Genomic DNA, 56,707 nt, shown 5'->3' with positions numbered 1-56,707 from the left:
CCAAACCAACAAGGAAAAGCCGATCGGCACCGGGCCATTCAAATTCGATAGTTGGGCTAAGGGATCGCAGATTGTTATATCGAAGAATGCGGCCTATTGGGGCAAGCCGGCCCTGCTCGACAAGGCGACATTCCGCATCATCCCCGATCCTGCCGCCGCGACCGCGGCGCTGCTTGCGGGCGATGTCCAGGCTTTTCCGGTGTTCCCGAGCTATGAAACCATCGCGCAGTTCGAGGCCGATCCGCGTTTCAAGGTCGTCATCGGCACCACCGAGGGCGAAACCATCCTCGGTATGAACAACAAGAAGCCGCCTTTCGACAATTTGAAAGTGCGGCAGGCCATCGCCCATGCGATCGACCGCAAGGCGCTCATCGACGGTGCGATGTTCGGGCTCGGAACCCCCATCGGCTCGTTCTTTCCGCCGCACCACCCTGCCTATATAGACCTGACATCGGAAACGGCTTTCGACCCTGAATTGTCGAAGAAGCTTCTTGCGGAGGCCGGTCACCCCGATGGGTTCAAAACCACGCTGAAGCTGCCACCGCCGACCTATGCGCGGCGCGGCGGCGAGATTATCGCGGCTGAACTGCGCGACATCGGAATCCAGGCTGAAATCGTGCCGCTCGAATGGGCGCAATGGCTCGATCAGGTGTTCAAGAACAAGGATTACGACATGACCATCGTGTCGCACACCGAGCCGAACGATCTGAATATTTTTGCCCGCGACGACTATTACTTCAACTACGACAATCCGGCTTTCAAGGATCTCATCAAGCAGATCGATGCGACGTCCGACGACGCCAAGCGAACGGAGCTATACCAAGAGGCGCAGAAGATACTCGCGACCGATGTTCCCGCGGCTTTCCTGTTTCAACTGCCCAAGACCGGCGTCTGGGATGCCAAGATCGAGGGCCTTTGGGAAAACGGCCCGATCCAGGCCAACGACCTGACCGCTGTGAAATGGGTGGATTGAGTTTGCACCTGACGGAGGGAGGTGTGATCGATCGCCACCCGCGCTCCTTATGCTGAACTACGCCGTAAAGCGCATCCTCATTGGCCTTGCGACAGTATTCGCCGCGTCGATCGTCGTCTTCGCCATGCTGGAAATCGTTCCGGGCGACCCCGCGCGGCTCATGCTCGGCATGAATGCGACAGAAGATGCGGTTCACGCCCTGCAAGAGCAGATGGGTCTCAACCAGCCGCTTCTAGCGCGCTACTTCCATTGGCTGGGCGGCCTCCTGACCGGCGACCTCGGCCGGTCCTATACCTATTCGGTTCCGGTGGTCGATCTAATTGTCGAGCGCGTCGCAGTATCCCTGCCGCTCGCCCTCATATCGCTCGTGCTCTCGACGGCAATCGCATTGCCCGTCGCTCTTTATTCAGCCTCGCGGCGCGGGACGGTTGCCGATACCGCAAGCATGGGCGTCGCCCAGATTGGCGTCGCCATCCCGAACTTCTGGTTTGCCCTCCTCCTCGTTTATGTTTTTGCCGTGACACTGCGGCTTCTGCCCGCGGGCGGTTTTCCCGGCTGGAGTGCCGGCATCTGGCCGGCGTTGAAGGCGCTCATATTGCCATCGATCGCACTCGCATTGCCGCAGGCGGCGATCCTCGCGCGCGTCGCCCGCTCCGCCCTCCTCGACGTGCTTGGCGAAGACTATATCCGCACCGCGCGAGCCAAGGGGCTCACTAGGCGCGGCGTTCTTTACCGCCATGCCCTGCGCAATGCACTCATCCCGATCCTGACCGTTATCGGGCTGCAATTCGCCTTTCTGCTCGCCGGAACAATCATCATCGAGAATGTCTTCTACCTTCCCGGATTAGGGCGGCTGGTGTTTCAGGCCATTACCCAGCGCGACCTTATCGTCGTTGAAGGCGTTGTGATGTTGCTGGTCGCGACGGTCATCCTCATCAACCTCGTCGTCGATCTTTCCTATGCCATCGTCGATCCGCGTCTGCGGAGCCGCGCATGACCGCCTCCCCATGGCAGGAAGGGATGTCCAAGGCGATCGGCAACCGGTCGTTTCTGGTCGGCCTGATGATCACCGGCGTCGTTGCCGTCATGGCCGCCCTCTCCTTCGTATGGACTCCCTACGCCGTAGGGACGCTCGACATTGCCGGCAAGTTGAAGCCGCCCTCCTGGAGCCACTGGCTCGGCACCGACCATTATGGCCGCGACATCCTGTCGATGATCATGGTCGGCAGCCGCAACTCGATTGCGGTCGCCTTCGTCTCGGTTGCGATCGGCCTCGCGATCGGCGTGCCGCTCGGGCTTTGGGCCGCAGCGCGAGGCGGCTGGATCGACGAACTGCTCATGCGGCTCAACGACCTGGTGTTTGCTTTTCCCGCACTGCTTTCAGCGGTGATGATAACCGCGGTCTTCGGACCCGGCGCGATCAACGCCATTATCGCCATCGGCATATTCAACATCCCGGTCTTCGCCCGCGTCGCCCGCGGCGCGGCGCTGTCCCTTTGGCCGCGCGAATTTATTCTCGGCGCGCGTGCCTGCGGCAAGGGTGCGGCGCGCATTACGATCGAGCATGTCCTGCCCAACATCGCCAATCTCCTTGTGGTCCAGGCGACCATACAGTTCTCGCTGGGCATTCTCGCCGAAGCCGGGCTCTCCTATGTCGGCCTCGGTTCGCAGCCGCCGATGCCAAGCTGGGGTCGCATGCTGTTCGAAGCCCAGACCATGGTCGGTCTTGCTCCGCACATGGCGCTGTTTCCGGGTCTTGCCATCGTCATTACGGTGCTTGGCCTCAACCTCCTTGGTGACGGCCTGCGCGATGTACTTGATCCACGATTGCGACGGGAGCGCTGATGGCTCCCCTCCTTGACATCAAGGGCCTGCGGCTGACGATTGGTGGCGTCCCTGTGCTGAACGGCATCGACCTCGCTATCGAACCCGGAGAAATCCGCGCGCTCGTTGGCGAATCCGGCTCCGGCAAGTCGATGACCGCGCTTAGCGTCATGAAGCTTCTGCCCAATGGCGCCCGCGCCGGGGGCCAGATCCGCTTCAACGGCACCGACATTCTTGCAGCGAGCGAGGCCGAAATGTGCCGCTTGCGCGGTGACGACATCGGCATGGTTTTCCAGGAACCGATGACGGCGCTCAACCCGATGAAGACGATCGGAGAACAGGTCGCCGAAGGCATCAGATTGCATACAGGCGCGAGCCGTGCCGTGGCGGAAGAACGAACGCGCGCCATCCTTGACCGCGTCGGCCTGCCGGCCGCGAAATTTCCGCTCGGCCGTTATCCGCACGAGCTTTCGGGCGGCCAGCGTCAACGCGTGGTCATTGCCATCGCCTGCGCGCTAAAGCCGAAGCTGCTGATCGCCGACGAACCGACGACTGCACTGGACGTCGTGCTGCAGGCACAGATTCTCGATCTGTTGCAGAACCTCGTCCGGGACGAGAAAATGGGCATGCTCCTCATCAGCCACGATCTGGCGGTCGTCGCCGATGTCGCCGATAGCATCACCATTCTACGACACGGCGAAGTCATGGATCGCGGCGAGACCACGCAAATCCTGACGGAACAGGCGCATCCCTATACGCGCCAGCTGGCGCAAGCCTCGATGCACGTGCCGGATCGGTCGCGCCCCCACATCGCGCAAGACGACGGACCGCTCCTTTCAGTCCGCAATGTCGCGCGCATCTACCCCGGCACGCGCACCGGGTTGTTCGCAAGAAGCGAGCCGACGATTGCGGTCGACGATGTAAGCTTCGAGCTCGAGCCCGGCCAATCCATGGCCCTTGTCGGGCGCTCTGGTTGCGGCAAGTCCACGTTGGCACGCATGGTTCTGGCCTTGGACAAGCCGTCGCACGGCGACATCGTCCTGTCCGGACGGCGGATCGACAATCTCGGCGAAGCAGCGCTGCGCCCGGCACGGCGGCACATGCAGGTCGTGTTTCAGGATCCTTACGGTTCGTTTAACCCACGTCACAAAGCCGGGCGTCTGGTGGCCGAACCCCTCTTTCTCTTCGATACACCACTCTCGCAGGGCGAGACACGTGAACGGATCGACACCGCGCTTGAACGCGTCGGGATCGCGCCGAAAGATCGCGACAAGTACCCGCATGAATTCTCCGGCGGCCAGCGGCAGCGCCTCGCCATCGCCCGCGCCATCATCACCGAGCCGAAGCTGGTGGTGGCGGACGAACCAGTTTCGGCCCTCGATGTCTCGATCCGCGCCCAGATACTCGACCTTTTCGCCGATTTGAATGGCCGCCTCGGCATCGCCTATCTGTTCATTACCCATGATCTCGCCGTGGCACGCGCGATAACGGATAGTGTCATGGTGATGGCTGATGGCAGGATCGTCGAACGAGGCCGGACGGACGAGGTGCTGCGCCATCCGCAGTCCGACGCCGGGCGGGCATTGGTGGACGCCTCCCCCGATTTGCACAGGTCGCTGGCCCGCCGCATTGGCGAACAGGGATAACGCCGGCAGGCCGGGTCGACGTTCCGCCAGGAGCCGCTAAAGCAGCAAACCAAACAGGAAAAGCACCAGGACGACGCCAGTCAATGCGGCGGTCGCAACGCCGAAAATATCCAGCGCATCGTCGATATTGTCGGCGCCGGCATCGCGGCGGCCGGCACCATTGAGCATGGGCTCATTGGCGACTTCGCCGCCATAGACCCGCGGCCCCGCCAGTGCGACCTCGATCGCCCCGGCCATCGCCGCCTCGGGCCAGCCGGCATTGGGCGAGCGGTGGAGGCGCGCGTCCCGCATCATGACGTTGAAGGAGCGCAGTGCCGCGTCGTAACCATGGACGATCCACGCCGCCCCCGAAATCAGGAGGCCCGTCAGCCTTGCCGGAATCCAGTTGGCAACATCGTCGAGCTTTGCGGCAAACCGCCCGAAATCGCGATGGCGGTCATTGAGATGGCCGATCATGGAATCGGCGGTATTGAGCATTTTGTAAGCCAGCAGGCCGGGGAGCCCGAGCAGCGCGAACCAGAAAGCCGGCGCGACGATACCATCCGACGTATTCTCGGCGAGACTTTCGATCGCCGCGCGGCTGACGGCGGCATCGTCAAGCGTTTCAGGATCGCGGCCGACGATCATGGAAACGGCGCGCCGGGCGCCGACGATGCCTTCCTCACGCAGCGCAACGGCAACGCGGCTCACATGATCGGCAAGGCTCTTCTGGGCAAGGAACACGGCGACGATCAGTGCTTCGATCAGTTCGCCAAAGGGCGGGATCGTCCGCAGTGCAAGGTAAATCAGCAATCCTGCAGCGGCGGCGATTACAAGCAGACCGAGCGTGACGACAAAACCGTCGCGCCGGCGCTCCTCATCGGATTTCGAAGATGTGTTGAATCGCTTGTCGGCAAATTCGATGGCCTTGCCGAAGAGCACGATCGGGTGCGGCACGCGCTCCCAGAGCCATTCCGGATCGCCGAAATAGCGGTCGGCAAGGAGTGCAAGAAACAAGATCAAAAGATTGATTTCCATAAGTGAATCGATCCTGTTGAATCAAAATGTCAGCCGCCGACTCGCGCGAGCGCCGCATCAAGACGCTGCCGCAGCTTGTACGCCGCTTTGTCATCCAATGGCAGACCAAAACGCAACCATTGTGGCGCATAGGCAAATTTTCTTGTGAGGACATGTTCATGGCACATCGCTTCGTGCAGCCGCTGCGCCTGTCTGAACTCGACCAGCGAGAACAACATCGTTCCACCAAATTCCGCAAGGCCAGCATCGCCAAGCACGTCGGAAAGCAACCGCCGGCGCAGGCGCAGCCGATCCGTAAAGGCATTGAGCAACTGGCGATTTGAAAAGGCGTGCGTTGCTATCGCAAGCGCCGGCCCCGATGCCGCCCAGGGACCCAGACGGCGCGTCAAAGCGCGGGCGACGTCACCATTGGTCAGCGCAAATCCAAGCCGCAAGCCACCGAGGCCGAAAAACTTGCCGAAGGATTTGAGCACGACCAAACCGGCCATGCCGGCATACCGGGCAACGCTCGTTTCGGGATGCGGATCGGCAAAGGCTTCGTCCACGATCAAAAACCCGCCTTTTGCCGCCAGGCGACGTGCGAGTTCGAGGAGGACATCGGCGGCGATCACCCGGCCGTCAGGATTGTTGGGGTTGACGATCACGGCGACACTTGCCGATTGCGGAACATCCTCGACATTGCGGCAATCCGAAATCATCCAGCCTGCATCGAGAAACGAAACCTGATGTTCCTGATAGGTCGGGCCAAGAATCGCAACCTCGCCTTTACCGGCAATATCGGGGAGCAGCTGGATAAGCGCTTGCGTGCCTGGCGCCGCGACGACGTGCGCTGCCGTTCCCGCGCCGTAATGATCCCTTGCTGCGGCAAGCGTGGCCGCGAGCAGCTTCTCGTCGGGAAGCCTGTTCCAGATATCAGGCGCAATGGCAGGCAACGGGAATATCTCTGGATTGATCCCGGTCGACAGGTCAATCCAGACTTCCCGCACTCCGCCAAAACGCTCGATGGCGCGGTCGAGTGCGCCCCCATGTTCGATCCGCATCGACCTACCCTGCCAAATCAATGATATGCATATAAGAACCGCTCACCGAACCAACGCGCAAGCCAGCTTCGCCAAGGTCTTCGCCTAGCGCATCGCTGACGCGGAAAAGCCGCGGCGCATCGCCTTCGTGCACGATGCTCGCATAGTGGAATTCATGCGCAGTCAAGGACGCAGCGAAAGGCGATGCCGCCAGAGGCGTCAGGCGGCGATAACCGAGGTGGAGCTTGCGCCTGGCGAAGCTCGTCTCGACCGGCAAAAGGCCAAGCATCCTGTGGGCGACGCCCTCGGCGTCCTCTATGCTGGTCCCAAGCACCATGTAGCCGCCGCACTCGCCATAGATCGGCATCCCGCTCAACGCCGCCTCGCGCATTCCCGCGGTGAAAGCGGAAGCCGAAGCAAGTTTGCCGGCGTGCAGTTCGGGATAACCGCCGGGCAGATAGACCGCATCACACCCAGTTGGCGGCGCTTCGTCGGCAAGTGGCGAAAACAAGTGGATTTCGGCGCCGCGACGTCGCCAGCCATCGAGCAGATGCAGGTAGGAGAAAGCAAAGGCGTTGTCGTAGGCGACCGCAATGCGCTGGCCGAGCGGCGGAAAGCGCGCGACATTGGCCATGGAAGCGCTCGGACCATAGCTGCCGGCGATCTGCTCGAGGCGCTTAAGATCGACGCTTTTACCGATGAGCGCAGCGGCATAGTCGACAAAGGCGTCAAGGTCAGCATGTTCGCCTGCCTGAACTAGTCCGAGATGCCTTTCCGGAAGCCGCAGGCGCGGGTCACGCGGCAGGACGCCGATTACGGGAATGCCGACCGGTTCGAGCGCCGACCGCAACATCGCTTCGTGGCGAGGACTGCCCACGCGGTTGAGAATCAGCCCCGCTATCATCACGTTGCGGCGAAAATCACGAAAGCCGCTGACAAGCGCCGCAATCGAGTGTGACTGCCGGGCGCAATCGACAACGAGGATCACCGGCAGCGACAAATGCGTTGCAAGGTCGGCGGCAGAACCGCGCCCGTCGATCGCCCCGTCGAAGAGGCCCATCATGCCCTCGACGACAAGCAATTTGGCGCCTTCCGTATGGCGCGCGGCCAAGGCGCTGATCAGATCGCGCCGCATGGCCCAAGGATCGAGATTGAGGCAAGGCGCGCCGCTTGCCACCGCATGATAGGCAGGATCGATATAGTCCGGCCCGGCCTTTGCCGGAGCGATCTCGACGCCGAGATCGCGAAGTGCACGCAGGAGACCGAGCGTAACGGTGGTCTTGCCGCTCCCGGACGCCGGCGCGGCAATAAGCAAGCCTTTCATCCCGCATCCTTTTCCCGGCGGGTCCCAAGCGGATCCTGGGTCAGCACCCGGCCCTCGATGGCGCCGAGCCAGTCGAGCGCCGCACGAAGGCGCACCACTTCACCCACGACGACGATTGCCGGGGGACGAAGGCCGGCGCGTTCGACTTCGGCCTGCGCATATTCGAGCGTCGTTTCCAGAACCTGCTGTTCGCCTGTCGTCGCGTTGCAGACGAAGGCGATGGGTTCGCTCTTCTTGCGTCCGGCGGCTATCAGTCGCGACGCAATCAGACCGATATGTTTCATCGCCATGTACATGACGATGACAGAGGAACCCTTTGAAATGCTGGTCCAATCCATCGAATCTGGCACGAGTCCGGTCGCGTCATGACCGGTGAGGAATGTGACGCTCTGGTTGGTCTCGCGGTGGGTGACCGGAATGCCCGCATAGGCAAGGCCGCCAATGCCCGCGGTTATGCCGGGGACAATGCGGAAGGGCACCCCATACTCGACGAGGGTCAGCGCCTCTTCACCGCCGCGCCCGAAGACGAAAGGGTCGCCCCCCTTCAGCCGCAACACCCTCTTGCCCGCTTTGGCGAGCTCAACCAGGCGGAGCGAAATATCGCGCTGTTGCGGTGACGGCTTGCCGCCGCGCTTGCCTGCATATTCGAGCGTCGCGCCGGAATGGGCATAGGAAAGACAGTCTTCATTGACGAGGGCATCATAGACGATCACGTCTGCCTGCTCGAGCGCATTGACCGCGTGCAGGGTCAAGAGACCCGGATCGCCGGGGCCCGCTCCGACGAGCCACACGTGCCCGGGCTCGAATTTCGGCAGCCTAGATTTCATTGTGCCCATCGCTTACTCCAGTCTTTTGCGCATAGCACAATTTTTCCGAGAGCAAGCATGAACTTATCGGAAAAATCATGCAACGGGCGATGGAGCCCGCTATAAGGAGCCCATGAACGACGAACCCGATGCCGGGCTGCGCAAACCCGACGAGACCAAGGAACGACCATTGCGGCGCGGATGGACCACGGGCGCCTGCGCCACGGCGGCCACGAAGGCAGCGCTGATCGCCTTGATCACCGGCGAGTTCCCCGATCCAGTCGCCATCATTCTTCCGAAGGGCGAGGTGCCGCACTTTCAGCTCGCAATCGAATCGATCGGCGACGGCTACGCCATGGCCGGCATTGTCAAAGACGCGGGGGATGATCCTGATGTCACGCATGGTGCGACGATAATCTCCACCGTCTTCCCGGCTCCGCCCGGAAGCGGCATCCAGTTTGTCGCCGGCGAAGGCGTGGGCACGGTCACCCTGCCCGGCCTTCCGATTCCGCCCGGCGAGGCCGCGATTAATCCGGTTCCGCGCGAGATGATGAAGAAAATCTGCGAAGAGATTTGTGCTCAATACGAATTGCCTACAGACCTTGTGATTACCATTTCGGTGCCGGAGGGCGAGGACCTCGCCAAGAAGACCTGGAACCCTCGCCTCGGCATCGTCGGCGGCATTTCGATCCTCGGCACCACGGGGGTCGTTCACCCCTTCTCGTGCTCGTCATGGATCCACTCGATCCATCGCGGCATCGACGTTTCACGTGCGGCAGGCCTTACCCATGTGCTCGCGGCAACTGGTTCCACCTCCGAAGATGCGGCGCAGGCAATTTACCACCTGCCCGAAATCGCGCTGCTCGACATGGGGGATTTTGCCGGCGGCTTGCTCAAATATCTGCGCGTCCACCCCATCGACCGGCTGACTATTGCCGGCGGTTTTGCCAAGCTTACGAAACTTGCGCAAGGGGCGCTTGATCTTCACTCCGCGCGCAGTCAGGTCAGCATGGAATTCCTCGCCGATGAGGCGACCAGGCTCGGCTTGAAGCCTGACATGAGGCAGCGGATTCTCGATGCAAATACCGCGCAGGAAGTCCTTGAACTGACTCAAGAACTTGGCATAGACCTCGCCGCCACCATCGCGGTGAAGGCCAGGGAAACTGCCATCGCCACCCTCAAGGGGGCCCCGGTAGATGTCGAAGTCATCGTGACGGACCGCAAGGGAGCAATCCTTGCCCGCGTCTGAACGGCCGATCCTCATTCTTGGGGGAACGGCTGAAGCCTCCAAACTTGCAACCCGCCTCACGGAGAGCGGCTACCGCGTCATATCTTCGCTCGCCGGACGCACGAAGGACCCGGCGAGGCCCGAGGGCGAAGTGCGAATCGGCGGCTTTGGCGGTGTAGCGGGCCTTTGCGACTATATCGCCGGGCAGCACGTGGCCCTCCTCATAGACGCCACGCATCCCTTTGCGACGCAGATTTCGGACAATGCGATCGCAGCCGCCGCTGCGACGGATCTGCCTTTCGTGCGATTGGAGAGGCCGGCCTGGCTGCAACGGCCGGGCGACGCGTGGACGACCGCCATGACGCTCGAAGAGGCGGTAGCGGCGATCCCAACCCGGGCACGCGTGCTGCTTGCGCTCGGCCGGCAGCACATCGCGCCGTTTGCGCGCCGCGGTGACGTGCATTTCGTCGTCAGGATGATCGATCCGCCGGAAGTGCCCCTCGGCCTCATCGACTACGAACTGGAGTTGTCCAAACCCGGCAGTCTTGAGGAGGAAACAGCCTTCCTTAAAGCAAAACGGCTGTCGCACATCGTGTGCCGCAATTCCGGCGGCACGGCATCCTACGCGAAGATAAGGGCCGCACGCGAACTCGGCTTGCCGGTGATCGTGATCGAGCGTCCGCATCGCCCGGGCGCCAATACGGTCCCGGACATCGACGGCGTTATCGAATTCGTCGAGGCAAATCTCTCATTCTGAGCGCTGGCGCAAGCTGTGGCTGTGGCCCTTGTTGTAGAGGGCCGAGTCGCGAAATGCATCGGCCGCGAGGCCGCGACCGACAAAGATCATCGCGGAACGGGTGAGACCGGAGGCAGCGATCTTGCCGCCGATATCGTCAAGTGTCCCGTGAATGAACTGCTCGTCCGGCCAGCCCACCCGATAAGCAACAATGACCGGGCAATCTGCGCCATAAAGCGGCGTCAATTCGGTCTCGATACGCTGAAGGTTGCGGATCGACAGATGGATCACGAGCGTCGCGCCGGATTTGCCAAGCGTCTGCAGATCCTCCCCCTCCGGCATGGCCGAAGATTTCATCGACGTGCGCGTGAGGATGATCGTCTGGCAAACCTCCGGTACGGTCAGCTCTTTCTTGAGCGCGGCTGCGGCTGCGGCAAATGCCGGCACCCCCGGCGTGACATCATAATCGATGCCGAGCGAATCGAGCCGGCGCATCTGCTCGGCCACCGCCCCGTAAATCGACGGATCGCCGGAGTGGACGCGCGCGACATCCTTGCCTTCCGCATGGGCTTTCTCGAACTCGGCGACGATCTCATCGAGCGTGAGCGAAGAGGTGTCGACCACCCTCGCCCCGGATGGCGCCTCCGCCACCATTTCCGGCGGCACGAGCGATCCCGCATAAAGGCAGACCGGGCAGGACTGGATGAGTTTCAGCCCGCGAACTGTGATAAGGTCTGGCGCCCCTGGCCCGGCGCCGATGAAATGAACTGTCATGATGAGCCTGTCGCCTAATTCTTCACCGCAAGCGCCGCGGTCGCATGCGCCGATTTGGTCTTGCCGACGAGCAATATGCTATCAGGACCGGCGCCGACAAGCGCCGCTGCCTCTGCCACTCCATGACAGCCCATGAGCGCAAACACCCTTTCGGACGGGTTGAGGAGGCGCGGCGTCTGCTCCTCTAGCAATTGCGCACCGAAACATTCGAGCCGGAGGCCTAGTCCGTGTGCCGCCAAGACGATGGCCGGCTCGCCTGCGCGCTGGTCGATCGAGTAGACACCCTTCAGATCCTTTGCGGCAATCCCTGCCTGCTCCAGCACCTTCCTCGCCAGTGCCGAAACTTCCTCGGGTGCACAGCCCCGTTCGCACCCGAGGCCAAGCGCGTAGCCCCGCGACGTCATCCGCGGTTCTTGTGCAATTCTTCCGGGGTAACGCCAAGCAGCCCGGCCGTCGTGCGGATCAGGTTTGCTTCCTTCGGGTCGAGATCGTTATCGGCGTTGGCGATCGTAAGAAGATGGCGCAAGAGTTGCACCTTGCGCTCGAATGGCACGTCCGAAAATGCCAGCACCGCCTGCTTGCTCGTCGTTTCGTAACCAAAATCCTTGAGATATTCCGCGACCTCGGCGAATTCATCGCGCGGAATGCCGAAATCCGTCTCGGCAATGCCGAGGATTGCAGCATATTCGGTTTTGTCGGTCTTGCCGTCGGCCAGCGCGACGTGCAACAGCAGCAACAATTCGGCGGTCAGCACCGGGTCGTCGGCGACCTTCTGTACCGCGCTTTTCGCCCCAAAAAATTCACTGATCCGGTCAAAAATACTTTCGCTCATCGTATCCCCGCGTTCTGTCGCAAAAACGATTGCAGTGCAGCGCGCCGAATTCAAGTGCCGAAACAACACACTGTCGGCCGATTCGAACACGGTTGCGCGACCCGGCGTGAAAATTGCTCGCCAACGAAGCAGATCCGTCTATGGTCCCGCCCCGTCGCAGCGAGAATCCAGATGTCCGCCTTCTTCGAAAACATACCCATCCTTCTGATCATTGCCGCCTTTGCCGCAGGCTTCATCGACTCGATCGCCGGCGGCGGCGGGTTGATCACCGTGCCTGCGCTGCTACTTGCAGGCTTTTCGCCGGTAGAATCGCTCGGCACCAACAAGTTGCAATCGCTGTTCGGATCGGCATCGGCAACGATTGCCTATGCGCAGAAGGGTTTTGTGCATCCGAGCAAGCAACTCCCCTCGGCATTGATGTCGGCGATCGGCGGCGTGGCGGGTGCACTTCTCGCCGGGTTCCTGCCGGGCGATGTATTGCGCGCTTTCCTGCCTATCCTGCTGATCGCCATCGCCATCTATTTCGCGGTAAAGCCGAACATGGGGGACGTCGATCGTGCCCAGCGCATCACGCCTTTCATGTTCGGCATAGCCGTCGTGCCGCTCATCGGCTTCTATGACGGCCTGTTCGGTCCGGGGACGGGATCGTTTTTCATGTTGAGCTTTGTTTCTCTGGGCGGCTTCGGGATTTTGAAGGCGACGGCCAATACCAAGCTTCTCAACTTCGCCTCCAATCTCGGTGGCTTCGTCACCTTCGCCTTCCTTGGAGTGATCAACTGGAAAGTCGGATTGCTGATGGGCATTGCCCAGTTTGCCGGTGCCCGCGTCGGCGCGGGCCTGGCCATGCAGATCGGCGCAAGGATCATCAAGCCCTTGCTTATCATCGTGTGCCTGGCGCTCGCCGCAAAACTCTTGCTGGACGCCGACAATCCGCTGCGCGTCTGGCTCGCGCACAGCTGAGATTGGGCGGACGTTCCTCGGGAGTTCGCGGCCTTCTTGTAACGAATGAAAATAGTTCACGACCGGTGTCGATTTCCGGCAAACTCATTCGTCACGAAGGGAAGCGAAAGAATTCTCCCAGGCAAGGAAACGAATGCGATGACAATCACTATCACAGCATTTGAACGATCGCCCGATGGCGGCAAGGGATTGGCGCGCGATACGCGCGTTCGTTGGGCGCTGGAAGAAGTCGGACAACCCTATGAGGTTCGTCTCGTTTCCTTCGCAGAGATGAAGGAGCCAGCCCATCTGGCCCTGCATCCCTTCGGCCAGATCCCAACCTATGAGGAAGGTCCACTGTCGCTGTTCGAGACGGGCTCGATCATCTTGCATCTTGCTGAGCAGCATGAGGGCCTGCTGCCGAAGGAAAAGAATGCCCGCGCACGTGCGATCACGTGGATGTTTGCAGCACTTAACACCGTTGAGCCGCCGATCCTCGAATTGACGACGGCAAGAATATTCGAAAGTGACAGACTCTGGAGCGCCGAGCGCCTGCCATTGGTAAAGGACCGTGTCCGCGCTCCACTTCACAAGCTCTCGGCTCACTTGGGCGCCGACGAGTGGCTTGATGACAGGTTCAGCGCGGGTGATCTGTTGATGGTTTCAGTTCTGCTGCGACTGAGACTGTCGGGCATTCTGGACGAATATCAAAACCTCGCCGCCTACGTGGCTCGTGGGGAAGCCCGGCCCGCCTATAGACGCGCTTTCGCCGCGCAATATGCGATCAACGCACCATCGGCCTGACATACTAACGCATGGAATTGAGCCAGCAGCTACGGCCTAGAACTCGATGCCCTTCTGCGCCTTGATGCCGGAGCGGAAAGGATGCTTGATCATCTCCATCTCGGTAACGAGATCGGCGAACTCGATAAGCTCGTCCTTGGCGTTCCGTCCGGTAATGATCACGTGTTTCATGTGGGGCTTCTGCTTCAGGACGTCGATGATCTCTTCGACGGGAAGATAGTCGTAGCGCAGCGCGATGTTGAGTTCGTCACACAGGACGAGTTCGGTCTCGTCATCGAGGATCATTGTCTTGGCCTGCTCCCAGGCATTGCGCGCCATGGCGATATCGCGGGCGCGATCCTGGGTTTCCCAGGTGAAGCCTTCGCCCATGGCCGAGATCGTCACCTGGTCTGGAAATTTCTCCAGAACCCAGCGCTCTCCCGTATCCCAGGAGCCTTTGACGAACTGGACGACGCCGATCTTCATGCCATGACCGAGTGCGCGAAAGACGACGCCGAACCCTGCGGTCGATTTGCCCTTGCCCTTCCCCGTATTGACGATGACGAGGCCCTTCTCGTCCGTCTTGGTGGCAAGAATCTTGTCGCGCACCGCTTTCTTCTTGCGCATCTTGTCCGCGTGGCGCTCGTTGATTTCCTCTTCGGTCATGTTCAGAAGTTTCTGTGATTTTTCAGACATTTGGCGTTTCCTTCAGATTCTTTTTATCAGGCCGCGAGCCGGCTCAGCTCAAAGCGTGCCGAATTGGAACGCGGCGTCCAGAAACCGCGTTCGACCGCTTCTTCGAGTTTCGCGGCCATCTCGCGCAAGGCATGCGGGTTCTTTTCATTGAGGAAGGCGCGCACATTGTCATCGACCAGGAATGCCTGGTACACCGCCTCGAAGTGGTGATTGCCCACTGCGCCGGTCGTGGCGGCAAAAGCGAAAAGATAGTCCACCGTCGCCGCCATCTCGAATGCGCCCTTGTAGCCATGGCGCATTACGCCGCTGATCCATTTCGGGTTGGTGACACGGCCGCGCACTGTCCGGGCGATCTCCTCGTCCAGCGTGCGGATGATTGGCTTTTCAGGACGCGAATGGTCATTATGGTAGATCGTCGGCTGCGCGCCCGAAAGGCGCTCGACCGCCGCCGACATGCCGCCCTCGAACTGGTAATAGTCGTCAGAATCGAGAAGATCATGCTCGCGATTGTCCTGGTTTTGCACCACGGCCTCGACCGAACGCAAGCGCTCTTCGAGCAATCCGCGCTCGGCGCGTCCGTCCTCGCCCGCTCCGTAGGCATAACCGCCCCAGACGAGCCACGCCTCAGCGAGGTCATCGCGCCTGTCCCAGCGCTTTTCGTCGATCAGGGTTTGCAATCCCGCCCCATAGGCGCCGGGCTTCGAACCGAAGACGCGAAATCCGGCACGCTGCCGGGCCGTCTTCTCATCGATTCCCTCGCCAAGCATCCGTTCGCGTTCGCTGCGCATGCGCGCCGCGATCGGATTGTCCGCAGCGTCCTCGTCAAGTCCACCAACCGCCCGCACCGCAGTGTCGAACAGCGCGATCTGATCGGGAAACGCATCGCGGAAGAAACCCGATATGCGCAAGGTGACATCGACGCGGGGGCGGCCGAGCATTGCAATGGGCACTATTTCGTAGCCGGTGACCCGGCGCGATGCCATGTCCCAGACCGGCTTGACCCCGATCAGGGCAAGGGCCTGCGCAATATCGTCGCCGCCGGTGCGCATGTTGGAGGTGCCCCAGGCCGTCAGACCAAACGATGTCGGCCACTCGCCATGGTCCTGCGTATAACGGCGGATAAGGAGATCGGCCGACTTCTGCCCAAGTTCCCACGCGGCCGGTGTCGGCACGGCGCGGCTGTCGATCGAAAAGAAATTGCGGCCCGTGGGCAATACGTCCGGCCGGCCCCGCGTCGGCGCGCCGGAGGGTCCCGGCGCGACAAACCGGCCATCAAGTGCCCGGAACAGGCCGTCCATTTCGGCCTCGCCGCAGTCCGCCACGGCCGGCCCGAGTGTCGCCCGTATGCCCTCAAGCACGGCGTTAGTCGCAACCCAATCGGGTGGACACGGCGTCTCCTCGGCAACAAGCCGTGCGGCGAGCAACTCGATGCGTTCCACCGTATCACCGGCGATACGCCAATTGGCGTCCGATTGCAGCGCCAGACATTCCGGTCGCGGTCCGTGCCAGACCGCTGCCATATCGCAATCCAGCGGGTCAAAGCCGTCGAGCCCGAGATCGCGGGCGATCGCGCGCTGCAGGCTTTGGTCTGCGCCGATGCCGGAGCCGCGCGGCACGCGGGCAAGCGCAACCACGAGATCCGTCAAAAGCCGCCCCTGCGGCGATTGCCCGAATATATGGAGGCCGTCGCGGATCTGCATTTCCTTGAGATCGCAGAGATAGGCATCGAGCTTCTGCAGCGCGAGGTCGTCGGCATCGTGGTCATGGATACCGGCATCGTGGTCGAGCCCGATATCGCGCACCAGATCGAGGATCTGCACCTTGAGCCGCACCAGCCGGCGCGGATCGACGCCGGACGCTTCATAATATTCATCGACAAGCGCTTCTAGATCCTTGAGCGGCCCATAACTCTCGGCGCGCGTCAGCGGCGGCGTCAGATGGTCGATGATGACGGCCGAGGACCGGCGCTTCGCCTGCGTGCCCTCGCCCGGGTCGTTGACGATGAACGGGTAGATGTGCGGGATCGGCCCAAGCACCGCTTCCGGGTAACAGGTTTCGGAAAGTGCCAGCGATTTGCCGGGCAGCCATTCAAGGTTGCCGTGCTTGCCGACATGGACGATCGCATGCGCTCCATAGACCTCGCGCAGATAGGCGTAAAAAGCGAGATAGCCGTGCGGCGGAACGAGATCAGGAGAGTGATAGCTATCCTTCGGATCGATATTGTAGCCGCGCGCCGGCTGGATCCCGACGAGGGTTTCGCCAAAGCGGGCAAGCGGCAGCGCGAATGCTTCTCTTCCCTCAAGGAAAAACGGATCGGCTTCCGGCTTTCCCCAGCGTTCGGTGACGGCTCGCTGAATCGGGATCGGAAGGGATGCCAGGAAACGATTGTAATGATTCAGAGAAATGGTTTCGCGAATCTCGCGGCCGTCGCTTGCCGCATTGGTCGGCCCGGCCATCAGGTGTTTTATAAGTGCATCGCCATCCGCCGGAATGTCCGCGACCGCATAGCCTTGCTTCATCATCTCGGTAAGCACATGCCAGGTTCCGGCCGGCGTATCGAGGCCGACGCCATTGCCGAGCCGTCCATCGCGATTGGGATAGTTGGCCATCACCAGCGCGACACGCCTCCCCCCCGCCGCCGCGCGCCTGAGCGCCGACCAGTTCGCCGTAAGTTCAGCCACGAATCCGATGCGGTCCGGCATGGGCTCATGCGTGACGATATTGGCTTCGACAGCCTCATCGAACGTCCGTGCCGACTTGAACGAGACGGCGCGGGTGAGAACCCGCCCGTCCACTTCCGGCAACGCGACATTCATGGCGAGATCACGGGCAGACAGACCCTGATCGGAAGCGCGCCACTGCTCGGCGCTCGATCCTGAAAAAATTACCTGTAGAACGACCGCGCCATCATGTTCGAGCACGGTGGGCTTGCGCGCAGCGCCGGGCGCCGAAACGGCAAATCCCGTGGCGTTGAGGACGACGATGGGTGCCGCCTCGCCGAATATGCTTTCAAGCGTCGCTATGGAAACCGGGTCTTTCAGGCTCGATACAAACACCGGCAAGGGATTGAGACCCTTGAGCCTCAAGGCATCGACCAGCGCCTCGACCGGCTGGGTCTGTCCGCTCTGCACCAGTGCGCGGTAAAAGCAGATGGCAACGATCGATGCATCCGCCTGCCAATGCGACCGCAACAGGTCGAGCGATGGCGCGGGCTCGCCGGGCCACCACAGGCCTGCCTTCAGCAGTGGCGCCGCCTCCTGCGGTTTCTCGGCTCCCTCGACAATCGCGCCGCAATAGTCGAGAAAACGGCTCGCGTTCTGCGCGCCGCCCTCGAGCAGATAGTGCCAGAGTGCGTCGCGATCCTGACGCGGCACCGTCGAAAAGCGATCAAGGCCGGGATCGGGTTTGTCGTCGCCCGGAAGAACCGCCAGTTGCACCTTGTGATTGATCGCGCAGGCGTGGAGCGCTTCAAGGCCATAAGGCCAGTAGCTCTCGCCGCCGATGATGCGCACGACAATCAGTTTGGCGTGACGCGCGGTGCGTTCGACATAGGCATCGACCGACATCGGATGCGCCAGCGCCATCATGTTGGCGAGGCGCAAGGAGAGCCCTTCGCCATTGTGGCGCTGGGCCGAGGCAAGGCTGGCCAGTTCGGTGTCGGCCGCTGAAAGAAAAAGCACATCTCCCGGCGTCTGGCCGAGATCGATTGCCTCGGTGCCTTCGGCTATCGTGCCTTTCTGGGCAAGCAGGAGATGCATCAGTCTTCCTTATCAGGCGGCAGCCGCCGCGTTCATCGCCGATTCGATGGCGACCGCGTCGATATCGTGAAGGCCGATGACGACGAGCCGTGTCTGCCGCTCCTCGCCCGGATGCCAGCTGCGATCGAAATAATGCTCGATGCGCGAGCCTACCGCCTGGACAACGAGGCGCATCGGCTTGCCCGGAACATCGACGAAGCCCTTGAGGCGCAGAACGTCGTGATCGGCGATCACGCCTTTCAGCTTCTCGACAAAAGTCTTCGGCTCGGAAACCGGCCCGAGGCCAACGACGAAGCTCTCGAATTCGTCATGGCTGTGTTCCTCGCCGGCTTCATGCTCCATCTCGTGATGCGACTTGCGGTTGGCAATATCCTGCTCGGTACCGACGCCAAGGCCAAGCAGCAGTTGGTTGCTGATCCTGCCGAAGCTAGCGGGGATCATGTTGAGGGCACGTACCGAACGGCTTTGTACGTCGCCCTTCACCCCGTCGAGTTCATCGCCGCTGATGAGGTCGGTCTTGTTGAGAATGATGAGATCCGCTGCACGGATCTGGTCCTCGAAGAGTTCTTCGAGCGGGCTCTCATGGTCGAGCGATTCGTCCTGCGACCGCTGCGCGTCGACCTTGTCGTGATCGTCGGCAAAGCGACCTTCCGAAACTGCGGCGGCATCGATCACGGTCACGACGCCGTCAACTGTTACCTGCGTCTTGATTTCCGGCCAGTTGAATGCCGCCACCAGCGGTTGCGGGAGCGCAAGGCCCGAAGTTTCGATGACGATATGATCAGGACGATCGGGACGATCGAGCAGTTTCGTCATGGTCGGGATGAAATCATCAGCCACGGTGCAGCAGATGCAGCCATTGTTGAGTTCGATCACATCCTCGTCGCGACAAGCCTCGATACCGCAGCCCTTGAGCAACCCGCCATCGACGCCGAGATCGCCGAATTCATTGATGATCAGCGCAATGCGCTTGCCATCGGCATTCTCGAGCAGATTGCGGATCATCGTCGTCTTGCCCGAACCAAGGAAGCCGGTGATGACCGTTGCCGGAATCTTCTGACCCTGCATGTTGTTATCCCTTCATTTTGAGCGGCAGACCGGCTGCCACGAAATAGACTGTTGCCGCGGCGCCAGCCACAGCTTGATGGAGATGACCGGCATGATCGCGAAAGTCGCGTGCCATGCGGTTCTCCGGAACGATGCCGAGGCCAACCTCGTTGGAGACGCAAACGACCGCACCTTTGAGATGCGGCAGAGCTGCGGCAAACCTTGCCGTTTCCGCCATGACATCACGCTCGGCCATCATGAGGTTGGTGACCCAAAGTGTCAGGCAATCGACAAGAACCGCTGTGCCCACGGCCGCATGCACTTCCAACGCGGAAACCAAATCGAGCGGTTCTTCGACCGTCGTCCACAAGACGCCGCGCCGCACCTTGTGCTGGTCGATGCGAGCGGACATTTCACCGTCCCACGCCCTGCCCGTCGCAAGATAGATCGCCTCCTTGCCGGATGACTCGATCAGTCCCTCGGCAAAGGAGGATTTGCCGGAGCGCGCGCCGCCGAGCACAAAGGTGACCCCGCGCTCCAGCACGGCCATCAGGCCTCAAGCTCCGAGGCCGCGTAGCTCTGGATAGCAAAGCCGAGCGCAGTACCGAGCACCACCCAGAAGAAGAGATTGGTCGCGAGCGTCGATACCGCGAACTCGGATGCCAATGTCGGCGGCACGGCGGAAGTAAGATCGTCCGCTTCCGGAGCGCCATAGATATGCGGCGCAACAATCAGCACGAGGCCGAGTACCCTCGCCCAGATTTCCTCACGCAGAACGATGAAGTAGACGCCGCCCGCAGTCAGCAGCACCGTGATGAGCCACCAGGCTTGACGTGTGGCGAGATCGGCGGCGGGCATGGCCGGCAGTTCCGGGGCAAGACTGAACGATGGCGCGAGGTTGAAGATGAAGAACCCGGCCAGGCCCCAATAAATGCCGTTCTGCACGGTGATCTTGCGTCCAAGAAACAAGGCGGCCGCGCCAGTGATCAGGGCGAAACCCGCTCCGGCGACAAGATTGATCAGCAAGGTATTACCCAAGCGGCCGAATGGCAGCGCAGGGCTTGCCTCCTTTTCGTGAGTGTGCGGCGCCACGGCAGGTGCAGTCTCGCCGACGGCGGCAGGCGCTGCGGCTTGCTCGTGCTCGTGGCCACCTGCGGCGTTCTCATATTCTTCCGCGTGCAGGATAAGTGGCACGCTGCGCACGTACATGGCTGGCGTCAATAGAATACCAGCAAACAGACCGGCCACGATCGTAGCCAGAAGATATTTAACCAACATCGATATCTCTCCGAATTCCCATATCAAGACACCGGGCTGTCGAAACGACACCCGGACCAGATAAACCCTCAGTTTTCAATGCTTAAGCGGTGGCGGCCGAATCATTACATCCAGCCGGGCTCCAACCTCAGTGGCAGGGGAATCCGTAGGAATGGCGGGTATCGTGCGCCGTATCGTGCAGCGTTTCGGAATGGGAAAGACCCACGCCATAAACGATGAACACGCCGAGCAGCATTGAAACCACCGCCGTCGTCAGACGCGATGCGAGCGGGAGAGATATCGTAGTCGAAGTACGTGCAGCCATAACAACCTCCGTGCAGGGCCAGAAGGGACATTCCCCTTCGGTCTTGGGCACCATTGCCCTATGACTGGCAGGTCTCCTGGCTCGCGGGTCGCAGGATCAATGCCGCCTTCCCGGTTTCCCAGTGGCTGCCCTCGGCTTGCGCCTCAGGCCTTGGCATGAATCCTCGCCGCTCTACAGTCGCGGGGTCGGCTGCGGTAGGGCCGCCCTGATGGGTACGGCCGTCGCATTCCCTTTTGATCCCATGGCCTTTGGCCGAACGGGAACCAATCATGGGTTGAACGTTATTCACCAAGCACCGAGAATGTCAAACGAAACCGCGCGACGTTTTTCGCTTTACTATGGTCAAGGGACAACTTCGAGATCGGTGTTCCTGTATTCGTCATCCGTCGCCAGGATGGGCACCCGATAATATTTTGCACAGGTCTACATACTCAACGTGCGATCAACGCATGGACATCGAGGACTTCAGCCAGTTGGTCGGCTATCGAATCGAGCGCGGCATCGACGCCCGCCCTGTAGTCGAAGGCATTTGCATTGATTCCCAGCGAACGCAGCAAGGCGGAGCGATAGGCATCGGTGCCGAACAGCCCGTGCATATAGGTCCCGAAGACCTTACCGTCGGCAGAAATCGCGCCATCCTCGACGCCGTTGATCATCGCCGTCGGGCGGCCGCAATCCGGGCCGGTCGTCTTGCCGAGATGGATTTCATAGCCGCTCAGCGGCACGCCGTATTGCAGCGAATGAGCCGCAACATTGCGAACGGTCTTTTCCGGCTCCATCACCGTTTCGATATCGAGATGGCCGAGACCCTCGATTTCCGTCGCTGCACCTTCGATGCCCTCAGGGTCGCGCACCGTGCGTCCGAGCATTTGATAGCCACCGCATATGCCCATGATCGAGCCGCCGCGACGCCGGTGAAGGTCAAGGTCCTTGTCCCAGCCGTTTTCCCGGAAGCGTAGAAGATCGCCGATCGTCGATTTCGACCCGGGGATGATGACGAGACCGGCATCGACGGGCAGTTGCTCCCCGCTTCGGACAAACACGACATCGACATCAGCCTCGGCCATCAGCGGATCGAGGTCGTCGAAATTGGCAATGCGGTCAAGCACTGGCACCGCGACTTTCAGCGCGCGGCCGTTCCCCTTTACCAATCGCTCCAGCACGACGGAATCTTCTGCGGGAAGCCGGGTAGCATCCCTCAGCCATGGCACGACGCCAAATGAAGGCCAACCGGTGAACCGGGTGATTGCTTCCAACCCCTCGTCGAAGAGCGAGACGTCGCCGCGAAACTTGTTGATGATATAGCCGATGATCGCGGCGCGATCCTCCGGCGGGAGGATCGCATGGGTGCCGACAATCGATGCGATGACGCCGCCGCGGTCGATATCGCCGACGAGAACGACCGGCACATTGGCGCGGGTTGCAAAGCCCATATTGGCGATATCGCCTGCCCGCAGATTGATTTCGGCAGGCGACCCCGCGCCCTCGACGAGGACGAGATCGGCACCATCGCAAATGATGTCAAAAGACTGCATCACGGCATCGAGCAGTTGCCCCTTGAGCTTCTGGTAGTCCCTGCCCTTCGCCTGGCCCCAGACCTTGCCTTGCACGATGATCTGGCTGCCGGTCTCCGACTGCGGCTTCAGGAGCACGGGATTCATGTGGATGGAGGACGGCACACCGCAGGCCAGCGCCTGCAGCCATTGCGCCCGGCCTATCTCGCCGCCGTCATCGCTGACCGCCGCATTGTTCGACATATTCTGCGGCTTGAACGGCCGGACAACCAGCCCGCGCTTGTGCGCAAGCCGGCACAGACCCGCCACCAGGACGGATTTCCCAACATCTGAACCGGTTCCCTGCAACATGATTGCGCGTGTCATGGGCTTTGAGTAGCGGATATGTCTTTCTCTTCCTAGTCCTGCCTTGGACGTTGCGCCCCGGGAAGCTTGGGATAGAGTGGCAAGCAATAAGAAATGCAGGGAGGGTGCCATGGACAGTAGCGTTGATTCGACCGCTGGCCAGTTCGAACTCGATGAGGATCAACTGGCGATCCAGGACATGGCGCGCGCCTTCGCCGCCGACCGCGTCGCGCCGAACGCATTGGCGTGGGATCGCGACAAGCACTTTCCCGCCGATGTCATCCGCGAGACTGGACCGCTCGGCATGGGCGGCATCTATGTGCGCGAGGATGTCGGCGGTTCAGGCCTGAAACGGCTCGATGCCGTGCTGATCTTCGAGGCGCTCGCCGCCGCCTGTCCAGCGTTCTCGGCATTCATCTCCATACACAACATGGGCGCGTGGATGATCGATACGTTCGGCAGCGAGGAGCAACGTCAACGCTTTGTGCCGCGCCTGACATCGATGGAGTGGCTTGCGAGCTATTGCCTGACCGAGCCGAACTCCGGTTCCGATGCCGCCGCCCTGAAGACCCGCGCGGTGCGTGAGGGCGATCAATACATTCTCAACGGCGCCAAGCAGTTTATCTCGGGCGCCGGCGATTCCGACCTTTACGTGACGATGGTGCGCACCGGCGAGGATGGACCGAAGGGCATCTCTGCGTTGGTCGTCCCGAAAGATGCGCCCGGCCTTTCTTTTGGCGCCAATGAATACAAGATGGGCTGGAACGCCCAATCCACCCGCCAGGTCATCTTCGAGAACTGCCGTATCCCAGTTGCCAACGGGCTCGGCGAGGAAGGTGACGGCTTCCGCATTGCCATGGGCGGGCTCGACGGCGGGCGGCTCAACATTGCGGCATGCTCGCTTGGCGGCGCGCAATCGGCCCTCGACAAGGCGCTGGTCTATGCCAGTGAGCGCAAGGCGTTCGGCAAGGCGATCAATCAGTTCCAGGCGCTTCAGTTCAAGCTTGCCGATATGGAGACGGAGCTTTCAGCTGCCCGCATGCTGCTCTACACAGCGGCATCAAAGCTTGACCGCAAAGCGCACGACGCTTCCAAATGGTCCGCCATGGCCAAGCGCTTCGTCACCGACAAGGGGTTCGATATCGCCAACGACGCTCTGCAGATCCTTGGCGGCTATGGCTACCTGCACGACTATGGCGTGGAGAAACTGGTACGTGACTTGCGGGTGCACCAGATCCTGGAAGGCACGAATGAAATCATGCGGGTAATCATCGCGCGGCACATGACGGGCCGTTGAAATTTCAAATTGAGGGAGAAGTGCGATGACGACTGTCGCTTTTATCGGCCTTGGACATATGGGCAACCCGATGGCCGCCAATCTCGTCAAGGCAGGCCATGAGGTACTCGGGTTCGATCTCGTGCCCGAAAACCTCGATACCGCGCGAGGCAACGGCGTAACGATTGCAGATAATGCCGAGGCCGCCGTCGCTGGGGCCGATGTCGTCATCACGATGCTCCCGGCCGGCAAGCATGTGCTTTCGGTCTACGAGGCGGTTGCCAAGGCAGCAAGAAGCGGCGCGCTTTTCATCGATTCATCGACGATAGACGTCGACTCCGCCCGCAAGGCGCATGCAATCGCCTCGGAGAACGGACTGCTGTCCGTCGATGCACCTGTCTCAGGCGGCATTGGCGGCGCGGCAGCGGGCACCCTCACCTTCATGGTGGGCGGTTCCGATGAAGCCTTCGTCAAAGCCGAACCGATCTTGAAACCGATGGCCGGACGGATCGTTCATTGCGGCGAAGCGGGCAACGGCCAGGCGGCCAAAATCTGCAACAACATGATCCTCGGCATTTCGATGATCGGTGTCAGCGAAGCTTTCACGCTGGCCGAAAAGCTTGGGCTTTCGCACAAGGCGCTGTTCGACGTCGCCTCCACATCTTCCGGCCAATGCTGGTCGCTGACGACCTATTGCCCGGTACCGGGACCGGTGCCGACCTCTCCGGCCAACAATGGCTATAAGCCGGGCTTTGCCGCCGCGCTCATGCTCAAGGACCTTAAATTGTCACAGGAGGCGGCGACAAGTGTTGGCGCAGCGACGCCGCTCGGCGCCCACGCCGAGGCGCTTTATGCCGAGTTTGGGGAAGCGGGCAATGAAGGATCGGATTTCTCCGGCATTATCAATTATCTGCGCGACGCCAAGCGCGAAGGCTGACCACAATCCTTGGCGGAAAAGTCGCAAAATTTAGATTTGCTTAAGCTCTCGATAACCTCGCGGTAACGATGTCCGGCTAAAACTTTACGGGCGAGCAGGGTCAAACCTGTTCCCCGCTCCGGATCAGGTACCGCGTACCGGAGCTGTAATTTTCTGCCCGCGTTGAGTTCGGCAGAACTGCCATGCGTAACTTGGCAAAAACCGCGCTGTTCCATTGTGAACGGGGCGGTTTTTTTGCATCCTTCGAAAATTCCGAGCAAAGAAAAACCGCCACCTCAAAGGCAGCGGTTCACATGCCGTCTCGTTGATCGATTAGCCGGCCGAACGGGTCCAGATGAAGGACAATGCGGAGCCGATACCGCTCTTTGCATTGCTGGACGGAGCGTTGCGCTTTTCGGTTGCATTCCACGAAATGTGCACGCGGTTATTGCGATTGAAAATGTAGAGCATTTTGGCGACCTCGAAAGGAAATGAGTTGTTGCCGCTCAAATGCGCTTTTTGCTCAAAGTTTGATCACGAAATTTCGCCATGGCATGTCGCATTTACAGCAGGAACCCTTGCATTTTTGCATGGTCACCATGCCGGAAGCGCATACCTCGCCCTTACAGAAAGGTAAGTTTTATAAAATCACCCTCGAAAATTAAGCGTGACGCTAACGGAAAAGCTGTTTAGCTTCCCGGAACAAGTCGTTTGTAGTTCGCCTGCAACGTCTTTCGGCCCGGCCGCAATGCCGCTGCGGCAGCCTTATTGGCGGCTTCGGAAACGAGGCTTGCGGGCGACCTGCCGCGCATGACGTCAAACCAGAACGTCGCTGCGGAGTTCATGAGCGAAATCTGCGCGGAAACGACACCATCCACGGACGCCGCGACTTTTTCTGAAACGGCGCGGTGCGTTTCTGCGCCGCCACCCTTCTCGCTCATCGCCTCCAACATCATCATTGGCACGCGCATGGCAATTACCATCGATGCCAGTTGCAGGTCACGGGTTTGGCGTCCGGTCTTCAGCGCAGATTTCATGGGGAGTTCCTTTTCTTTGGCAGGCCCATTGCAAACCTTCGGCGGGCAAAATGGTTTCATGCCGTGCGGAAAATATCGGTAAGGGCCGGATCGAGGCAGTCAAATCCGCCGATCGTGCAGGCAGATCGTCTAAAGCGTTGATCTTTCGTCTAAACCCTTGTTACGATACCTGATGGAGCCATGTGCCGTTTGGTGTCGCATCCTTTATCCCGGCGTCGCTATATCGACAGGGCTTGTCGCGATACACCGCATTAATTCGATGATTCCATTGCATTCTGACGGGATAAGAATGCCAAATGGCACATAAGCGAACGACTAGGTAAGGCAGTACCAAGTTAGAATTCGTTACCGGGTGAACTGTCAAAGAGTGGGAGATAAAGAACATGAAGAAGCTGCTTGCTTCAACTTTTCTGATTGCCGCTGGGTTTTTCGGCTACTCCGCGTCGGCTTCGGCTGCGGAATGCGGCACCGTTACTATTGCCAACATGAACTGGCAATCGGCCGAGGCACTTGCCAATCTCGATAAGATCATCCTGAGCGAAGGCTATGGATGCGACGCCGAGCTCGTAGCCGGCGATACTGTTCCAACCTTCACGTCCATGATCGAAAAGGGTCAGCCGGACATCGCCCCCGAGGGCTGGCTCAACGCCGTCCGCGAGCCGCTTGAAAAGGCAGTCAAGGAAAACAAACTCGTCTACGCTGCACCGGCGATCACCGAAGGCGGCACGGAAAGCTGGTGGATCCCCAAATATTTCGCGGATGCCCACCCCGATATCAAGACCATTGCTGATGCCATGAAGCATCCAGAACTGTTCCCTGCTCCGGAAGATCCGAAGAAGGGCGCCGTCTTCAATTGCCCGTCAGGCTGGGCTTGTCAGATCACGACGACGAACTTCTACAAGGCTTTTGAGGGCGACAAGCACGGCTTCACCCTTGTCGATACGGGTTCGGCTGCGGGCCTCGATGGCTCGATCGCCAAGGCCTATGAGCGCAAGGAACCCTGGCTCGGCTATTATTGGGGTCCGACCGCCATTCTCGGCAAGTATCCGATGGTCAAGCTCGACAACGGCGTGGCATGGGATGAAAAGGAATGGAACCGCTGCAACGCCATCGCGGATTGCCCGGATCCAAAGCCGAATGGCTGGCCGAAGGCTGATATCTACACCATCGTCACCAAGAAGTTTGCCGACAGCGCCGGCGATGCCTTCGAATACCTGAAGAAGCGCCAGATCTCGACCGAGGAAGCCAACAAGCTTCTTGCCTGGATGGTCGACAATCAGGCGACGGGCGAAGATGGCGCCAAGTACTATCTGAAAAACAACGAGGCGACCTGGTCCAAGTGGGTCTCTCCGGAAGCCGCCGAGAAGATCAAGGCTGCCGTACAATAATAATGTTTTGCGGCAGGGCACTGGTCCTGCCGCAATCCATTACCTCGCTGGAACAGGCTGAACGTATAATCGTCCAGCGCTTCGGTCATTAGAGAGAACGAGCCTCAATGGCCCAATGAAGGGGATACCAACATGGATTGGTTATATTCATTCCCGAACATGAATGATGACACGCTGCGCAACCTCAAGAAGGCCATGGACGAAGGCTTCAAGGCCTTCACCCGCGAATATGGCGATATCATCGAATCGTTCTTTCAGCCGCTGCAGTATTTCCTCATTGAAGCCGAGCGCTTCATGACGACGACGCCGTGGCCGATCATGCTGCTGTTGATCGGAGGCATCGCCTGGATCGCCAGCCGTAACTGGAAGATCGTTGCCGGCACCATCATCACGCTCCTCCTCATCGGTTATTTCGACATGTGGAGCGATGCGATGAAGACCATCGCCATGATCTTCGTCGGCACCGTCGTTTCGATCTTCGTCGGCATTCCGATCGGCATCATCATGGCCCGGTCAGACAGCTTCCAGCGCGTGGTCAATCCAATCCTCGACGTGATGCAGACGATGCCGAGCTTCGTCTACCTTATCCCCGTCGTCATGCTTCTCGGCATCGGCAAGGTGCCGGGTCTCATAGCGGTGGTGATCTACGCCATCCCGCCAATGATCCGCCTCACCAACCTCGGTATCCGGCTCGTCGACAAGGACGTCCTCGAAGCCGCGGATGCGTTCGGTTCATCGAGTTGGCAACGCCTTAAGAACGTGCAGATTCCCCTTGCCCTCCCGACAATCATGGCCGGTATCAACCAGACGATCATGATGGCTCTGGCAATGGTGGTCATTGCTTCGATGATCGGCGTCCAGGGCCTTGGGCAGCCGGTGCTGCGCTCCGTCAACGGGCAGTTCTTCTCACTCGGGCTTTTCAACGGCCTTGCCATTGTCGGCATCGCCATCATTTTCGACCGCGTTAGTCAGGCCTATGGCAAGCGTCTTCAGAAGCATCAGGAGGTGGTCCATGGCTGATCGTTCGGTCCAGGGTGCAGGCATCAAGATCAAGAATCTCTACAAGATTTTTGGACAGAGACCCGTCAGTTACGTCGAAGCCGTCAAGAAGGGCATGTCCAAGACCGAGCTCAACGAACAGCATGGGCACGTGCTCGGCCTCAGGGACATCAACATCGACATGCCGGCGGGCTGCATACAGGTTGTCATGGGACTTTCAGGGTCGGGTAAATCGACCCTTATCCGCCACATCAACCGGCTTATCGACCCGACTTCCGGCGAGGTGATCATCGACGGCGCAGATGTCTGCAAGATGAACCAGAACGATCTGCGCGAATTTCGTCGCCACAAGACCGCGATGGTATTCCAGAAGTTCGCGCTGCTTCCTCACCGCACCGTCCTCGACAATACGGTCTATGGCCTCGAAATCCAGGGGCTTCCCCGCGACAAGCAGGAAGCACAGGCGCGTCGCTGGATCGAGCGTGTCGGCCTCAAGGGATTTGAGGGCCACTACCCCAACCAGTTGTCGGGCGGCATGCAGCAGCGTGTGGGTCTTGCCCGTGCGCTGACCAACGACGCACCGATCCTCCTGATGGACGAAGCCTTCTCGGCGCTCGATCCGCTCATTCGCATGGACATGCAGTCGGTGCTCCTCGACCTGCAGAAGGAAATTCGCAAGACCATCGTCTTCATCACTCACGATCTCGATGAGGCGCTGCGCCTCGGCGATCGTATCGCCATCCTGCGCGACGGTGAAGTGGTGCAGCAGGGCACCGGCCAGGACATCGTGCTGCAGCCCGCGGACGAATATATTTCCAACTTCGTCAAGGAAGTGAATCGCGGCCGGGTCATCATGGTCGATACGATCGCAACGCCAGCGGGCGCTCCGGCCACGGGCGGCGGGGTCACCGTGCGCACCGGCACGATCCTCGAGGAAGCCGCCAAGACGATGACCGACGCCAACCAGCAATATGCGACGATCATCGATGACAATGGCAAGCCGACCGGCGTCATCAGCATGAACAACCTGATCCAGGCGATGGTTACGCCAATCAGCCACCTGACGTCGAAGGCCGCTGCGGAGTAGGCATTTTGTAGTTGCTATATGTGGGGTCGTTGCACCTCCCTCTGCCCGGCAGGACAGAGGGGGGTGCAAAAACTCCAAGAACCGCCCTTGATTGGCCCAACTCTGGCGCCAGCGACCCACCCCATACCATGTCGCTTCCTTTGCGCTCAGCGTCGCTCACGCCGCGCACGCACAATGCCGCTCTGGCGATAGTGGCAACAGCGCACGCAAGACGTGCAAGCGAAGGGCATGGGCAATGAGCGAACCGGCAATCGAGATCGAAACCAACACGTCAGCGCGGGATCACGGACGACGGGGCGGACGAGCGCGGCCGCGCAGCACCGAGAGTGGAGCCTTCGACCAGCCGCCGTTTCGCCAGCTGAAAATTCCGTTCACGCCGACCAAGATCGTCTCGGACGACGAACTCGAATCGATCCACGACGCGTCGCTGCGGGTCCTGCAGGAAATCGGCGTCGAGGTTCTGCATGACGGCGCGCGCGAAATCATGAAGAGCGCCGGCGCTGACGTTCGCCCCGGCTCGATGCGGGTTCGCTTCGACAAGGACATGATCCTCGAATATGTCGGCCATGCGCCATCCGAATTTACCCTGCATGCCCGCAACCCGGCCCACAATGTCCGCTTTGGCGGCAATAATCTCATATTCGCGCAGATGGGTTCGGCGCCAAACTGCTCGGATACCGACAATGGTCGGCGCTCCGGCAACCAGGCCGACTTCCGTAATTTCATCAAGCTCGCCCAGATGCACAATATCATCAACACGACCGGCGGTTATCCGGTCGAGCCGATCGATATTCACCCGTCCGTGCGGCATCTCGAATGCATCCGCGACCTTGCGACGCTCAGCGACAAGGCGTTCCACATCTATTCGCTCGGCAAGGAGCGCAATCAGGACGGCATCGAGATCGCCCGCCTCGCGCGCGGTGTCAGCCACGAACAGCTTCAGCAGGAGCCTTCCTGCTATACGATCATCAATACCAATTCCCCGCTCAAGCTCGACATACCAATGATGGAAGGCATCATCCAGATGTCGGGCAATGGCCAGATCGTCATCGTAACGCCCTTTACCCTCGCCGGCGCCATGGCTCCGGTGACGATTGCCGGCGCCCTCGTGCAGCAGAACGCGGAGGCGCTTGCCGGCATTTCGTTCACGCAGATGGTGAGGAAAGGCGCGCCCGTCGGCTATGGCGGCTTTACGTCCAATGTCGACATGAAGTCCGGCGCGCCGGCTTTCGGCACGCCCGAATATATGAAGGCGCAATTGGTCGGCGGCCAGCTTGCCCGCCGCTACGGTATTCCCTATCGCACCTCCAATGTCTGCGCCGCCAACACCGTGGACGCGCAAGCCGCCTACGAATCTGTCTTCTCCCTCTGGGGCGCCATCCAGGGCGGTGGCAATTTCATGCTCCATTCCGCCGGCTGGCTCGAAGGCGGCCTTTGCTGCTCCTATGAGAAGATGATCCTCGATTTCGACCTCCTGCAGATGGTGGCCGAGTTCTTGACCCCACTCGATCTTTCCGAAGACGCGCTCGGCATCGATGCCATGCGCGACGTCGGCCCTGGCGGTCATTTCTTCGGCACGGCTCATACACAGTCGCGCTACAAGACCGCCTTCTACGCACCGATCATCTCCGACTGGCGCAATTATGAAACCTGGCAGGAGGCTGGCTCGCCGATTGCGATTGAGAAGGCCAACCGCATCTGGAAGGAGCGCCTTGCAACCTACCAGAAACCCGAAATCGACCCCGCGGTCGAAGAGGCCATCAACGCCTTCGTGGCCCGCCGCAAATCCGAAGGCGGCGCGCCCACGGATTTCTGATCGCTTGAATCGAAGTCTCAACGCATTGAATCACTTTTCCACATACGAGGCATAAGAGTATGAAATCGCACGTTAAAGCAGTTGTCATCGGCGGTGGCGTCGTTGGGTGTTCGGTGCTTTACCACCTTGCGCGCGCCGGCTGGACCGATGTGATGCTGATCGAACGCTCGGAACTGACGTCCGGCTCTTCCTGGCACGCCGCCGGCGGTTTCCATACGCTCAACGGCGATCCCAACGTTGCCAAGCTCCAGGCCTATACGGTCAGTCTTTACAAGGAAATCGAGGAGCTTTCCGGACAGTCCTGCGGCCTGCATTTGACGGGCGGCGTCATGATGGCGGATTCGCCGGAGCGCATGGATTTCCTGCGGCTCGCCCACGCGCGCGGCCGCTATCTCGGCATGGATACGGAGCTGATCACGCCATCGGAGGCCAAGGCCATGTTCCCGCTCATGGACGAGACGAATTTCGTCGGCGCCATGTGGGACCCGGTCGAGGGCCATCTCGACCCTTCCGGAACCACCCATGCCTATGCCAAGGCCGCGCGCAAGCTCGGTGCTGAAATCACCCTGCGTAACCGCGTCGTCGAACTCACGCAGGATAGCGACGGCACATGGAACGTCGTCACCGAACAGGGAACCGTAAAGGCCGAACATGTCGTCAACTGCGGCGGTCTCTGGGCCCGCGAAGTTGGGCGCATGGCCGGGCTCGAACTGCCTGTCCTTGCGATGGAGCACATGTACCTTCTCACCGAAGATGTTCCGGAGGTTATGGAATTCAATAAGTCCACGGGCCGCGAACTCATTGGCGTCATGGATTTCAAGGGCGAGATCTATACCCGTCAGGAGCGGAACGGCATCCTGCTCGGCACCTATGAGAAGGCGGCAAAGCCCTGGTCTCCGGTCAACACGCCATGGGATTTCGGCCATGAGCTCCTGGCGCCCGATCTCGACCGCATCGCCCCTTCCCTCGAAGTCGGCTTCAAGCATTTCCCCGGTATCGAAAAAGCGGGTATCAAGCAGATCATCAACGGCCCCTTCACCTTTGCGCCGGATGGCAATCCTCTGGTCGGCCCAGTACCCGGCCTTACCAATTACTGGACGGCATGTGCCGTCATGGCCGGTTTCAGCCAGGGCGGCGGCGTCGGGCTCGCGCTCTCCAACTGGATGGTGCATGGCGAACCCGGCTTCGACGTCTGGGGCATGGACGTGGCGCGTTTCGGCGAATGGGCGACGCTGCGCTACACCAACGCCAAGGTGCGCGAGAACTATTCGCGGCGCTTCTCGATCCGCTTCCCCAACGAGGAACTGCCCGCAGCGCGGCCGCACCAAACCACGCCGCTCTACGACACGATGGTGGCACAGAATGCCGTCATGGGCGATTCCTGGGGCCTTGAGACGCCGCTCTGGTTCGCGCCGAAGGGCACTGAAGCGCGCGACATCGTCTCCTATCATCGTTCCAACGATTTCGAGCATATCGGTAACGAGGTAAGGGCGACACGCGCCGGCGTCGGCGTCACCGAGATTGCCAACTTCGCCAAGTATGAAGTAACCGGCAGCGGCGCCGAAGCGTTCCTGTCGCGCCTGATGACGAATACGATGCCGAAAGTTGGACGGCTCGTCCTGACGCCTATGCTCAACGAAGAGGGCAAGCTCATCGGCGACTTCACCATCGCCAAGGCGGCCGATGACCGCTTCCTGATCTGGGGTTCGTCTGCCGCCCAGCGCTATCACATGCGCTGGTTCCAGAAGCAGCAGCCGAAGGATGGCTCAGTGCATATCCATCGCTTCGACCAGACACTCGTCGGTCTTGCGATTGCCGGGCCGAAGTCGCGCGACCTCCTTGCCAAGCTCGTCGACGAAGACGTGTCGAATGCCGCCTTCCGGTTCATGGATTTCCGCGAAGTGGCCGTTGGCGGCGCGCCGTGCAAGGTTAACCGCATTTCCTATACGGGTGACCTTGGCTACGAGATCTGGATGGAACCCGCCTATCAGCGCCGCGTCTACACGGCGATCAAGGACGAGGGCGCGGCGTTCGGCATTGTCGATTTCGGCATGCGCGCCCTGCTCTCCATGCGGCTCGAAAAGAACTTCCCCACATGGTTCCGCGAGCTTCGCCCCATCTATGGCGGCTATGAGGGATCGATGGATCGCTTCATCAAGCTGTCGAAGAACGATTTCATCGGCCGCGAGCATGCCGCCAGGGAAAAGGCCGAGTTTGACGCCGGCACCAGCACGAAACTGCGCCGGGTTTCCTTCCTCATCGATGTTCCGCACGGCGAAGGCGCCGCCGACGTGATGGGCGACGAGCCGATCTGGGCCAAGGTCTCCAAGGACTACGGTACGGTCCAGGCAGGCCATGGCGTCGGCGCTCCCCGCTTCGATGCGTCCGGTGCTGTGGTCTCGGACGCGAGTGACAAGGGCGCCGTACAGGGCGACTGGCGCGTTGTCGGCTGGGTCACGTCCGGTGGCTACGCCCATTTCGTCCAGCATTCGATGGCGCAGGGTTACGTGCCGGCGGAACTCGCATCAAACGAATCCAATGGCCTGTTCGAGGTAGAGATTCTCGGTGTGCGGCGCCCCGCCCGCATCAATCTCGAGCCGCCGTTCGATCCCTCAGGCGAAAAGATGCGCGGGTAGCGGCAGTGCGGAAATAAACGGCAGGCCCTTGCGCCTGCCGGTCCAGCCGACAACGGCAAGTGTGGCTGCTGCCGCGTCGAAGCGCTGGCTTCTCGCCCAGGATTTGCAGTCGATGGCGGCCACGTCCGCTTTGCCGGACGCCACAGCAGCCACCGAGGCGCGGTGTCCACCGGTCTGGAGTTCGCCCGCAAATATCGCAAGTGATTCACCCGACGCCACCAGGTCGCGTTGCAGCGCCAGGTAGCCCGACATCGAATCGTGGCTGTTGAAGGCAAAGCGTTTGCCGCGAAGCAGTTCCAGCGGCAGTATGGGCTTGCCGTTTTCCGGCGCAGCGACTGCCGCCCGCCCCTCGCCGCGCCGCATGACGAGCGCACTCGAGTAAAGCGCGCCGTCCCCACCCTCAATGCCCGAATAGTCATCCTGCCCGGCAAAGTGAACGTGGGATTGAATCCCGAGTTCCATCGGCCCCCAGCATGTCTGTGTAATCAGCAATGCCGGATGGAGCCACAAGGTCGGCAGGTCGAGTTCGTCGGGAGGCAGTGTCGCTGGGTCGGGCGCAATCAAATTGCCTGACCGGTCTCTGATTCCACCCGGAACCGCCGGAAGGTCGCCATTGCGGTAAACCAGCTTTTCCGGCGCGTCATAGCCATTGTCTAGCAGCACGCCGCGCATTCTTTGCCATTGCGTATGAAGCTCCGATTGCATTTCCGGCCAGTCATACATCGGCAACGCCGCAATTAACGTCATGCGCAGCTACTCTTTGGGAGGCTCGGCTGGAATGGGAACGGTCGAACCGCCCTGCAGACTGATGCCATGTGCCCGAGGCCGGAAAGCGCGGCCGGGAGCCGGTTCGCGGCGCAGCACCGGGTGAACGACATCCTGCTTCTGTCTAAATGCATAGGCACGCAGAATCTCGAAGTAATTGCGGAAGACATAGCCGCCATTCATCCTCAGCCATTCATCACGCTGTTCGCTGTATAGCCCCGGCAGATCGTACCACGGTACAGTCGGACGCTTATGATGGACGAAGTGAAGATTGTTGTTAAGGAAGATCAACGCCAAGGGCGATTTTTCGACGATAACCGTCCGCCCGTCCGGGCGTTCCGACCACTGGTGTTCGCAATAGCTGCGGATCGAGATGATCGCCAAGCCCAGATAGACGGACGTCAATGCGTAAAGCCAAACGGGAATTCCGAAGACAAACCAAACGATCGCGAGCATCGGGACGAGGCCAAGGCCATGCAGCACCCATGCCGTCTGCGTTTTCTTGTCGCCGCCCCTTATGAGCTTGATCTCGGTGATGGCGAAACCGACAACCATGAGAAACGGGCCGATGACAACGCGGCCGACCAGCGAATTGTTGAAGTTGAGCAACCCTTTTACAAAGCCCGGCAGTTTTTCCCAGTCACCGAGCGCACGGTAATAGCTTTCGGGATCATCGTAGGGATCGGTCAAGCGCTCGTCAGCATGGTGCTTGAGATGCAGATGCTTGTAGCGGCGAAAGGGAAAGACAAGGCCGAGCGGCAGCGAAACGAGGAGTTCGTTGATCATGCCACTGCGCGTTGGATGACCGTGAAGGGCTTCATGCTGCAAGGATGAATGGAACGCGACAGCAAGCCCGATGAGCGCCAGCGCGACGATCGGCAGGCTCGGATAGAGATAATATCCCCCTATGAACCACATTCCATAGCATGCTGTGAGAAGCGCAATGGTTGGCCACTCAATGCCGGGGTGTTTTCGCGGGTGTTGAGATCGGGAGGCGGGTATCTCGGTATGTCTTTCTGATTCCATGATTTTCATGGTCTCATTGTCAGGAACTGTCAGCAATGCGATTATTGTGAGAAAGTGTTGATTTTGGTCACCAAATGGCGCACTTGTTGTATATTATAAACAATCGGGTGTTTTCATGGACAAGCGCGACCTTGCACGGCTTTTTCAGGAGCGGATCAAGAGCCTGCTCACCCGCAGCGGAGAAAACCAATCCGCATTTGCGGCTTCCGTTGGCATAGACCGCTCTGCGCTCTCCCAGTTGCTCTCCGGGCAATCGACCCGCCTGCCCCGCGTGGAAACGCTGCTCAACATCGCCGAACGGCATTCCGTATCGCTTGACTGGCTGCTTGGCCTCAGCCAGGACGAGGGTATTACCGGCGAACTGCGACCAAGCCTTGAAATCGAGGAAGGGTTCGATAACCAGACCTTGCTGGTCAAATGGCATGCGGAGGCCACAGGCACGAAGATACGTTATGTGCCAGCCCGTATCCCCGATCTTCTGCGCACGCAAGCGGTGATCGCCTATGAAACCCTGATGGTCCATCGCGATCCCGCCATACAGATGAGCGAAACGGCGTTCCGCCTCGACTATAACCGCCAACCCGGTACGGACATGGAAGTATGCATGCCGTTCCAGACCTTGCACGATTTCGCCGCGGGCTGCAGCCTTTGGGGTGACTTGCCGCGCAAGGTCCGCGTCGAGCAGCTCGAACATATGGCGTCGCTGGTGGACGAACTCTATCCCTCGTTTCGCCTCTATCTCTACGATGGGCGCGAGCGCTATTCGGTGCCCTATACGGTATTCGGCCCCTACCGCGCCGCCATCTTCGTCGGCGAGATGTACCTCGTGCTCTATACGACCGAGGCCGTGCTCACCATGCAGCGACACTTTGACGGGCTGATCCGCGTCGCCAAGGTTAACGCTCACGAGGTTGCGGCCTATATTTCCTCGCTCAAGGTCACCTAGCGCCTTGCGGTTTGCGACCGCTTGCGAGCGCCGATGTCGCAAAGAAGCATTGACCACATATAAAGACTTCCTTATATGGTTATCTAACTTGTTTTAAGGGACGTTCCCATGACCATTCACAATCCGCTTGCCGACCTTATTGCCGAAAAGGGTGTTCTCCTTGCCGATGGCGCGACAGGCACGAACCTGTTTGCATCGGGCCTGGAAGCGGGTGAAGCTCCGGAACTCTGGAACGAAGCCAAGCCTGAAAAGATCACTGCCCTGCACCAGGGCTTTGTCGATGCCGGCGCCGATATCATCCTTACCAATTCCTTCGGCGGGACACGGCATCGCCTGAAACTGCATCATGCCCAGGACCGCGTCTTCGAACTCAACAAGAAGGCGGCCGAACTGGCGCGCGAAGTCGCGAACAATGCCGGCCGCAAGGTCATTGTCGCGGGCTCGGTCGGTCCGACCGGCGAACTGCTCGTCCCGCTTGGCGCGCTCACCGAGGAAGATGCCGTCGCAGCCTTTACCGAGCAACTCGAAGGCCTCAAGGCCGGCGGCGTCGATGTCGCCTGGATCGAGACAATGTCGGCGCCGGGCGAAATTCGCGCCGCAGCCGAAGCTGCGGTCAAGGTCGGATTGCCTTATGTCTATACCGGCTCTTTCGACACGGCCGGCAAGACGATGATGGGCCTGCCGCCCAAGGAAATCCACGGCGTTGCCGAAGGCCTGGAAGCAAAGCCCGTCGCGGTTGGCGCCAATTGCGGCGTAGGCGCATCCGATATCCTTGCCTCGCTTCTCGATATGAGCGAAGCAAATCCTGAAGCGACGATCGTCATCAAAGGCAATTGCGGCATCCCTGAATTCCGCGGCTCGGAAATCTTCTATTCGGGCACGCCCGATCTGATGGCAAACTATGCTCGCCTCGCAATTGACGGCGGCGCCAAGATCGTCGGCGGCTGCTGCGGAACCTCGTTCGAGCATCTCGCCGCCATGCGCAAGGCGCTCGACAGCCACACCAGCGGTCCGCGCCCGACTGTCGAGACGATCATCGAGACCATTGGACCGATGCGCAACAAGCTCGCTGCCCATGCGGACGATACGCCGAAGCGTGAGCGTCGCGGACGCCGCGGATGATCAACGGACTTTGAAGAAAAAACCGGCAGCGGAGGCTGCCGGTTTTTTGTTGGCTTTTACAGGTGTCAGAGATCTTCGATCTCTCGACGGACCCTCTTGAGGATTTCGCGCAGCTGCTCGGCCTTTTCCGCGTTAAGCGAACCACTGCGCAGCTTTGAATGGAGCGCAAAGCGCAAGGCGTGCATCTCCTTGCCGAGTGCCGCTCCGCGTATTTCGCCGGAAGCGTCGTCGAGCTGCGCGTTGATCTTGTCGAGTTCGGGGCGGTTCTCTTCGAGATAAGCCAGGCCCTGCTCGGTAATCGTATAGAGTCGCTTGTTGCCGTTGGTGCTGGAGGTAACGAGATCCGCCTCCTCCATCATCTGCAGCATCGGATAGATCGCACCCGGGCTTGGGCTATAAGCGCCCTGGAACCGCGCCTCGAGAGCCTTGATGACGTCGTAGCCGTGACGCGGCTCTTCTGCGATCAGGCCAAGAACGACGAGACGCAGTGCGCCCGGATCGAACATGCGCGGACCGCGTCCGCCAAAGGGGCCGCCACGATGCCGGCCGAAAGGCCCGCCGCGACCACGACCGCCGAAACGTCCGCCGCCTTCGTGAGAGCCTGCCATCCTGTCCATCCGCGACCAGTGATCGCCGTCATGGCCGTGATTGTGTCTGCAATGATTATGCATGGAAATTTCTCCTAGTTAGTACTTCAATGCGTTATATCTAACAAACGATATATCTTTATTCAAGTCAAAGATATATCTTTTAACAGTAAATCATATCAACATATTGAACCGAATGGGAAATTTCGTCTGGATATAATGCTTACGAACGCGCGAAGGCGGTCATATGGAAGCGCTGCTGATCGCCAAAGTAGGCGTATTGCCGTCCGACCGGGCATCCCAGCCGGGCAAGACAGCCGCCTTCCATGCAGGTCTGGCCTGGCTCCGTTGCGAGATAATCGCGGCAGCGCGCCACGGCATAAGTTTCGCCGTCAAAGGCATCGACAGGGCATGCGCTGAGACACGGTTTTGACGCACAGACGTCGCATGGATGGCCGTTTTCTTGGAGCGGCGCAAAAGCCATGGATTGCCGAAACAGGAGTGCACCGCGAAATGCCTGCCAGAGACCATATTGCGGGTGGATCAAAAGGCCGAGCGGTGACGGCCGCAATCCTTCCGCGCGCATCGCCCATTGCTGGAACGGCAGATAAGGTCGGTCCGAGGGGAAGACGGAGTACCCGCCAAATTCGCTGGCAATCGCGTTGAGGACCTGCTTCGACCAGCTATCGAGCGGACTGGCTACCCCCGGATTGTCCCGACGCCAGGCGGTGAAAGCTTGCCAGATCGACGAGCCGAAATGACCGACGAGAACGACGCTTCGGGCTCGCGTGCCATCAGGCAGGACCGGGATGTCATCTGCTGCGCCGAATACGAAGCCGCCGCGTGGAACAAGCCCGTGAGGTTCCAGCGCGGCGGTGATCGTGTCAAGCATCGGCGTCACCGCCCCTTGCCAAAAATGTAAAGCTCATCCCTCGCCAGAACCCTTGATTGCGGAGGCCCAGACTTCCTTATGGATCAGATTGGCCACTTTAGCCCGGCCGTCCTCGGGCTTCTTTCAAGTGAAAGCGTCGGGCATCGATGCCTTCTTCTTGGCGATGTACTCGTTCAGCGATTCATCGATTGCCGGATCGAGATACGGGGCCTCATAGGTATCGAGCCAGCGCCGGGCGAGTTCGTTGGCGCGCTGATCGGCGCGCTTTTCGCCCTCGGCCAGCCACTGCTCGTAAGAGTTGTTGTCGGCGATGTTCGAGCGGTAGAAGGCCGTCTGGAAATTCGCCTGCGTATGGTCGCAGCCGAGATAGTGGCTTCCGGGTCCAACCTGACGGATGGCGTCCATCGCCTGGCCGTTCTCCGAAAGATCGACGCCAGCCGCAAACTTCTGCGCCATGCCGAGTTGGTCGATATCCATCATGAACTTCTCATAGGACGATACCAGACCGCCTTCGAGCCAGCCGGCCGAGTGGAGGACGAAATTCGTGCCGGCGAGCAGCGTCGAATTCAGCGTATTGGCGCTTTCATAGGCGGCCTGCGCATCCGAAACCTTGGAAGCGCAAAGCGAGCCGCCGGTGCGGAATGGCAGGCCAAGGCGGCGAGCGAGCTGTGCCGCGCCGTAGGAGACCAGCGACGGCTCCGGAGTGCCGAAGGTCGGCGCGCCCGACTGCATGGAAATCGACGAGGCGAACGTGCCGAAAATAACCGGCGCGCCCGGCCGTATGAGCTGCGTCAGGGCCGCTCCGGCCAGCACTTCGGCCAGGATCTGGGTGAGCGTGCCGGCAACAGTCACCGGGCTCATCGCGCCGGCAAGAATGAACGGCGTAACGATGCACGCCTGGTTATTGCGGGCATAGACCTTCAGGGCACCGAGCATCGTCTCGTCGAACACCATCGGCGAGTTCGCATTGATCAGGCTGGTCAGAACCGTGTTTTCGTCGAGATAGTTCTCGCCGAATACGAGCTTGCACATGGCGATCGTATCTTCGGCGCGCTCGGGCGCAGTCACCGAGCCCATGAACGGCTTGTCGGAATATTTGATATGGGCATAGATCATATCGAGATGGCGCTTGTTGACCGGCACGTCGACCGGTTCGCACACCGTGCCGCCCGAATGATGGATCGACGGCGCCATATAGGCGAGTTTCACGAAATTATTGAAATCCTCGATCGTCGCATAGCGGCGATTGCCGTCGAGGTCGCGCACGAAAGGCGGACCGTAGACGGGCGCAAATACCGTCGCGTCGCCGCCGATCTGGACCGAACGCTCGGGATTGCGCGCATGCTGCGTGTAGATCGAGGGCGCAGTCTTCAAAAGCGACCGCGGCAGCCCTTTGGGGAAATGGACGCGCTCGCCCTTGATGTCGGCGCCGGCTTCCTTCCACAGCGCCAGAGCTTCCGCGTCGTCGCGAAATTCGATGCCAGTCTCTTCAAGCACCGTATCGGCATTGGCCTCGATCAGCGCCAGTCCTTCTTCATCGAGCACTTCGTAGGTGCGAATCTTGCGCGTGATATAGGTCAGCGACTTGCCGGGACCACCGCCGGAACGTGCCGCACGACGGGCGGCGGCGCCACCACTGGCGCCACGACTGCGGCGTCCGCCGCCGGTGTCGGTTTCCGCGGGTGCATCGACGGGTGTTTCCTCAATCATTGTCTTTCTCCAGGCGCACGAAGCGCAGACTTCCAATCAATCAGACCAAATCCTAACCGTCATGCCTGCGGGGGCGTTTCCGTGTGCGGCACGTGATGGCGCATCGGAGACAAACATCCGGTCGTTTTCGTCATTTACAAGGTCGCTTTTAAGCAATGCGTTTTCAGCAACTTGCCCGATATGTTAAACGAATGCCAGCGGGCGACAAAGCACCCATATTATCCAGTGTCGCTCTGTGCTACGGACCTGTGCATAACGCTTGAAAGGAAGCAGACCCATGGCCGATGATGAAATCATTCTTTCGGAGCTTTCGGACGATGAACTCGTCGAGCAAATGCATGACGATCTGTATGACGGGTTGAAGGAAGAGATCGAGGAAGGCACGAATATTCTGCTCGAGCGCGGCTGGGCACCTTACAGGGTCCTCACCGAGGCGCTCGTCGAAGGCATGCGCATCGTCGGCGAGGATTTCCGCGACGGCATCCTGTTCGTCCCCGAAGTCCTGCTCTCGGCCAATGCGATGAAGGCCGGCATGTTCATTCTGCGCCCGCTGCTGGCAGCGACCGGAGCGCCGAAACAGGGCAAGCTCGTCATCGGCACCGTCAAGGGCGACATTCACGACATCGGCAAGAACCTCGTCGGCATGATGATGGAAGGCGCCGGCTTTGACGTTATCGACCTTGGGATCAACAATCCCGTCGAGAACTACCTCGCCGCCATCGAAGAGCATCAGCCAGACATTCTCGGCATGTCGGCGCTGCTCACGACCACCATGCCCTATATGAAGGTCGTTATCGACACGATGAAGGAAAAGGGTATTCGCGACGACTATGTCGTTCTGGTCGGCGGCGCGCCGCTCAACGAGGAATTCGGCAAGGCTGTCGGCGCTGACGCCTATTGTCGCGATGCGGCCGTTGCGGTTGAAACGGCCAAATCCTACATGAAGCGCAAGCACAACCAGCTTTCCGCGTGACGAATAAGAAAACGGCCGCGACAGGCGCGGCCGTTTTCAGAACATCTATAAAGAATAGACTACTAAGTAATAAAATTAATCTGAATCAACAGATTAGTTGGCAGCCTTGGCGACGCGATGGCCGGCGTTCTGCGTGGCATTAACGGTGTTGGCCGCATCGGCGCCCACGCCGCGTATGGTATTTGCGCAGCCTGCAAGTGCAACAACTGCAAGGACTGCGGCAATCGGAACGATATGTGATAGTTTCATGGATTGTGTCTCCCGTTCTGCTAAAATGAAATTCAACGGTCGGATAACGCGATAGAGCATCATCGGTTCCATGACTCTTCAACAAAAGTCAACGAAATCAACACAGACCGTGCGCGTCATCGCCTGCGGCATGATTGCGCGTGAAATTCTAGCCATCCAGGAGCAATTCGGCCTTCACCATATCGATTTGAAATGCCTGCCGGCCATCTATCACCATTACCCGGACAAGATTGCTCCTGCGGTGGATCGCGCCATAGTCAAGGCCAAGGCGGCGGGCATTTCCCGTATTTTCGTTGGCTATGCGGATTGCGGCACCGGAGGCCTGCTCGACCGTGTGTGTGAGAAGCATGGCGTCGAGCGGATCGAAGGTCCGCACTGTTTTTCCTTCTACGCCGGCAATGCAGCCTTCGGTGCGCAGTGGGAGGATGACATGACATCGTTCTTCATGACCGATTTCCTCGCAAGGCATTTCGAGGCCTTCATGGTGAAGCCGCTTGGCCTCGACCGTCACCCCGAACTGCGCGACATGTATTTCAGCAATTACACCAAGATGATCTACATGGCGCAAACCGACGATCCGGCCCTCAGCCGCAAAGCCGAGGCCGCCGCAGCTTTTTTGGGTCTTGCCTATGAGCGCCGCCTCACCGGCTATGGCGATCTGATCCCGGCCCTGACCGCAGCCGCAACCCTTTAGACGCGCACCGCAAACCCCCATGCCTTCTAAGGAGCTCTCATGACCCGTCGCGCCGCCCTCGCCACGATCTTCTGCCTGTTGTTGCCTGCCAGTGCGCTTGCAGATGGCGAGATCACACGGCTGATCACCAAATCGGACCAGGCGCGGCTCGATAAATATGAAGCGACGCGAACCGCCGCTGTCGATGCGGCGAGGAAGGGCGGCACTTCAGGCGATGTGGCGCAGCTCGATGGGGTTCTCGCCAAGCCGACGCTCGCCTTCAATGAAGGCTTCGATATGGTGGGCAATTGGCAATGCCGCACCATCAAGCTTGGCAAGCAACCGCCGCTGACCATCTATGGTTGGTTCAAATGCCGCGTTACTGATGACGGATCCGGCTGGATGCTCGAGAAAACCAGCGGTTCGCAGCGCACCAAGGGCCGCTTCTACACAGAGAGCGACAAGCGCCTGACCTATCTCGGCGCCGGCTATGTTGCAGGCGAAAAGCCAAAACGCTATGGCGCCGGGCCCGATACCGATCAGGTCGGCTACGCCTATCGCACGGGCAAAAACGAGTTCCGAATCGAGTTTCCAGCCCCCGCCCTCGAATCCCTCATGGACATCATCGAACTCAGGCGCTGAGACACTTTCGTCATTGCAATGTCACCATTGCCGCGCCATATGCGTCGAAACTTGAACCTTCGACGATAAGATGGCCGCCATCGACGCTAACAATGAAATAAAGCCGCACAAGCCTGATTTGCATGCGGCCGACAACGACCCCCGCTCCCTGTCCCAGGTCTTCGAGGACCTGGCGCGGTCGGCAACGGAGCCGGTTTCGTTCGCCGAACTGGAAGACGCCTTCACCGATCGCAGCTTCGCCGCGCTCCTCACCTTCTTCGCCATCTTGAACCTGTTGCCGCTGCCACCTGGAACCGGCGTCATTACCGGTATCCCGCTCGTGCTTCTTTCCGTGCAGATGGTCATGGGCCGCGAATCCGTGTGGCTACCTTCATTCATGCGCGACAAGACCATTTCGCCCGAGCGTTTCCGGCTTGTTTCCGACAAGGTCGTTCCCTGGCTGCAGTGGCTGGAGCGCTTTATCCGGCCACGCAACTGGCCGTTCGGCCGCCGTCAGGGCGACCGCTGGCTTGGCGTATTCACCACCATTCTCGGCATGTCGGTCGTTATTCCCATGCCGTTGTCGAACTGGCTGCCGGCGCTGGCCACGGTTATCATCGGCATTGCGCTGTGTGAGCGCGACGGCAGGCTGATGATTGCCGGCCTTGCCCTTGGCCTCATCTCGATGAGCATTGTGTTCGGCGTCGCCTTTGCTGCGGCAAGCGCAGTCAGCTACGCCGCGACGTTCTGGCCCTTCTGATTTGCCTGTCGCAAAAGCGCAAATGAATGACGTCGCATTTGAGTGGTCGCGCGTCGTGAGATAGCAAGCTTAACCCCTGATATTCCGGCAAAAGGGTCGTTATCGGAGGTTGAATTGCATGGCTGATCTTATTGTCGTTTATTGGCGGGACATTCCCGCTCAAGTGACCGTCAAGAAAGGCCGCCAGGCAGCCAAGCGCGAGCTTTCCCTTCGATTTACCGAGGCTATCGACATGTGCGCGATGCGCATAGGCGCCAGGGATTCCGACGCCTATCTCGCGGAATGGCGTCGCGGCACTCCGGTGCCGGTAAGTGATGATCTTGACGGCGAGGCTGACGCAGCCCTAGCCCGCATTGAAAATGAATATGATCGGGAACGCCTTGTGGCGCTTGTAAAGGCAGGTGGACATGACAATTCATGAATTGAAAGCGAAGCCAATGACAAAGATCGCAGCATCCATCGAAGTGGCGGCACGCCAGGCTATCGAATCGCAGGACCTGCCTGGTCTGTTTCCAGCCGGTACCCGCGTCTACATTACCGACATGGGCACCGACAGCGTCGATACGCTGACGGCCGCGGCCAAGCGCGTTCATGATCTCGGCTACAAGCCGGTACCGCACTTCGCCTCGCGGCGCCTGTCGACGAGGGCTGCGCTTGAAACGCGCATCCGCCGCGCTGCTGAAGAGGCAGGCGTGACCGATATATTGGTTATCGGCGGCGGGCTGGAGCGCCAGGCGGGCGAATTCTCCTCGACCATGCAGGTGCTCGAAACCGGCTTCTTCGACAGATACGGCATCAACGAAATGGGCGTTGCCGGCCATCCTGAGGGCAGCCCTGAGTTTTCCGAAGCGGTCGCCCTCCAGGCGCTTCGTCTCAAGAAAAACTTCGGCGAGCGCACCGGTGCTAAGCTGCGCGTCGTCACCCAGTTCGGATTCGATGCCGAGCGCTTCATCCGCTACGCCGAATCGCTGCGCGAGCATGGCATCGACCTACCGGTCCATCTCGGTGTTGCCGGTCCCGCCAAGATCACCACGCTCATTAAATACGCGGCCATGTGCGGCGTCGGCAATTCGATCAGCTTCCTGAAGAAGAACGCGCTCTCCTTGACCGCTCTCGCCACGAGCCATTCGCCGGAAGGCGTTGTCGGCCCGATCGAGCAGCATGTCATTGCCAATCCGATGTCGGCGATCAAGCAGATCCACCTCTTCCCGTTTGGCGGCCTGAAAAAGACCTCCGAGTGGCTTGTCGAGCGTGGCTCCTGGAACGTAAACAACGCGCAGTACTCTTCCGCAAACGCAGCCGCAAACTGAGGTTCCCTGCATGACCCGCACGATCGTTGCCTCGGCGACCAAAGAAATCATCATCGGATTTGACCAGCCTTTCTGCGTGATCGGCGAGCGGATCAATCCGACCGGCCGCAAGAAACTCGCTGCCGAAATGGTCGCAGGCAACTTCGACACGGTGATCAAGGACGCACTGGAGCAGGTAGCGGCTGGCGCCACGATGCTCGACGTCAATGCCGGCGTAACTGCCGTCGATCCTAACGCCACGGAGCCTGGCTTGCTCGTGCAGACGCTGGAGATCGTCCAGGGCCTCGTCGACGTGCCGCTCTCCATCGACAGCTCCGTAACCGCCGCCATCGAGGCGGCTCTGAAGGTCGCCAAGGGCCGTCCGCTCGTCAATTCGGTGACAGGCGAAGAAGAAAAGCTTGAGGCGATCCTCCCGCTCATCAAGAAGTACAACGTGCCGGTTGTCGCCATCTCGAATGACGAGACCGGCATTTCGATGGATCCAGACGTGCGCTTTGCCGTTGCCAAGAAGATCGTCGAACGCGCTGCCGATTTCGGCATTCCGGCGCATGATATCGTTGTTGATCCGCTGGTGATGCCGATCGGTGCGCTCGGCGATGCGGGACGCCAGGTATTTGCGCTGTTGCGCCGCCTGCGCGAGGAGCTCAAGGTCAACACGACCTGCGGCCTTTCCAACATTTCCTTCGGCCTGCCGCATCGCCATGGCATCAATGCCGGCTTCATCCCGATGGTGATCGGTGCAGGCATGACCTCCGCGATCATGAACCCATGCCGCCCGCAGGAAATGGAGGCAGTGCACGCCGCCAACGTCCTCAACGGCACGGATCCGAATTGCACCTACTGGATCAAGAAGTATCGCGACCATCAGCCGGCAGCGGCCGGAGCTGCGCCCGCAGCCACACCCTCGGTTCCTGCCGATGGCGCCGGTGGCGGTCGCCGCCGTGGCGGACGCGAGGCGCGGCGCGGCGCCGCAGGCTGAGCATTTGCCTCAGCCGGACAGCCCGGTCTAACAAGGCGGTGGGTGGCAAATGCTGCCCCTCGCCCCGCAAGTTTTGGAGCATCGATCTTGAACGCACCCGTCAAAGCACCTGAGACATCGGCAAAGGAAGCGCTGGTTCTCTTTATGCCGTCGGGAAAGCGCGGACGATTTGCCGTTGGAACGCCAATACTCGAAGCGGCCCGCACCCTCGGCGTGTATGTCGAGAGCGTCTGCGGCGGCCGTGGCATTTGCGGACGTTGCCAGGTCGAAGTTCAGGAAGGCCGTTTCGCCAAGCATGGCATTACGTCATCCAATGACCACATCTCGGAATTCGGCCCCAAGGAGCAGCGCTATGCCGAAAAGCGCGACCTCAAGGAAGGCCGCCGCCTTTCCTGCTCCGCCACGATCCTCGGCGATCTCGTCGTCGATGTTCCCCAGGACGTGCAGGTCAATGCGCAGGTCGTGCGCAAGGCCGCCGATACGCGCATCATCGAGCGCAACCCTGCGATCCACATGTGCTATGTCGAGGTCGAAGAGCCGGACATGCACAAGCCGCTTGGCGATCTCGATCGCCTGAAGGCTGCGCTGGAAAAGGAATGGGGCATTCGCAACCTTCAGGTGGATACGCACATCCTGCCGAACGTGCAGAAGATCCTGCGCAAGGGCAATTGGGGCGTCACTGCCGCCATCTACCACGACGAGGAAAACTCGCGTCCCGCCATGGTCGGCCTCTGGCCGGGTCTTAAGAACGAGGCCTACGGTATCGCCTGCGATATCGGCTCAACGACGATCGCCATGCATCTTTCGTCGCTGCTTTCGGTGCGCACCATTGCTTCGGCAGGCGCGTCCAATCCGCAGATCAGGTTCGGCGAAGATCTGATGAGCCGCGTATCCTACGTCATGATGAACCCCGACGGACGTGAAGCGATGACTGCGGCCGTGCGCGAGGCGATCAACGGGCTGATCGACAAGGTTTGCGCCGAAGGCGGGGTCGCGCGTGAGGATATTCTCGATGCGGTGTTCGTCGGAAATCCGATCATGCACCACCTCTTTCTCGGGATCGACCCGACGGAACTTGGCGGCGCGCCGTTCGCGCTCGCCGTATCCGGCGCCGTGCATCTGAAGGCGTCGGATATCGGCCTGCCGATGAATGCCGGAACCCGCGTCTATATGCTGCCTTGCATTGCCGGCCATGTCGGCGCTGACGCTGCGGCCGCAACGCTTGCTGAAGGTCCGCACCGCCAGGACGAAATGATGCTGCTCGTCGATGTCGGCACCAACGCCGAAATCGTGCTCGGCAACAGGCATCGCACCGTCGCGGCCTCGTCGCCCACCGGGCCGGCCTTCGAAGGCGCGGAAATTTCCGGTGGCCAGCGTGCGGCCCCGGGCGCTATCGAACGCGTGCGCATCGATCCGTTGACGCTCGAGCCGCGCTTCCGCGTCATCGGCACCGAACAATGGTCCGACGAACCGGGCTTCGACGAAGCGGTGCAGACAAGCGGGATTACCGGAATTTGCGGCTCGGCGATTATCGAGGTCATTGCCGAAATGTACCTCTCGGGCATCATTTCCGAAGATGGCGTCGTTGACGGCAGCCTCGCCGCCCGTTCGCCGCGTGTAAGGGCCAATGGCCGGACATTCTCATATCTCCTGCACGAAGGCTCGCCGACGATTACGATCACGCAGAACGATGTGCGCGCCATCCAGCTCGCCAAGGCCGCGCTCTATGCCGGCGTTAAGCTGCTGATGGACAAGCTTGGCATCGACCACGTCGACCAGATCAGCTTTGCCGGCGCCTTCGGCTCGTTCATCGATCCGAAATATGCGATGGTACTCGGCCTTATCCCCGATTGCGATCTCGACAAGGTCAAGGCGGTCGGCAATGCCGCAGGCACCGGCGCGCGCATGGCGCTCCTCAACCGCAATTACCGGCGCGAGATCGAGGATACAGTGACGCGGATCGAAAAGATCGAGACCGCTCTCGAGCCGAAGTTCCAGGACCATTTCGTCAACGCCATGGCGATGCCGAACAAGATCGATCCATTCCCGAAACTCTCCCACGCCGTGACCTTGCCCGCGCGCAAGAATGTCAGCGAGGACGGGGTTGCCGGAGATGCCACGCCGCGCCGCCGCTCGCGCGAGGATCGCGCGGCAAGGCGCAACCGCGAATAGGCTTCGGCCGCTTTGTCCTTGTCGCGGTTTTCCGCTATCAAGCATCGATGATGTTTGATTCCGGATACGATTTTCCATGATAGCCTGCTTCGATATTGGCGGATCTGCGATCAAGGGTGCGATCGCCTATTCGCCCGAGGATATAAGACCGGTGCCCAAGGTGGCGACGCCGCTCCATGATTTCGACGCGTTTGCAGGCGTAATCCAAAAGATCGCCGCGGATGGCGGCGCGGACCCGCAAAGCCTCATCGCCATTTCCATTGCCGGGGTAGTCGATGCGGATACGGGCCGGATCACCTGCGCCAATATTCCTTGCGTTCACCAGCGCAGGCTCGAAGCCGACCTGAGCCAAAAGCTGCAGCGGCGCGTGCTCATTGCCAATGATGCCGACTGTTTCGCGCTGTCGGAGGCTGTCGTCGGCGCCGGGCGGGGTCACCGCGTCGTCTTTGGTATCATACTCGGTACCGGCGTTGGCGGCGGCATCGTCATCGACGGCAAGATCCATGAGGGCGCGGGCGGTTTTGCCGGAGAATGGGGCCATGGCCCCGTCGCGGCGACCCTCGCCGGCAATCCGCCGGTCGCCATACCGCGTTTTGCCTGCGGCTGCGGCCAGATCGGCTGCGTCGATGCTATCGGCGCGGCGCGGGGCATGGAAAAGCTCCATGCGCATCTTCATGGCGTGAACCTGCCGAGCACCGATATCATCGCGGCCTGGGATAGGGGCGACGCGGCAGCGGAGCGCACGATCGATTGCTATATCGATATCGTCAGCGGTCCTCTGGCGATGACCCTCAATGTCGTCGGCGCTTCAATCGTCCCGGTCGGCGGCGGACTTGCCAATTCGGTAAACCTGATCCGCTGGCTCGATGAAGCGGTGCGCGCGCGAATCCTGCGGAAGACTGACAGGCCGCTGGTCATCCCGGGCGAATTGAAGATTGAGCCCGGCCTGATCGGTGCTGGGGTCCTGGGATTGATGGAAGCTGCCAAATGAGTGTTCTTCTCGAAATATGCGTCGACAGCCCCGAAGGACTTGCGGCGGCTATCGCTGGAGGCGCGGACCGTATCGAACTTTGTTCGGCACTCGAAGTCGGCGGCCTTACGCCAACCCCCGGGCTGATCGGACAGGCCGCGGTCGCACCGATACCCATCTATGCGATGATCCGCCCGCGGCCCGGGCACTTCGTCTATGGGGAAGCCGACATCGACGCCATGTTGCGCGAGATCGATGCCATGCGCAGCGCCGGTCTCGCCGGCGTCGTCTTCGGCGCCAATCATGCGGATGGGACACTGGACCATGCGACGCTCGAACGGCTGATCCGACAATGCGATGGGTTCGGCGTCACCTTGCACCGCGCCTTCGACCTTGTCCCCGACCTCGATGAAGCGGTGGAAACAGCGGTCGAACTCGGTTTCGAGCGCATATTGACTTCGGGCCGCGCCCTGACCGGGATTGAGGGCATCGACGATCTGGAACGAACGTTTGCTCGCGCCGACGGCCGGATCAAGGTCATGCCCGGCTCGGGCGTTAACATCGGCAATGTCGAGGCGTTGCTCAAGCGTATCCCATTCACTGAGATTCACTCGTCCGGGTCTGTCGATGCGCAGCCATTGAGCGAAGGCGCGCGGCGCCTCGGTTTCGAGACGCCGACGCAGAAAATGACGAGCGTCGAGCGCGTGCGGGCCTTGAAGCAATTCTGCCTGCGGGCGTAAGAGCCCTGACTCAGAGCCTGCCGGTCCGCTCGTACCCTTCGAAATAAACCCTGAGATGCTGGGCGACCGCCTTCACATGGGCGCCCGCATTCTTGGCGACCAGCATTCCAAGCTTCGATTCGCCGAGCCGCGGCAGGCCATGCTCGGATCCGAGTTGCACCATATTATCGTCCAACAGGAACTTCGAGAACGGGGCAACGGCGAGATCGGCGAGAATGGCGGCGCGCTGGCCCATCGTGTGCGCACTCATATAGGCCACACGATAGTCGCGGCCAGCGCTTTCGAGCGCACTGATCGCATTGGCGCGCCATATGCACCCCTCTTCCCACATGGAAAGCGGCAGCGGATTGCGCTCATGCGCGGTGCCGCATTTGGCACCGGCCCAGATAATCTCCTCGGTCATGAGGATTTCGATCTCATCGACCTTGGCCAGCGTTTCGTTGACATTGACCAACGTTACGTCGAGGCGCTGCTCATCGAGCCGCTTGCGCAGGCCGTTGCTCTGATCGATGACAACATCCACCGTGACATCGGGATGGGTTTCGGCGAATCGCTTCAACACGAAGGGAAGAACCCGCTCGCCGATATCGTCTGGAGCGCCGAGGCGGACGACTCCCGACACGGTCGGCGCAATGAACTTTGCCACCGTCTCGCGATTGAGCGCCAGCATACGCCGCGCATAGCCGAGCAGGACCTCGCCGCTAGGCGTCAATTTTACTGAACGCGCATCGCGTTCGAGCAATACGTGACCAAGCGTTTCCTCAAGCTTCTTGATCTGCATCGATACGGCTGAGGGCGTGCGGAACACCGCATTTGCCGCACTCGAAAAACTACCCGTCTCCGCAATCATCGCGAACGTGCGCAAGACGTCGAGATCCAGGATCGGGATGGGATGATGCATTGGTGCTGACATATCGCCAAATCCTCCATCAATTTTTCTTAAGCATAGTGTTCCGTAATTTCGTTTGATTGAACATCAACTTGGGCAGATAGTCAAGATCATAGAAACGGACGGCGTTGAAATTGCCACCGTATCCCTAGAGAGGAGAAGACAATGTCTACCTGTGACGAACTCTATCATCGCAATGCAAGTGTGGCCGAGCGTCTCGCCTCATTCGCAACCGATCAGCTCCACCGCTGGGCTGAAGGCATGAACTATGCTCGCCAGCTCATTGCGCGCCGCCGCCGGCTGCGCGAAACGGAATTGGCCCTTGATTCGCTCCCCGATAGCATCCGTTGCGACATTGGCTGGCCGGACCTCTATGAACGACAGATCAGGGACTACAACGAAATCAAGCCTACCCGGCGCTAAGATCATGAGACTAGCCTTGTAAGGGGAGCGGATAACGGCGTATCCGCTCCCTTTTATCATATGTGATCCCTGCGCTTTTGCGACACAGGGCAAGACCCTTCCATTTAGAATAATTCTATGTTTCTATCTGCAAAAAAGCTCAAAAGACCACAGCAGTAATCTGAAGCCACTGCTTCAGTTGCGACATGGCCTTGAAGCCAATAGCGGGAACACAGAATCAAATGGATCATGTTGGTCTGACCAAGCGGTCTTTCGTATTTTTCCTCGTACCGAACTTTTCGATGATCGCATTTGCGACAGCGATCGAGCCGCTGCGCATTGCCAATAGAATGCTTGGATACGAAGCCTATCGCTGGCGCCTTGCTTCCGTGGATGGGAAGCCGGTGACGGCATCCAACGGCGTCGAATGCGCCGCATCCTCATCCCTGGAAGACGAACGTCGCTACCTCACCGGCGGAGATCGACCGTCCATGGTCTTTGTCTGCTCGGGCGTCCACGTCGAGAAATTCCAGAACAAATCCGTGTTCGCGTGGCTCCGCGAAGAGTTCAACCGCGGCGTCGCGGTAGGCGGACTTTGCACCGGCGCACACATCCTGGCGGCGGCCGGTCTGCTTTCGGGCAAGCGCTGTGCCATCCATTGGGAAAACCTCCCGGGCTTTGCCGAAGCGTTCCCCAAGGCAGACGTCTATGCCGATCTCTTTGAGGTTGACGGCAACATCTATACCTGCGCCGGCGGCACCGCGGCGCTCGACATGATGCTCAAGCTCATCGGCGATGATTTCGGCGACAATATCGTCAACCGCGTCTGCGAGCAGGCCCTCACCGACCGTGTTCGCAGCCCGCACGACCGCCAGCGCCTGCCGCTGCGGGCGCGTCTCGGCGTTCAGAACTCAAAAGTTCTGACGATTATTGAACTCATGGAAGCGCGCCTCTCCGAACCTTTGTCGCTGATCGAGATCGCCGATCATGTCGGCCTGTCGCGCCGGCAGATCGAGCGCCTCTTCCGCCAGGAAATGGGCAGATCCCCTGCCCGCTACTATCTTGAAATCCGCCTCGACCGCGCGCGCCACCTGCTGATCCAGTCGTCAATGCCGATTGTCGAGGTCGCCGTTGCCTGCGGTTTCGTCTCCGCTTCGCATTTCTCCAAATGCTACCGCGAACTCTACGGCCGCTCGCCGCAACAGGAGCGCGCGGACCGCAAGCAACTGATGGCGGCTTAAGTTACCGGGATTCCCAGTCCTGCATGCGGCGCTGCCATATGCGCTCGCCGGAAAGGCAATCATACATGGGCTTGTCCTCAGCGAGTATGACGGGCAGTTTCCCCCCATCCCGCCAATCGGCCTTCTGAACTGCCGGCGTCTTGCCAGCGAGTTCCAGCACCAGCTTGCGGCGGACCGCCTCCGGGAACTGATCCCATGAATTGACGGGGATCATGAAGGCGCCGGGACCGCCGATCACGCAGTTGCTGTAATAGATATCGAGATCGGCAACGGCCCAGTCTGAATAGAAATCGCCCCGCGTCATCAGCGGCAACCCATTGACGACGATGCCCTTGGCCACCGCCTCATTGCGTGCGTCGGCTACCGGACGGCCATTATTGTTGGCGCCGTCGCCGGAAATATCGATGACCTTGCGCATGCCCTTGAAGCCGTTGTTGTCGAACAGCGAACTGCCGAAATCGATTGCACCGGAAATTGACGTGCGGCTTTGGGTTGAAGGTATCGGCTGGTCCAGCGCATCCGCCAGTTTCTGCGATGCTTCCGCACTATCGACCAGCGTCCAGGGAATGATGATCCGCTGCACGGTCGAGCCGGCCCATTCGACATAGGTGATCGCGACGCGCCCGTTCACCCCTTCGCGAATGGCATCAATAACTTCCTTGCGCCGAAACGCGGCGATATAGCCTTCGCGCTGAATCTTCTGCTCGAAAGGCTCCATTGAGCGCGAAGCATCGACGGCAAGAACAAGCTCGACGTCCACATCGAGATCGGCGGCAAGCGCGCGCGTTTCAAAGCTGGCGATCAGTGCCGCCAGTGACAGAAAACTGCAGAGAGCTTTCCTTCGCGATGACATGAAGCAAAGTGTAGCGCAAAACGATGCAACGCAAAGCAACTTCCAGTGCGTTCACATTCTGTTGAACAACCACAGGTTCAAACGCAGAAACGGCGCCTCCACGGCGCCGTCCAGCATTTCATGTTCGCTGTTGCGAAGGCGCTACGCCTTTAGCCGTTCGTTCTCGGTGTCGAACGGCGATTCCGGAATGACGGTAACCTTGTGCATCTTGTCGAGGATCTTGATCTCGAGCTGTGTGCCAAGCGCCGAATATTCCGGCTTGACCATGGCGAGCGCAATGCTTTTGCCGAGGCGCCAGCCATAGCCGCCATGGGTGGCGCGGCCGACGAGTTCGCCTTTCACATAGATCGGTTCGCTGCCGCGGGCATCGACGTCAGAGACACCCGGCACATGCACTTCAAGCGTGACAAAATTCCATTTCAAGCCGTCTTCGCGAGCCTTCACCACCGCGTCGCGGCCAATGAACTCGCCCTTGTTCGGGTGTACGAAACGATCAAGACCGCTTTCGAATGCATTGTATTCGATCGACAATTCGCGCGGGATCAGACGGTACGACTTCTCGACGGCCATAGCCGTCATCGCGCGGATGCCGAACGGCTTGATACCGAATTCGGCACCGGCCTCGAGCAGGCGATCATAGAGCGTATTCTGCTGCTCGATCGGATGATGCAGTTCCCAGCCGAGTTCGCCAACGAAGTTGACGCGCAGCGCATGTGCTGTTGCCGTTCCGACGCTGATCTCCTTGCCCGAAAGCCAAGGGAAAGCTTCGTTGGAAAGATCGGCGCGGGTGAGCTTTTCCAGAACCTGCCGGCTCTTCGGACCCGCAAGCACGAGGACCCCGTACATCTGGGTAATCGGGCGCAGCGTCACCGAGCCATCGTCGGGCAGCAGCTTGTGCAGATAATCGTGGTCGTGGTTTTCATAGGCGCCGGCCGAGACAAGGTAGAACTTGCCGGGCGCCCATTCATAAACGGTGAACTCTGAACGCACGCCGCCGCGCGTTGTCAGAAGATGGCAAAGGGCAATCCGGCCCTGCTTCTTGGGGATGCGATTGGCAAGGATTGAGTCGAGCCAGGCGCGCGCACCGGGTCCGGTAACTTCCATCTTGGCGAAGGCCGACATGTCGAGCAGGCCGACATTGTTGGTGACATTCTTGATCTCGTTGCCGACATGCTCGAAATAGTTGGAGCGGCGGAACGACCAGAGTTCCTTCACCTTGCCTTCGGCATCCGACTTCGGATGGTTCTGGTTCATGAGAACATCGGGCTTTTCAAGCTTGGCGACGTCGAGCCCATAACCTTCAGGCGCAAACCAGTTGGCCCGTTCCCAGCCATAGACGGTTCCGAATACGGCGCCGAGCTTCTTCTGGCGGTCGTAGGACGGCGAACGCTTGAGCGGCCGCGCTGCGCCGCGTTCTTCGTCCGGGTAGTGGACCGAAAAGACCTCGGCGTAGGCTTCCTCGTTCTTCTCCTTGAGATAGCCTTCGGTCGCATAGGGACCGAAGCGGCGCGGATCGACGCCCATCATGTCGATTGAGGGTTCTCCCTCGACGATCCATTCGGCCAACTGCCAGCCAGCGCCGCCAGCGGCTGTCACACCGAAGGAGTGACCTTCGTTGAGCCAGAAATTCTTCAGGCGCGGCGCAGGTCCAATGATCGGCGAGCCGTCAGGCGTATAGGCGATCGCGCCGTTATAAACCTTCTTGATGCCGACCTCGGCAAAGGCAGGAACGCGAGCAATCGCGGTTTCGATGTGCGGTTCGAGCCGGTCGAGATCCTCCTGGAAGAGTTCGTACTCGCTCTCGTCCGACGGACCATCGACATAACAGACCGGCGCGCCTTTCTCGTAAGGTCCGAGCAGCAGGCCGCCATTTTCCTCGCGCATATACCAGGACGAATCGCTCTCGCGCAGCACGCCCATTTCCGGCAGGCCCTTGGCCTTGCGCTCCAGGATCGCCGGATGCGGCTCGGTGACGATGTACTGGTGTTCCACCGGAATGACCGGAACATCGAGCCCGACCATCTTGCCGGTCTTGCGGGCGAAGTTGCCGGTTGCCGATACGACGTGTTCGGCGGTGATGTCACCCTTGTCCGTCTTCACCAGCCACTGGCCGGAGGGCAGTTGCTCGATGCCGAGCACGGTCGTGTAGCGATAGATGGTTGCGCCGCGATCGCGCGCGCCCTTGGCGAGCGCCTGCGTGAGGTCCGCGGGCTGGATATAGCCATCGTCCGGATGCTGGATCGCGCCGAGAATGCCGTCGATTTCGGCGAGCGGCCAAATTTCCTTGACCTGCTGGGGTGTCAGAACCTTGACCGGGACGCCGATCGTCTCGGCGACACCTGCATAATACATGTACTCGTCCCAGCGGTCCTTGGTGCGGGCGAGACGAATATTGGAGCAGTTGGTGAAGCCGACATTCATGCCGGTTTCCTTCTGCAGTTCCTGATAGAACGTCACCGAGTACTTATGGATCTGGCCGACCGAGTAGCTCATGTTGAACAGCGGCAGCAATCCGGCCGCATGCCAGGTTGAGCCCGAGGTGAGTTCCTTGCGCTCGATCAGGACAACGTCGCTCCAGCCCTTCTTGGCAAGATGATAGAGCGTAGAGACGCCCACAACACCACCGCCGATAACGACAACACGCGCCTCAGTCTTCATTGCACTTTATCCTTTGATATCGATCGATGGGCGAAAAGCTTGCGCCGGTTTTTTGCACTATGCCGCCCAGCATGTCCATCGCTAAGGCCTGTTTGCGACATGGCGAAAACACGCCGCGACGCATGGCAAACAGTCAAGGACTTGCTAGGTTATCCGGTGCCTGAAAAACCA

At 60.1% G+C, this 56,707-nt stretch carries 54 protein-coding genes and 1 riboswitch (1 of these 55 running past the window's edge); of the genes, 29 read left to right on the top strand and 25 right to left on the bottom strand.

The features are described 5' to 3' along the window. The 4 genes in view from BLR72_RS03990 to BLR72_RS03975 are tightly spaced (at most 49 nt apart) and all read left to right on the top strand, a layout consistent with a single transcriptional unit that may run on beyond the window. A protein-coding gene (locus BLR72_RS03990; RefSeq protein ID WP_091945307.1) for an ABC transporter substrate-binding protein crosses the window boundary here: on the top strand, positions 1-973 show its 3' portion. 512 nt of this gene lie to the left of the window's left edge; the window shows 973 of its 1,485 coding nt (coding positions 513-1,485); the start codon falls outside the window, past its left edge; the stop codon is at positions 971-973. A gap of 49 nt (positions 974-1,022) precedes the next feature. Next, positions 1,023-1,970 carry an ABC transporter permease gene (locus BLR72_RS03985; RefSeq protein WP_091945304.1) on the top strand — a complete coding sequence of 316 codons (948 nt, stop codon included), beginning with the start codon at positions 1,023-1,025 and terminating at the stop codon, positions 1,968-1,970. Beyond that, complete coding sequence (locus tag BLR72_RS03980; protein ID WP_210183715.1) at positions 1,967-2,818, top strand: ABC transporter permease; 852 nt, start codon at positions 1,967-1,969, stop codon at positions 2,816-2,818. Before BLR72_RS03985 ends, BLR72_RS03980 begins: the two co-directional genes overlap by 4 nt. Then, on the top strand, positions 2,818-4,443 hold the full coding sequence (locus BLR72_RS03975; protein ID WP_091945298.1) for an ABC transporter ATP-binding protein: 1,626 nt from the start codon (positions 2,818-2,820) through the stop codon (positions 4,441-4,443). The genes BLR72_RS03980 and BLR72_RS03975 overlap by 1 nt, the downstream gene beginning before the upstream one ends. A 36-nt stretch (positions 4,444-4,479) precedes the next feature. Here BLR72_RS03975 and cbiB read toward each other — a convergent pair whose 3' ends face one another. From cbiB to cobA, 4 genes are read right to left on the bottom strand one after another with little or no spacing between them, the layout of a single operon-like run. Then, a complete protein-coding gene (cbiB, locus tag BLR72_RS03970; RefSeq protein WP_091945295.1) occupies positions 4,480-5,460 on the bottom strand; it encodes an adenosylcobinamide-phosphate synthase CbiB in 981 nt (326 codons plus the stop codon). Positions 5,461-5,489: 29 nt separating this feature from the next. Then, the gene (gene cobD, locus BLR72_RS03965) at positions 5,490-6,500 is read right to left on the bottom strand and encodes a threonine-phosphate decarboxylase CobD (RefSeq protein ID WP_091945292.1); all 1,011 of its coding nucleotides are present in this window, start codon (positions 6,498-6,500) and stop codon (positions 5,490-5,492) included. A gap of 4 nt (positions 6,501-6,504) precedes the next feature. After that, the gene (locus tag BLR72_RS03960) at positions 6,505-7,803 is read right to left on the bottom strand and encodes a cobyrinate a,c-diamide synthase (protein ID WP_091945289.1); all 1,299 of its coding nucleotides are present in this window, start codon (positions 7,801-7,803) and stop codon (positions 6,505-6,507) included. Further along, entirely contained in the window at positions 7,800-8,639 is an 840-nt protein-coding gene (gene cobA / locus BLR72_RS03955) for a uroporphyrinogen-III C-methyltransferase (RefSeq protein ID WP_091945286.1), read from the bottom strand. Before cobA ends, BLR72_RS03960 begins: the two co-directional genes overlap by 4 nt. 103 nt (positions 8,640-8,742) lie before the next feature. On the opposite strand from cobA, the gene BLR72_RS03950 reads away from it, so the two are divergent. Further along, on the top strand, positions 8,743-9,858 hold the full coding sequence (locus BLR72_RS03950) for a cobalt-precorrin-5B (C(1))-methyltransferase (protein ID WP_091945283.1): 1,116 nt from the start codon (positions 8,743-8,745) through the stop codon (positions 9,856-9,858). Next, positions 9,845-10,594 (top strand): cobalt-precorrin-6A reductase, encoded by a 750-nt coding sequence (locus tag BLR72_RS03945; RefSeq protein WP_091945280.1) that lies wholly within the window; start codon positions 9,845-9,847, stop codon positions 10,592-10,594. Before BLR72_RS03950 ends, BLR72_RS03945 begins: the two co-directional genes overlap by 14 nt. Here BLR72_RS03945 and cobM read toward each other — a convergent pair. Genes cobM through BLR72_RS03930 form a run of 3 tightly spaced genes read right to left on the bottom strand, consistent with a single transcriptional unit; the run spans position 10,586 to position 12,179 of the window. Next, positions 10,586-11,347, bottom strand: a complete 762-nt coding sequence (gene cobM / locus BLR72_RS03940) for a precorrin-4 C(11)-methyltransferase (protein WP_091945277.1) — start codon at positions 11,345-11,347, stop codon at positions 10,586-10,588. The genes BLR72_RS03945 and cobM overlap by 9 nt on opposite strands. A gap of 14 nt (positions 11,348-11,361) precedes the next feature. Then, on the bottom strand, positions 11,362-11,751 hold the full coding sequence (locus tag BLR72_RS03935; RefSeq protein WP_091945274.1) for a cobalamin biosynthesis protein: 390 nt from the start codon (positions 11,749-11,751) through the stop codon (positions 11,362-11,364). Further along, positions 11,748-12,179: a tellurite resistance TerB family protein gene (locus BLR72_RS03930; protein WP_027231771.1), complete on the bottom strand. Its 432-nt coding sequence runs from the start codon at positions 12,177-12,179 to the stop codon at positions 11,748-11,750. The genes BLR72_RS03935 and BLR72_RS03930 overlap by 4 nt, the downstream gene beginning before the upstream one ends. A gap of 171 nt (positions 12,180-12,350) precedes the next feature. On the opposite strand from BLR72_RS03930, the gene BLR72_RS03925 reads away from it, so the two are divergent. Together BLR72_RS03925 and BLR72_RS03920 are read left to right on the top strand one after the other, a co-directional pair. After that, a complete protein-coding gene (locus BLR72_RS03925; protein ID WP_091945271.1) occupies positions 12,351-13,139 on the top strand; it encodes a TSUP family transporter in 789 nt (262 codons plus the stop codon). 138 nt (positions 13,140-13,277) lie between these two features. After that, positions 13,278-13,922 carry a glutathione S-transferase family protein gene (locus tag BLR72_RS03920; RefSeq protein ID WP_091945268.1) on the top strand — a complete coding sequence of 215 codons (645 nt, stop codon included), beginning with the start codon at positions 13,278-13,280 and terminating at the stop codon, positions 13,920-13,922. A 36-nt stretch (positions 13,923-13,958) separates the two neighbouring features. Here BLR72_RS03920 and cobO read toward each other — a convergent pair whose 3' ends face one another. The 7 genes from cobO to BLR72_RS03885 form a co-directional block, all read right to left on the bottom strand. After that, complete coding sequence (gene cobO / locus BLR72_RS03915) at positions 13,959-14,597, bottom strand: cob(I)yrinic acid a,c-diamide adenosyltransferase (RefSeq protein WP_027231774.1); 639 nt, start codon at positions 14,595-14,597, stop codon at positions 13,959-13,961. Positions 14,598-14,623: 26 nt separating this feature from the next. Next, positions 14,624-18,355: a cobaltochelatase subunit CobN gene (cobN, locus tag BLR72_RS03910; protein WP_091945266.1), complete on the bottom strand. Its 3,732-nt coding sequence runs from the start codon at positions 18,353-18,355 to the stop codon at positions 14,624-14,626. Positions 18,356-18,367: 12 nt separating this feature from the next. After that, entirely contained in the window at positions 18,368-19,423 is a 1,056-nt protein-coding gene (cobW, locus tag BLR72_RS03905) for a cobalamin biosynthesis protein CobW (protein WP_091945263.1), read from the bottom strand. 4 nt (positions 19,424-19,427) lie between these two features. Continuing rightward, positions 19,428-19,952 carry a bifunctional adenosylcobinamide kinase/adenosylcobinamide-phosphate guanylyltransferase gene (gene cobU, locus BLR72_RS03900; RefSeq protein ID WP_091945260.1) on the bottom strand — a complete coding sequence of 175 codons (525 nt, stop codon included), beginning with the start codon at positions 19,950-19,952 and terminating at the stop codon, positions 19,428-19,430. Next, complete coding sequence (locus BLR72_RS03895; protein WP_091945257.1) at positions 19,952-20,680, bottom strand: CbtA family protein; 729 nt, start codon at positions 20,678-20,680, stop codon at positions 19,952-19,954. Before BLR72_RS03895 ends, cobU begins: the two co-directional genes overlap by 1 nt. Positions 20,681-20,807: 127 nt before the next feature. Further along, the gene (locus tag BLR72_RS03890; protein WP_027231779.1) at positions 20,808-20,984 is read right to left on the bottom strand and encodes a CbtB domain-containing protein; all 177 of its coding nucleotides are present in this window, start codon (positions 20,982-20,984) and stop codon (positions 20,808-20,810) included. Positions 20,985-21,032: 48 nt separating this feature from the next. After that, positions 21,033-21,267, bottom strand: a riboswitch (cobalamin riboswitch). A gap of 148 nt (positions 21,268-21,415) precedes the next feature. After that, on the bottom strand, positions 21,416-22,864 hold the full coding sequence (locus tag BLR72_RS03885; RefSeq protein WP_091945254.1) for a cobyric acid synthase: 1,449 nt from the start codon (positions 22,862-22,864) through the stop codon (positions 21,416-21,418). 109 nt (positions 22,865-22,973) lie between these two features. Here BLR72_RS03885 and BLR72_RS03880 point away from each other — a divergent pair, with 109 nt between their 5' ends. Both BLR72_RS03880 and mmsB read left to right on the top strand, forming a co-directional pair. Beyond that, complete coding sequence (locus tag BLR72_RS03880) at positions 22,974-24,140, top strand: isobutyryl-CoA dehydrogenase (protein ID WP_091945251.1); 1,167 nt, start codon at positions 22,974-22,976, stop codon at positions 24,138-24,140. Positions 24,141-24,165: 25 nt separating this feature from the next. After that, a complete protein-coding gene (gene mmsB / locus BLR72_RS03875) occupies positions 24,166-25,056 on the top strand; it encodes a 3-hydroxyisobutyrate dehydrogenase (RefSeq protein WP_091945248.1) in 891 nt (296 codons plus the stop codon). Positions 25,057-25,368: 312 nt separating this feature from the next. On the opposite strand, the gene BLR72_RS22375 is transcribed toward mmsB, so the two are convergent. Together BLR72_RS22375 and BLR72_RS03870 are read right to left on the bottom strand one after the other, a co-directional pair. Next, entirely contained in the window at positions 25,369-25,506 is a 138-nt protein-coding gene (locus tag BLR72_RS22375) for a hypothetical protein (RefSeq protein WP_155810881.1), read from the bottom strand. Between the two features lie 218 nt (positions 25,507-25,724). Next, entirely contained in the window at positions 25,725-26,072 is a 348-nt protein-coding gene (locus BLR72_RS03870) for a hypothetical protein (RefSeq protein WP_027231783.1), read from the bottom strand. A gap of 383 nt (positions 26,073-26,455) precedes the next feature. Between BLR72_RS03870 and BLR72_RS03865 the strand changes: the two genes are divergently transcribed. From BLR72_RS03865 to BLR72_RS03845, 5 genes are all read left to right on the top strand, one after another. Further along, a complete protein-coding gene (locus BLR72_RS03865; RefSeq protein WP_027231784.1) occupies positions 26,456-27,460 on the top strand; it encodes an ABC transporter substrate-binding protein in 1,005 nt (334 codons plus the stop codon). Between the two features lie 132 nt (positions 27,461-27,592). Further along, positions 27,593-28,480: an ABC transporter permease gene (locus tag BLR72_RS03860; RefSeq protein ID WP_091945245.1), complete on the top strand. Its 888-nt coding sequence runs from the start codon at positions 27,593-27,595 to the stop codon at positions 28,478-28,480. Beyond that, positions 28,473-29,546 carry a quaternary amine ABC transporter ATP-binding protein gene (locus BLR72_RS03855; RefSeq protein WP_091945242.1) on the top strand — a complete coding sequence of 358 codons (1,074 nt, stop codon included), beginning with the start codon at positions 28,473-28,475 and terminating at the stop codon, positions 29,544-29,546. Before BLR72_RS03860 ends, BLR72_RS03855 begins: the two co-directional genes overlap by 8 nt. 235 nt (positions 29,547-29,781) lie before the next feature. Then, positions 29,782-31,362, top strand: a complete 1,581-nt coding sequence (locus BLR72_RS03850) for a trimethylamine methyltransferase family protein (RefSeq protein ID WP_091945239.1) — start codon at positions 29,782-29,784, stop codon at positions 31,360-31,362. A gap of 59 nt (positions 31,363-31,421) precedes the next feature. Next, positions 31,422-33,998, top strand: a complete 2,577-nt coding sequence (locus BLR72_RS03845) for a GcvT family protein (protein ID WP_091945234.1) — start codon at positions 31,422-31,424, stop codon at positions 33,996-33,998. On the opposite strand, the gene BLR72_RS03840 is transcribed toward BLR72_RS03845, so the two are convergent. Continuing rightward, positions 33,975-34,745 (bottom strand): phosphate/phosphite/phosphonate ABC transporter substrate-binding protein, encoded by a 771-nt coding sequence (locus BLR72_RS03840; protein ID WP_091945231.1) that lies wholly within the window; start codon positions 34,743-34,745, stop codon positions 33,975-33,977. The genes BLR72_RS03845 and BLR72_RS03840 overlap by 24 nt on opposite strands. A gap of 6 nt (positions 34,746-34,751) precedes the next feature. After that, entirely contained in the window at positions 34,752-35,681 is a 930-nt protein-coding gene (locus BLR72_RS03835; RefSeq protein WP_244506610.1) for a fatty acid desaturase, read from the bottom strand. A gap of 223 nt (positions 35,682-35,904) precedes the next feature. Between BLR72_RS03835 and BLR72_RS03830 the strand changes: the two genes are divergently transcribed. Continuing rightward, a complete protein-coding gene (locus BLR72_RS03830; RefSeq protein ID WP_091945226.1) occupies positions 35,905-36,735 on the top strand; it encodes a helix-turn-helix domain-containing protein in 831 nt (276 codons plus the stop codon). Positions 36,736-36,843: 108 nt separating this feature from the next. Further along, positions 36,844-37,857, top strand: a complete 1,014-nt coding sequence (gene bmt / locus BLR72_RS03825) for a betaine--homocysteine S-methyltransferase (protein WP_091945223.1) — start codon at positions 36,844-36,846, stop codon at positions 37,855-37,857. A gap of 65 nt (positions 37,858-37,922) precedes the next feature. Here bmt and BLR72_RS03820 read toward each other — a convergent pair whose 3' ends face one another. The 3 genes from BLR72_RS03820 to BLR72_RS03810 form a co-directional block, all read right to left on the bottom strand. Continuing rightward, on the bottom strand, positions 37,923-38,528 hold the full coding sequence (locus tag BLR72_RS03820; RefSeq protein ID WP_244506609.1) for a PadR family transcriptional regulator: 606 nt from the start codon (positions 38,526-38,528) through the stop codon (positions 37,923-37,925). Positions 38,529-38,667: 139 nt separating this feature from the next. Beyond that, positions 38,668-39,336, bottom strand: coding sequence for a hypothetical protein (locus tag BLR72_RS03815; protein ID WP_091946550.1), 669 nt, complete (start codon positions 39,334-39,336; stop codon positions 38,668-38,670). Between the two features lie 123 nt (positions 39,337-39,459). After that, entirely contained in the window at positions 39,460-41,046 is a 1,587-nt protein-coding gene (locus BLR72_RS03810; RefSeq protein ID WP_091922158.1) for a trimethylamine methyltransferase family protein, read from the bottom strand. Between the two features lie 277 nt (positions 41,047-41,323). On the opposite strand from BLR72_RS03810, the gene BLR72_RS03805 reads away from it, so the two are divergent. Beyond that, complete coding sequence (locus tag BLR72_RS03805) at positions 41,324-42,019, top strand: corrinoid protein (RefSeq protein WP_027231796.1); 696 nt, start codon at positions 41,324-41,326, stop codon at positions 42,017-42,019. A gap of 93 nt (positions 42,020-42,112) precedes the next feature. Here the strand turns inward: BLR72_RS03805 and BLR72_RS03800 are convergent, their stop codons facing one another. After that, the gene (locus BLR72_RS03800) at positions 42,113-42,268 is read right to left on the bottom strand and encodes an entericidin domain-containing protein (protein WP_091922446.1); all 156 of its coding nucleotides are present in this window, start codon (positions 42,266-42,268) and stop codon (positions 42,113-42,115) included. 70 nt (positions 42,269-42,338) lie between these two features. Here BLR72_RS03800 and BLR72_RS03795 point away from each other — a divergent pair, with 70 nt between their 5' ends. The 9 genes from BLR72_RS03795 to BLR72_RS03755 all read left to right on the top strand — a co-directional run bounded on the left by BLR72_RS03795 (position 42,339) and on the right by BLR72_RS03755 (position 50,493). After that, positions 42,339-42,962: a DUF1638 domain-containing protein gene (locus BLR72_RS03795; RefSeq protein WP_027231798.1), complete on the top strand. Its 624-nt coding sequence runs from the start codon at positions 42,339-42,341 to the stop codon at positions 42,960-42,962. Between the two features lie 39 nt (positions 42,963-43,001). Then, entirely contained in the window at positions 43,002-43,583 is a 582-nt protein-coding gene (locus tag BLR72_RS03790) for a DUF4893 domain-containing protein (RefSeq protein ID WP_091945221.1), read from the top strand. Between the two features lie 70 nt (positions 43,584-43,653). Further along, entirely contained in the window at positions 43,654-44,322 is a 669-nt protein-coding gene (locus BLR72_RS03785; protein WP_091945218.1) for an exopolysaccharide biosynthesis protein, read from the top strand. Positions 44,323-44,440: 118 nt separating this feature from the next. Further along, positions 44,441-44,743, top strand: a complete 303-nt coding sequence (locus tag BLR72_RS03780; RefSeq protein ID WP_091922166.1) for a virulence factor — start codon at positions 44,441-44,443, stop codon at positions 44,741-44,743. Between the two features lie 16 nt (positions 44,744-44,759). Continuing rightward, positions 44,760-45,632, top strand: a complete 873-nt coding sequence (locus BLR72_RS03775; protein WP_091945215.1) for a methylenetetrahydrofolate reductase — start codon at positions 44,760-44,762, stop codon at positions 45,630-45,632. A gap of 10 nt (positions 45,633-45,642) precedes the next feature. Beyond that, positions 45,643-46,611 (top strand): methyltetrahydrofolate cobalamin methyltransferase, encoded by a 969-nt coding sequence (locus BLR72_RS03770; RefSeq protein WP_091922168.1) that lies wholly within the window; start codon positions 45,643-45,645, stop codon positions 46,609-46,611. Positions 46,612-46,755: 144 nt separating this feature from the next. Further along, positions 46,756-48,783 (top strand): ASKHA domain-containing protein, encoded by a 2,028-nt coding sequence (locus BLR72_RS03765; RefSeq protein ID WP_091946547.1) that lies wholly within the window; start codon positions 46,756-46,758, stop codon positions 48,781-48,783. A 76-nt stretch (positions 48,784-48,859) separates the two neighbouring features. Then, positions 48,860-49,774, top strand: coding sequence for an ROK family protein (locus tag BLR72_RS03760; protein ID WP_091945213.1), 915 nt, complete (start codon positions 48,860-48,862; stop codon positions 49,772-49,774). Continuing rightward, positions 49,771-50,493, top strand: coding sequence for a copper homeostasis protein CutC (locus BLR72_RS03755; RefSeq protein WP_091945210.1), 723 nt, complete (start codon positions 49,771-49,773; stop codon positions 50,491-50,493). Before BLR72_RS03760 ends, BLR72_RS03755 begins: the two co-directional genes overlap by 4 nt. A gap of 10 nt (positions 50,494-50,503) precedes the next feature. On the opposite strand, the gene BLR72_RS03750 is transcribed toward BLR72_RS03755, so the two are convergent. Continuing rightward, positions 50,504-51,406: a LysR family transcriptional regulator gene (locus tag BLR72_RS03750; protein WP_091922172.1), complete on the bottom strand. Its 903-nt coding sequence runs from the start codon at positions 51,404-51,406 to the stop codon at positions 50,504-50,506. 141 nt (positions 51,407-51,547) lie between these two features. Here BLR72_RS03750 and BLR72_RS03745 point away from each other — a divergent pair, with 141 nt between their 5' ends. Both BLR72_RS03745 and BLR72_RS03740 read left to right on the top strand, forming a co-directional pair. Further along, positions 51,548-51,805: a hypothetical protein gene (locus tag BLR72_RS03745; protein ID WP_091945207.1), complete on the top strand. Its 258-nt coding sequence runs from the start codon at positions 51,548-51,550 to the stop codon at positions 51,803-51,805. 221 nt (positions 51,806-52,026) lie between these two features. Continuing rightward, complete coding sequence (locus BLR72_RS03740; RefSeq protein WP_027231808.1) at positions 52,027-53,025, top strand: GlxA family transcriptional regulator; 999 nt, start codon at positions 52,027-52,029, stop codon at positions 53,023-53,025. A 1-nt stretch (position 53,026) separates the two neighbouring features. Here the strand turns inward: BLR72_RS03740 and BLR72_RS03735 are convergent, their stop codons facing one another. After that, on the bottom strand, positions 53,027-53,878 hold the full coding sequence (locus BLR72_RS03735; RefSeq protein ID WP_091945204.1) for a DUF1194 domain-containing protein: 852 nt from the start codon (positions 53,876-53,878) through the stop codon (positions 53,027-53,029). Positions 53,879-54,019: 141 nt separating this feature from the next. Further along, positions 54,020-56,536 (bottom strand): GcvT family protein, encoded by a 2,517-nt coding sequence (locus BLR72_RS03730; RefSeq protein ID WP_091945201.1) that lies wholly within the window; start codon positions 56,534-56,536, stop codon positions 54,020-54,022. Between the last annotated feature and the right edge of the window lie 171 nt (positions 56,537-56,707).

This window comes from Phyllobacterium sp. YR620, assembly GCF_900104165.1.
GTDB lineage: Bacteria > Pseudomonadota > Alphaproteobacteria > Rhizobiales > Rhizobiaceae > Phyllobacterium > Phyllobacterium pellucidum.
This window is presented reverse-complemented; position numbering and strand designations above follow the sequence as displayed.

Coding starts and splice junctions, on each gene's coding strand:
- BLR72_RS03985 (WP_091945304.1), top strand. CDS start 1,023: ATGCTGAACTACGCCGTAAAGCGCATCCTCATTGGCCTTGCGACAGTA.
- BLR72_RS03980 (WP_210183715.1), top strand. CDS start 1,967: ATGACCGCCTCCCCATGGCAGGAAGGGATGTCCAAGGCGATCGGCAAC.
- BLR72_RS03975 (WP_091945298.1), top strand. CDS start 2,818: ATGGCTCCCCTCCTTGACATCAAGGGCCTGCGGCTGACGATTGGTGGC.
- cbiB (WP_091945295.1), bottom strand. CDS start 5,460: ATGGAAATCAATCTTTTGATCTTGTTTCTTGCACTCCTTGCCGACCGC.
- cobD (WP_091945292.1), bottom strand. CDS start 6,500: ATGCGGATCGAACATGGGGGCGCACTCGACCGCGCCATCGAGCGTTTT.
- BLR72_RS03960 (WP_091945289.1), bottom strand. CDS start 7,803: ATGAAAGGCTTGCTTATTGCCGCGCCGGCGTCCGGGAGCGGCAAGACC.
- cobA (WP_091945286.1), bottom strand. CDS start 8,639: ATGGGCACAATGAAATCTAGGCTGCCGAAATTCGAGCCCGGGCACGTG.
- BLR72_RS03950 (WP_091945283.1), top strand. CDS start 8,743: ATGAACGACGAACCCGATGCCGGGCTGCGCAAACCCGACGAGACCAAG.
- cobM (WP_091945277.1), bottom strand. CDS start 11,347: ATGACAGTTCATTTCATCGGCGCCGGGCCAGGGGCGCCAGACCTTATC.
- BLR72_RS03935 (WP_091945274.1), bottom strand. CDS start 11,751: ATGACGTCGCGGGGCTACGCGCTTGGCCTCGGGTGCGAACGGGGCTGT.
- BLR72_RS03930 (WP_027231771.1), bottom strand. CDS start 12,179: ATGAGCGAAAGTATTTTTGACCGGATCAGTGAATTTTTTGGGGCGAAA.
- BLR72_RS03925 (WP_091945271.1), top strand. CDS start 12,351: ATGTCCGCCTTCTTCGAAAACATACCCATCCTTCTGATCATTGCCGCC.
- BLR72_RS03920 (WP_091945268.1), top strand. CDS start 13,278: ATGACAATCACTATCACAGCATTTGAACGATCGCCCGATGGCGGCAAG.
- cobO (WP_027231774.1), bottom strand. CDS start 14,597: ATGTCTGAAAAATCACAGAAACTTCTGAACATGACCGAAGAGGAAATC.
- cobN (WP_091945266.1), bottom strand. CDS start 18,355: ATGCATCTCCTGCTTGCCCAGAAAGGCACGATAGCCGAAGGCACCGAG.
- cobW (WP_091945263.1), bottom strand. CDS start 19,423: ATGCAGGGTCAGAAGATTCCGGCAACGGTCATCACCGGCTTCCTTGGT.
- cobU (WP_091945260.1), bottom strand. CDS start 19,952: ATGGCCGTGCTGGAGCGCGGGGTCACCTTTGTGCTCGGCGGCGCGCGC.
- BLR72_RS03895 (WP_091945257.1), bottom strand. CDS start 20,680: ATGTTGGTTAAATATCTTCTGGCTACGATCGTGGCCGGTCTGTTTGCT.
- BLR72_RS03890 (WP_027231779.1), bottom strand. CDS start 20,984: ATGGCTGCACGTACTTCGACTACGATATCTCTCCCGCTCGCATCGCGT.
- BLR72_RS03885 (WP_091945254.1), bottom strand. CDS start 22,864: ATGACACGCGCAATCATGTTGCAGGGAACCGGTTCAGATGTTGGGAAA.
- BLR72_RS03880 (WP_091945251.1), top strand. CDS start 22,974: ATGGACAGTAGCGTTGATTCGACCGCTGGCCAGTTCGAACTCGATGAG.
- mmsB (WP_091945248.1), top strand. CDS start 24,166: ATGACGACTGTCGCTTTTATCGGCCTTGGACATATGGGCAACCCGATG.
- BLR72_RS22375 (WP_155810881.1), bottom strand. CDS start 25,506: ATGCTCTACATTTTCAATCGCAATAACCGCGTGCACATTTCGTGGAAT.
- BLR72_RS03870 (WP_027231783.1), bottom strand. CDS start 26,072: ATGAAATCTGCGCTGAAGACCGGACGCCAAACCCGTGACCTGCAACTG.
- BLR72_RS03865 (WP_027231784.1), top strand. CDS start 26,456: ATGAAGAAGCTGCTTGCTTCAACTTTTCTGATTGCCGCTGGGTTTTTC.
- BLR72_RS03860 (WP_091945245.1), top strand. CDS start 27,593: ATGGATTGGTTATATTCATTCCCGAACATGAATGATGACACGCTGCGC.
- BLR72_RS03855 (WP_091945242.1), top strand. CDS start 28,473: ATGGCTGATCGTTCGGTCCAGGGTGCAGGCATCAAGATCAAGAATCTC.
- BLR72_RS03850 (WP_091945239.1), top strand. CDS start 29,782: ATGAGCGAACCGGCAATCGAGATCGAAACCAACACGTCAGCGCGGGAT.
- BLR72_RS03845 (WP_091945234.1), top strand. CDS start 31,422: ATGAAATCGCACGTTAAAGCAGTTGTCATCGGCGGTGGCGTCGTTGGG.
- BLR72_RS03840 (WP_091945231.1), bottom strand. CDS start 34,745: ATGACGTTAATTGCGGCGTTGCCGATGTATGACTGGCCGGAAATGCAA.
- BLR72_RS03835 (WP_244506610.1), bottom strand. CDS start 35,681: ATGTGGTTCATAGGGGGATATTATCTCTATCCGAGCCTGCCGATCGTC.
- BLR72_RS03830 (WP_091945226.1), top strand. CDS start 35,905: ATGGACAAGCGCGACCTTGCACGGCTTTTTCAGGAGCGGATCAAGAGC.
- bmt (WP_091945223.1), top strand. CDS start 36,844: ATGACCATTCACAATCCGCTTGCCGACCTTATTGCCGAAAAGGGTGTT.
- BLR72_RS03820 (WP_244506609.1), bottom strand. CDS start 38,528: ATGCATAATCATTGCAGACACAATCACGGCCATGACGGCGATCACTGG.
- BLR72_RS03815 (WP_091946550.1), bottom strand. CDS start 39,336: ATGCTTGACACGATCACCGCCGCGCTGGAACCTCACGGGCTTGTTCCA.
- BLR72_RS03810 (WP_091922158.1), bottom strand. CDS start 41,046: ATGATTGAGGAAACACCCGTCGATGCACCCGCGGAAACCGACACCGGC.
- BLR72_RS03805 (WP_027231796.1), top strand. CDS start 41,324: ATGGCCGATGATGAAATCATTCTTTCGGAGCTTTCGGACGATGAACTC.
- BLR72_RS03800 (WP_091922446.1), bottom strand. CDS start 42,268: ATGAAACTATCACATATCGTTCCGATTGCCGCAGTCCTTGCAGTTGTT.
- BLR72_RS03795 (WP_027231798.1), top strand. CDS start 42,339: ATGACTCTTCAACAAAAGTCAACGAAATCAACACAGACCGTGCGCGTC.
- BLR72_RS03790 (WP_091945221.1), top strand. CDS start 43,002: ATGACCCGTCGCGCCGCCCTCGCCACGATCTTCTGCCTGTTGTTGCCT.
- BLR72_RS03785 (WP_091945218.1), top strand. CDS start 43,654: ATGGCCGCCATCGACGCTAACAATGAAATAAAGCCGCACAAGCCTGAT.
- BLR72_RS03780 (WP_091922166.1), top strand. CDS start 44,441: ATGGCTGATCTTATTGTCGTTTATTGGCGGGACATTCCCGCTCAAGTG.
- BLR72_RS03775 (WP_091945215.1), top strand. CDS start 44,760: ATGACAAAGATCGCAGCATCCATCGAAGTGGCGGCACGCCAGGCTATC.
- BLR72_RS03770 (WP_091922168.1), top strand. CDS start 45,643: ATGACCCGCACGATCGTTGCCTCGGCGACCAAAGAAATCATCATCGGA.
- BLR72_RS03765 (WP_091946547.1), top strand. CDS start 46,756: ATGCCGTCGGGAAAGCGCGGACGATTTGCCGTTGGAACGCCAATACTC.
- BLR72_RS03760 (WP_091945213.1), top strand. CDS start 48,860: ATGATAGCCTGCTTCGATATTGGCGGATCTGCGATCAAGGGTGCGATC.
- BLR72_RS03755 (WP_091945210.1), top strand. CDS start 49,771: ATGAGTGTTCTTCTCGAAATATGCGTCGACAGCCCCGAAGGACTTGCG.
- BLR72_RS03750 (WP_091922172.1), bottom strand. CDS start 51,406: ATGTCAGCACCAATGCATCATCCCATCCCGATCCTGGATCTCGACGTC.
- BLR72_RS03745 (WP_091945207.1), top strand. CDS start 51,548: ATGTCTACCTGTGACGAACTCTATCATCGCAATGCAAGTGTGGCCGAG.
- BLR72_RS03740 (WP_027231808.1), top strand. CDS start 52,027: ATGGATCATGTTGGTCTGACCAAGCGGTCTTTCGTATTTTTCCTCGTA.
- BLR72_RS03735 (WP_091945204.1), bottom strand. CDS start 53,878: ATGTCATCGCGAAGGAAAGCTCTCTGCAGTTTTCTGTCACTGGCGGCA.
- BLR72_RS03730 (WP_091945201.1), bottom strand. CDS start 56,536: ATGAAGACTGAGGCGCGTGTTGTCGTTATCGGCGGTGGTGTTGTGGGC.